At 40.2% G+C, this 57,671-nt stretch carries 40 protein-coding genes (2 of these 40 cut by a window edge); 16 read left to right on the forward strand and 24 right to left on the reverse strand.

Annotation, left to right across the window (positions count from 1 at the left end):
* The 5 genes from BGP15_RS07190 to BGP15_RS07210 all read right to left on the reverse strand — a co-directional run.
* Positions 1-57 carry the 5' portion of an aryl-sulfate sulfotransferase gene (locus BGP15_RS07190; RefSeq protein ID WP_286769096.1) on the reverse strand. 1,764 nt of this gene lie to the left of the window's left edge, so the window shows 57 of its 1,821 coding nt (coding positions 1-57); it begins with the start codon at positions 55-57; its stop codon lies beyond the left edge, outside the window.
* Positions 58-197: 140 nt separating this feature from the next.
* Entirely contained in the window at positions 198-1,820 is a 1,623-nt protein-coding gene (locus BGP15_RS07195; RefSeq protein WP_286769097.1) for a RagB/SusD family nutrient uptake outer membrane protein, read from the reverse strand.
* A 41-nt stretch (positions 1,821-1,861) separates the two neighbouring features.
* Entirely contained in the window at positions 1,862-4,879 is a 3,018-nt protein-coding gene (locus BGP15_RS07200) for a SusC/RagA family TonB-linked outer membrane protein (RefSeq protein WP_286769098.1), read from the reverse strand.
* 477 nt (positions 4,880-5,356) lie between these two features.
* The gene (locus tag BGP15_RS07205) at positions 5,357-6,226 is read right to left on the reverse strand and encodes an AraC family transcriptional regulator (protein WP_075994380.1); all 870 of its coding nucleotides are present in this window, start codon (positions 6,224-6,226) and stop codon (positions 5,357-5,359) included.
* A gap of 266 nt (positions 6,227-6,492) precedes the next feature.
* On the reverse strand, positions 6,493-8,895 hold the full coding sequence (locus BGP15_RS07210) for a S9 family peptidase (RefSeq protein WP_286769099.1): 2,403 nt from the start codon (positions 8,893-8,895) through the stop codon (positions 6,493-6,495).
* A gap of 461 nt (positions 8,896-9,356) precedes the next feature.
* On the opposite strand from BGP15_RS07210, the gene BGP15_RS07215 reads away from it, so the two are divergent.
* From BGP15_RS07215 to nrdF, 4 genes are all read left to right on the forward strand, one after another.
* Positions 9,357-9,590, forward strand: coding sequence for a thioredoxin family protein (locus BGP15_RS07215; RefSeq protein WP_046673718.1), 234 nt, complete (start codon positions 9,357-9,359; stop codon positions 9,588-9,590).
* Positions 9,591-9,624: 34 nt separating this feature from the next.
* The gene (gene nrdI / locus BGP15_RS07220) at positions 9,625-10,032 is read left to right on the forward strand and encodes a class Ib ribonucleoside-diphosphate reductase assembly flavoprotein NrdI (RefSeq protein ID WP_053003630.1); all 408 of its coding nucleotides are present in this window, start codon (positions 9,625-9,627) and stop codon (positions 10,030-10,032) included.
* Entirely contained in the window at positions 9,992-12,097 is a 2,106-nt protein-coding gene (nrdE, locus tag BGP15_RS07225; RefSeq protein WP_070570178.1) for a class 1b ribonucleoside-diphosphate reductase subunit alpha, read from the forward strand. The genes nrdI and nrdE overlap by 41 nt, the downstream gene beginning before the upstream one ends.
* A gap of 132 nt (positions 12,098-12,229) precedes the next feature.
* Positions 12,230-13,216 (forward strand): class 1b ribonucleoside-diphosphate reductase subunit beta, encoded by a 987-nt coding sequence (gene nrdF / locus BGP15_RS07230; RefSeq protein WP_286769100.1) that lies wholly within the window; start codon positions 12,230-12,232, stop codon positions 13,214-13,216.
* 73 nt (positions 13,217-13,289) lie between these two features.
* Here the strand turns inward: nrdF and BGP15_RS07235 are convergent, their stop codons facing one another.
* From BGP15_RS07235 to BGP15_RS07280, 10 genes are all read right to left on the reverse strand, one after another.
* Positions 13,290-14,183: an alkaline phosphatase family protein gene (locus tag BGP15_RS07235; RefSeq protein ID WP_286769101.1), complete on the reverse strand. Its 894-nt coding sequence runs from the start codon at positions 14,181-14,183 to the stop codon at positions 13,290-13,292.
* 383 nt (positions 14,184-14,566) lie between these two features.
* Positions 14,567-15,733 carry a glycoside hydrolase family 76 protein gene (locus BGP15_RS07240; protein WP_286769102.1) on the reverse strand — a complete coding sequence of 389 codons (1,167 nt, stop codon included), beginning with the start codon at positions 15,731-15,733 and terminating at the stop codon, positions 14,567-14,569.
* Between the two features lie 55 nt (positions 15,734-15,788).
* Entirely contained in the window at positions 15,789-17,435 is a 1,647-nt protein-coding gene (locus tag BGP15_RS07245) for a RagB/SusD family nutrient uptake outer membrane protein (protein WP_286769103.1), read from the reverse strand.
* A 10-nt stretch (positions 17,436-17,445) separates the two neighbouring features.
* Positions 17,446-20,502, reverse strand: coding sequence for a SusC/RagA family TonB-linked outer membrane protein (locus BGP15_RS07250; protein ID WP_286769104.1), 3,057 nt, complete (start codon positions 20,500-20,502; stop codon positions 17,446-17,448).
* Positions 20,503-20,986: 484 nt separating this feature from the next.
* Positions 20,987-22,552 carry a RagB/SusD family nutrient uptake outer membrane protein gene (locus BGP15_RS07255; RefSeq protein ID WP_286769105.1) on the reverse strand — a complete coding sequence of 522 codons (1,566 nt, stop codon included), beginning with the start codon at positions 22,550-22,552 and terminating at the stop codon, positions 20,987-20,989.
* A gap of 18 nt (positions 22,553-22,570) precedes the next feature.
* Positions 22,571-25,717, reverse strand: coding sequence for a SusC/RagA family TonB-linked outer membrane protein (locus tag BGP15_RS07260; RefSeq protein WP_286769106.1), 3,147 nt, complete (start codon positions 25,715-25,717; stop codon positions 22,571-22,573).
* A gap of 411 nt (positions 25,718-26,128) precedes the next feature.
* A complete protein-coding gene (locus BGP15_RS07265) occupies positions 26,129-27,844 on the reverse strand; it encodes a GMC oxidoreductase (protein ID WP_286769107.1) in 1,716 nt (571 codons plus the stop codon).
* Between the two features lie 7 nt (positions 27,845-27,851).
* Entirely contained in the window at positions 27,852-28,340 is a 489-nt protein-coding gene (locus tag BGP15_RS07270) for a gluconate 2-dehydrogenase subunit 3 family protein (protein WP_046673711.1), read from the reverse strand.
* Positions 28,341-28,427: 87 nt separating this feature from the next.
* On the reverse strand, positions 28,428-29,087 hold the full coding sequence (locus BGP15_RS07275) for an HAD family hydrolase (protein WP_286769108.1): 660 nt from the start codon (positions 29,085-29,087) through the stop codon (positions 28,428-28,430).
* A 36-nt stretch (positions 29,088-29,123) separates the two neighbouring features.
* On the reverse strand, positions 29,124-29,759 hold the full coding sequence (locus tag BGP15_RS07280; protein WP_286769109.1) for a hypothetical protein: 636 nt from the start codon (positions 29,757-29,759) through the stop codon (positions 29,124-29,126).
* Positions 29,760-30,255: 496 nt separating this feature from the next.
* On the opposite strand from BGP15_RS07280, the gene BGP15_RS07285 reads away from it, so the two are divergent.
* The 4 genes from BGP15_RS07285 to BGP15_RS07300 all read left to right on the forward strand — a co-directional run bounded on the left by BGP15_RS07285 (position 30,256) and on the right by BGP15_RS07300 (position 34,675).
* Complete coding sequence (locus BGP15_RS07285; protein ID WP_286769110.1) at positions 30,256-30,867, forward strand: fumarylacetoacetate hydrolase family protein; 612 nt, start codon at positions 30,256-30,258, stop codon at positions 30,865-30,867.
* 13 nt (positions 30,868-30,880) lie between these two features.
* A complete protein-coding gene (locus BGP15_RS07290; protein ID WP_286769111.1) occupies positions 30,881-32,605 on the forward strand; it encodes a M23 family metallopeptidase in 1,725 nt (574 codons plus the stop codon).
* 74 nt (positions 32,606-32,679) lie between these two features.
* The gene (bcp, locus tag BGP15_RS07295; protein ID WP_046673708.1) at positions 32,680-33,141 is read left to right on the forward strand and encodes a thioredoxin-dependent thiol peroxidase; all 462 of its coding nucleotides are present in this window, start codon (positions 32,680-32,682) and stop codon (positions 33,139-33,141) included.
* A gap of 64 nt (positions 33,142-33,205) precedes the next feature.
* The gene (locus BGP15_RS07300; RefSeq protein ID WP_286769112.1) at positions 33,206-34,675 is read left to right on the forward strand and encodes a glycine--tRNA ligase; all 1,470 of its coding nucleotides are present in this window, start codon (positions 33,206-33,208) and stop codon (positions 34,673-34,675) included.
* 93 nt (positions 34,676-34,768) lie between these two features.
* Here BGP15_RS07300 and BGP15_RS07305 read toward each other — a convergent pair whose 3' ends face one another.
* From BGP15_RS07305 to BGP15_RS07330, 6 genes are all read right to left on the reverse strand, one after another.
* The gene (locus tag BGP15_RS07305) at positions 34,769-36,208 is read right to left on the reverse strand and encodes a hypothetical protein (protein ID WP_286769113.1); all 1,440 of its coding nucleotides are present in this window, start codon (positions 36,206-36,208) and stop codon (positions 34,769-34,771) included.
* 76 nt (positions 36,209-36,284) lie between these two features.
* A complete protein-coding gene (locus BGP15_RS07310) occupies positions 36,285-38,003 on the reverse strand; it encodes a M64 family metallopeptidase (RefSeq protein ID WP_286769114.1) in 1,719 nt (572 codons plus the stop codon).
* Positions 38,004-38,176: 173 nt separating this feature from the next.
* Positions 38,177-39,037 carry a helix-turn-helix domain-containing protein gene (locus BGP15_RS07315; RefSeq protein WP_046673705.1) on the reverse strand — a complete coding sequence of 287 codons (861 nt, stop codon included), beginning with the start codon at positions 39,035-39,037 and terminating at the stop codon, positions 38,177-38,179.
* 65 nt (positions 39,038-39,102) lie between these two features.
* On the reverse strand, positions 39,103-40,305 hold the full coding sequence (locus BGP15_RS07320) for a DUF4369 domain-containing protein (protein WP_286769115.1): 1,203 nt from the start codon (positions 40,303-40,305) through the stop codon (positions 39,103-39,105).
* On the reverse strand, positions 40,292-42,631 hold the full coding sequence (locus BGP15_RS07325) for a glycoside hydrolase family 95 protein (RefSeq protein ID WP_286769116.1): 2,340 nt from the start codon (positions 42,629-42,631) through the stop codon (positions 40,292-40,294). The genes BGP15_RS07320 and BGP15_RS07325 overlap by 14 nt, the downstream gene beginning before the upstream one ends.
* Positions 42,621-44,504, reverse strand: a complete 1,884-nt coding sequence (locus tag BGP15_RS07330; RefSeq protein WP_286769117.1) for an alpha-L-fucosidase — start codon at positions 44,502-44,504, stop codon at positions 42,621-42,623. The genes BGP15_RS07325 and BGP15_RS07330 overlap by 11 nt, the downstream gene beginning before the upstream one ends.
* Positions 44,505-45,034: 530 nt before the next feature.
* On the opposite strand from BGP15_RS07330, the gene BGP15_RS07335 reads away from it, so the two are divergent.
* The gene (locus tag BGP15_RS07335; RefSeq protein WP_046673701.1) at positions 45,035-45,523 is read left to right on the forward strand and encodes an META domain-containing protein; all 489 of its coding nucleotides are present in this window, start codon (positions 45,035-45,037) and stop codon (positions 45,521-45,523) included.
* Positions 45,524-45,748: 225 nt separating this feature from the next.
* Positions 45,749-46,921, forward strand: coding sequence for a trans-sulfuration enzyme family protein (locus tag BGP15_RS07340; protein WP_286752698.1), 1,173 nt, complete (start codon positions 45,749-45,751; stop codon positions 46,919-46,921).
* A gap of 89 nt (positions 46,922-47,010) precedes the next feature.
* On the opposite strand, the gene tpx is transcribed toward BGP15_RS07340, so the two are convergent.
* Positions 47,011-47,511, reverse strand: a complete 501-nt coding sequence (gene tpx / locus BGP15_RS07345) for a thiol peroxidase (protein ID WP_286769118.1) — start codon at positions 47,509-47,511, stop codon at positions 47,011-47,013.
* A 148-nt stretch (positions 47,512-47,659) separates the two neighbouring features.
* On the opposite strand from tpx, the gene BGP15_RS07350 reads away from it, so the two are divergent.
* From BGP15_RS07350 to BGP15_RS07360, 3 genes are all read left to right on the forward strand, one after another.
* The gene (locus BGP15_RS07350; RefSeq protein ID WP_286752699.1) at positions 47,660-48,886 is read left to right on the forward strand and encodes an OmpP1/FadL family transporter; all 1,227 of its coding nucleotides are present in this window, start codon (positions 47,660-47,662) and stop codon (positions 48,884-48,886) included.
* A 22-nt stretch (positions 48,887-48,908) separates the two neighbouring features.
* Positions 48,909-50,213: an SGNH/GDSL hydrolase family protein gene (locus BGP15_RS07355; protein ID WP_286769119.1), complete on the forward strand. Its 1,305-nt coding sequence runs from the start codon at positions 48,909-48,911 to the stop codon at positions 50,211-50,213.
* 239 nt (positions 50,214-50,452) lie between these two features.
* Positions 50,453-50,869 (forward strand): OsmC family protein, encoded by a 417-nt coding sequence (locus tag BGP15_RS07360; protein ID WP_046673691.1) that lies wholly within the window; start codon positions 50,453-50,455, stop codon positions 50,867-50,869.
* Positions 50,870-51,024: 155 nt separating this feature from the next.
* Here the strand turns inward: BGP15_RS07360 and BGP15_RS07365 are convergent, their stop codons facing one another.
* Entirely contained in the window at positions 51,025-53,397 is a 2,373-nt protein-coding gene (locus BGP15_RS07365) for an outer membrane beta-barrel family protein (RefSeq protein WP_286769120.1), read from the reverse strand.
* Between the two features lie 239 nt (positions 53,398-53,636).
* Here BGP15_RS07365 and BGP15_RS07370 point away from each other — a divergent pair, with 239 nt between their 5' ends.
* Together BGP15_RS07370 and BGP15_RS07375 are read left to right on the forward strand one after the other, a co-directional pair.
* Positions 53,637-54,980 carry a sensor histidine kinase gene (locus BGP15_RS07370; protein ID WP_286769121.1) on the forward strand — a complete coding sequence of 448 codons (1,344 nt, stop codon included), beginning with the start codon at positions 53,637-53,639 and terminating at the stop codon, positions 54,978-54,980.
* A 73-nt stretch (positions 54,981-55,053) separates the two neighbouring features.
* On the forward strand, positions 55,054-55,728 hold the full coding sequence (locus BGP15_RS07375; protein ID WP_046673688.1) for a response regulator transcription factor: 675 nt from the start codon (positions 55,054-55,056) through the stop codon (positions 55,726-55,728).
* Positions 55,729-55,731: 3 nt separating this feature from the next.
* Here the strand turns inward: BGP15_RS07375 and BGP15_RS07380 are convergent, their stop codons facing one another.
* Positions 55,732-56,787 carry a hypothetical protein gene (locus BGP15_RS07380; protein ID WP_046673687.1) on the reverse strand — a complete coding sequence of 352 codons (1,056 nt, stop codon included), beginning with the start codon at positions 56,785-56,787 and terminating at the stop codon, positions 55,732-55,734.
* A 156-nt stretch (positions 56,788-56,943) separates the two neighbouring features.
* Between BGP15_RS07380 and uvrA the strand changes: the two genes are divergently transcribed.
* Positions 56,944-57,671, forward strand: partial view of an excinuclease ABC subunit UvrA gene (gene uvrA / locus BGP15_RS07385; protein ID WP_286769122.1) — the 5' end (the start) only. 2,113 nt of this gene lie beyond the right edge of the window; the window shows 728 of its 2,841 coding nt (coding positions 1-728); its start codon is at positions 56,944-56,946; the stop codon falls past the right edge of the window.

Raw genomic sequence — 57,671 nt, forward strand, 5'->3', positions numbered from 1 at the left:
TATAAGTGGCAAAATCAACGTAGTGAAAAATCTACCGATCTGTTGTACTGCAATCATACATATTATTGTTTAAAAGAAATTTTAAAAAGTATTCCGGCAGAGGCATCTACTCCCCTACCGGAAAAAACTAACACTCAACTGTGGAATCGAGAATAATTTTTATTTATGGATTAACCTGTCTAAATCAATGTAATTACCTATCGCCACAACGGATGCTGCTGAATCTTGGTGTTGGTATTAATTTCACCTTCTGGCAAAGGCAGATAATAATGCTTTGGTTGAAACTCGGCGGCACCTTGCTTTTTATTATCTACAAAAATCTGTTTCATTTGAGCATAAGGGTACCAGCGTTTTAAATCGAAGAAACGATGACCTTCAAAGAAAAACTCAAGTTCGTTCTGGTGAATAATCTCTTTCATCAAATCATCCGCGTTGGTCCAAGTTTTATTGGCTAATCCTGCACGATCGCGAACGCGTTTTAAACTAGAAGCTGCCCCGGCAGTGTTACCATTCTTAGCACATGCCTCTGCATGTAAAAGTAGTACTTCTGCAAAACGTAGCAAACGGAAGTTATTGTTTGTATTTGCGGCGTCGTACATACTGTTTGCACCGCTTACATTTCTAAAGAAGTTGGTGTATTTCTTGATCAAGAATCGTCCAGGCTTATTATCTATCGTCGGATACACAAGACCTGGATTTGCTGAAATTTTAGCCATAGACTCTGACCACAACTTATCAAAAGAAAGATTGCCGAACCAAGCGCCGTCTGTAAGACCAGTTTCATAGTCCGAATATTTCCAGTAGAAGCTGGTATACATCCGTTTGTCAAAACGGCTATCTGATCCACTTGGGCGCTCCTCTGCGATAAAATCGCGAACAACGGAAATACCTGGCACCAACTTAAACCAAGCCCCTGTACCTGCCGGTCCCGCAAAATTGGGAATGATAAATCCTTGACGACTATTGGGATTCTCTGCCCCCCAAATGCCATCTGAGCCATATTTACCGTCATATACCAATTCCCAAACGGATTCTTTATTTAACTTTGTATTGTCTTTAAAATTATCTTCGAAATTTTCGACAAGATCATAGTTATAAGGGGCAGTTAACAGTGCCTTCAATTCTATTTCGGCTTCCCCGTATTGTTTAGTATACACCAATGACTTTCCTAAAAAAGCAATCGCTGCTCCCTTAGTCACTCGGCCTGCTTCTGCTGCTGGACGTGTAACAGGTAAATTTTCTTTTGCAGCCTTGAAGTCCGCGATCACTTGTTTCCAGATATCAGCTTCAGCTGTCGATGGTTTGTTTTCGGGATCAACATCTGCGGGAACCAACAATAACGGTACATCGCCATAATTGGAAGCCAACAAAAAATAATATACGCCCCGTAAAAAAGTAGCCTCGGAAATCAGCTCCTTTCTCTTTGCTTCGTCCATGGAAACTTTCCCAATATTATAGAGAAGCACATTGGCTCGATTAATACCATTATATAAACTTCCAAAATCACTTCCTCCAGTTCCCGGAGTATTGAGAAAGGTTGCATATTCCCATGTAAATCTTTCTTCACCTGCAAGGAACCAAACATCATCAGCACGATTCATCGTCTGCCATCCCGTATAGGCGCCATAATACCCTTCCATTTGCCCACGGATAGGTGAATAAACGGTTGCCATTGCCGCCTGTACTTCCGCTTCATTCGACCAGAAAATCTCCGACACCGGTTTGTTTGGGTTCGTACGATTGAGAAAATCTTTGCTGCAGCTTCCCATCAAAAGAAGAACGGCGGCTGCTGCTGTATATTTTTTAATTGAAATCTTCATCCTTTTCATTTTAAATTTAATTGTAAACTTCCTGTAATCCACTAGAAATTAGCCTGTATACCAAACATAATAGTTCGCGCCAGCGGATACCGACCATGATCTGTACCAGCCGTCATTACTCCTGTCTGGCCGACCCCATTATCGTTATTGCTTGGACCTAAATCAGGGCTATAACCTTTATATTTTGTTACGGTAAACAGGTTGTCAGCAGCCAAATAAATACGTGCATTTTTCAAGGTTACTTTATTCAACCAAGTATTAGGTAGTGTATAACCCAATTCTATTGTTTTTAAACGGAAGAACGCACCGCTTTCCAACCAGCGGTCACTGACACGACGTACGTTACCATTGGGATCCTCACGCGTATAACGCGGGATATCGGTATTGGTATTACTTGCTGTCCACGAATTCAAAAGACTAGTAGAATAATTATGCACCTCACTTGTGCTCTCTATTCTAGCACGCGTATAATTGTATATTTTGTTACCGTACATACCATCAAAGAAGAACGCAAAATCAACGCCTTTATAATCCAGTCCACCACGGATACCGTAGGCTAATGAAGGATAAGGGCTGCCCATGTATTGACGATCGTTGTTATCGATCTTTCCATCGCCATTGTAGTCAACGAACTTAATGTCCCCAGCTTTGGCAGTAGGTTGGATTACAGTACCATTCCCCGATTTATAGGCTTGTACTTCAGCATCTGACTGGAACAATCCATCCGTTTGGATCAGCCAAAAACCGCCAATGGGATAACCAACTTTAGCCCAACTAATTACACCTTCACCCTGTGGATTATACCCCTCAAACTCCTGCTTATTTCCTACGGTAATCGCTTTCATTTTATTTTTAACGGCCGAAGCATTGACACCGATATTGTAATTTACCTCACCAATTGCATCGCGATAGCTCGCTAAAAACTCGAAACCCTTATTACTGATAGTACCCGCATTCATTACTGGTGAACCCGATTTTCCTGCAGAAGGTGGTTGGTTGATTGACAACAAGATATCTTTCGTATTTCGTACGTAATAATCTGCACTGATTCTTAGCTTACTTTGTAAAAAAGCCAGGTCAACACCGAAGTTACTCGTCTCGGTCTCTTCCCAAGTTAGATTAGATGGCGAAACCCAGCTCGTTCCAGGGATTGCTCCTTGCCACCACGCTCCACCTTGGATATAGTTAATACCGTATCTCGTAACATTTTGTGTCGTATAATTGGCAATCTCCTGATTACCCAAGCGACCATAAGTTGCCCGGATTTTGAATTCATTGACTGAATTTTTCGCCTTTTCAAAAAAGCTTTCGTTCATGATATTCCAGCCCAGAGCCACCGATGGGAAAACCCCATAGCGATGTCCATTATCAAACCTCGAAGATCCGTCTCGACGAACCGTTGCCGTAAATAGATAACGGTTATCATACGTATACATCACACGACCAAATTGCGATATCATGGATGCTTCCTGCAGACTTCCTGAAGTTGATTGCTCTGCTGGTGATGCTGCATCAATTGCATCCGTGCCTGCTGGAATATCAAGTCTCTTGGCACCAAATCCCCTATTCGAGTTTTCCTGAGAGGAGTAACCGGCCAATAAGGAAATCGTATGCTTATCAAAAGTATTGTCATAATGTAAGGTATTTTCAATCAGCCACTGATTATTGAAGAAAGCGCTTTCATTCAGCGAAGATTGCAAAACGGCAGTACCATCGGGACGTCGATCCGATTTGTTATAATTTCTTCCTGTGGTTCTATTAATCCCTACATTCAATCTATATTTTAATCCTTTTACAAAAAGATCTGCCTCCGCATATCCATTGAGCATGATATCTGTCTGATAGACATGATTGGTATTGAGATTTAAATTACCAACGGGATTATCCAAATTTTTCATCCATGGTGCATAGGTTGAATATCCACCGACAACATTGGCATCATAAACCGGTAATAACGGATTTTGACGCAGGATATCTGTGATTACCAAGTTGGCATATTGGCGATCACCCGATTTAATCAAGAAGGTATTTCCAACACGGAGATGATCATTGAAAAAGTTAAAGGTATTTTTGCTGCGTACATTGAAAGATTCATAACCCGTTGTTTTCAAAATACCTTTTTGATTCAGATACCCCCCGGAAACACTATAGGTCGATCGATCGCCGCCACCAGCAACATCCAGATTGATCTTATTCACGGGTGCTGTTTGAAATACTTCATCTTGCCAATCTGTACTCGCATTGAAGTCTTTGGCTTGTACTGGTAGATATCCCTTTTCGTCCACAAATTTTTTCCATTGCGGTCCATCCATCAAGCTCATTTTTTTTGGTAGACTTTGCACCCCAGTATAAGCATTTAAACTCAACGTGGCTGGACTTGCCCTTTTACCACCCTTCGTTGTAATAATCACTACCCCATTAGCCGCACGAGAGCCATAAATAGCTGCTGCTGATGCATCTTTTAACACTTCCAATGAAGCGATATCATTTGGATCTACCGTATTGATATCGCCAAATACACCATCAATCACATATAAAGGATTCGTGCTGCCCATCGAACCTATACCACGAATATTGATATTCATTCCTGCTCCTGGCGATCCACCAGCATTTGACACACTCACCCCTGCAACGCGCCCCTGTAAAGCGCCGGCAGCACTTTTAGCTAAATTAGATTGTAGATCCTTGCCCGTCACGGATGCCACTGCACCGGTCAAATCACTTTTTTTCACCGTACCATAGCCGATCACCACAACTTCATCTAATTCCGTACCCGACTGAAGTATAATACTATAGGTTGAGGCATCATTGACAAGCACCTCCTGCTCCTTCATTCCGACGTAGGTAATTTTTAAGGTTTTCCCCTTCGCAACATCAAGTGTAAAAGAACCATCGGCATCTGTTTTCGTTCCGCTGGCGCTCCCCTTGATATTGACCGTAGCTCCTGCCACTGGCTTATTATCCGCGTCGAGGACTTTGCCCCTCACCTTTTGGGATTGCTGTGCAAAGGCTAAGCTCCCATAAGTGGAAAGTAAGAGTAGTAAAGCTGTTTTTCTCATATTGTGTGTATTTAAGGTTTACAATAAATAGATGGTTTGTATAATATATCTATACTTAATTGGTATTCTTCTATTGGTTTGTTTGACGAAATTAGAGAAAAGGAGATGCCGTAAATAGCAAGATCAACTCATTTGTATTGTACTTTTCATTCATATTTCTCCTGGGAAAAACACAAAAATGTCAACACAAACGATTGCGCAAAATAGAAATAACAATAAAATAGGAAAAAAAATGAGGCAGCAGAACAATACCGTAAACAGCTCAAAAACAATATGTTAAAAATTAATAAAGATCATTTTATTGAACTTTAAACTCACTTGTATTGAATTATCTAGCAAGAGGAATAGGGGTAATCAAAAACTAAATAGCGTTTAAACGCCACCATATTCACGGAATGGTTGACTTTGTTTAGATAGACGTATGTAGATCTTTCGTCTATCTAAAAAAGCGAAATGAGAAAGGAAAAAAGAAAAAAATTAGATGATCATCTGTTGCTTGCGAAGGCTATTTCTATACTCGACAGGAGTGAGGTCTTTTTTCTTTTTAAATACTCGGTAGAAATACGAAACGCTGTTAAAGCCACATTGTTCGACAATATCAGCAATCAAGGTTTCTTCTTTCAGTAATCGCACCGCCATATTGATCCGAAAATCAAGCAGATAATCGGTAAAATTCATCCCTGTAGTCGATTTCAGAAAACGGGAAAATGTTGATTTGCTCATATTCATTACTGCCGCAACCATCGGAAGGCTCAATTCTCTATTTACATGGGTAACGATATATTCCTGCAATCGTCCCATCATCAATTCACTATTGCTCAGCACTGTATTGGTCGCCGTAGATAGTACACGGATATCTTCACCCTTGGACAATTCATACAGCAACACCAAAAGTTTCATAACCGAATAGAATCCATCCCTTTCCAAAGTCAGTATACGTAATAGCGGTAATACCCGATCTACTGTGTCTTTCCCAAAAACTACACCACGTGAAGCTTTGGATAATAATTGCTGTATACTTGCAAACTGCTTTTTATCCAGATATTGTTCAATCAAGGAAGGATGAAATTGAATGGTGATCTCATGGATATCATTCGATTGGCAATCGCCATCTTTCCAGGCGTGTTCAAGCTCGGGGCTTGCAATGAGTACCAGATCCCGCTCTCCAATAGACTCTATCGAATTGCCAATAATACGTTGTGCCCCCACTGCCCCCTCAACATAATTGAGCTCATATTCAGGGTGAATATGTACAGGAAACGTAAAGGAAGACTTTCTCCGATCGAAGACCACAAAGCAGTCATCGGAAGATAATGGCGATTTCTCTCTAAATATATCAGGTCTCATAATTGGATTTTCCCCTCCAGTAAATTACCCAAACTTAAAAAATAATATGTATAATCCATTGGTGCTTCAGCACATTTGCGCGCGGTCAAGCAGAAGCTTTCCAGAGGTGACCCCTTACTTCATGGTTCCCGCATCAAGTTAATGCAAATCCAATGGGGGCTGTTGCCCATCAAAAACGAATGAGCCCGATAAAATATCGAGCTCATCACCTGAACAATTAATTTCTAACTTTGTCCAACTTTTTGTTATTCTTTTCGATGTTCACCTTAATTTTTGAGGTATTTCTCCAAAAATTGATCCTGTTCCCAAAGTAAGTGGAAGATATTTTCTTTGGCGACATATCCATGCGCTTCACGTGGTAAAATGACCATACGCACAGGAGCTCCCAAGTTTTTCAGGGCCTGGAAATAGCGTTCTGTCTGCAGGGTGAATGTTCCGGGATTATTATCGGCTCCGCCATGAACCAACAAAAGTGGGCTTTTCATCCGATCAGCACTCACAAATGGAGACATGGTCATATACAAGGCTGGATCATCCCAGAAATTACGTTGCTCACTCTGAAAACCAAATGGTGTTAAGGTCCGATTGTATGCTCCAGAACGCGCTATTCCTGCGGCAAACAATTTTGAATTGGACAACAGATGTGCTGTCATAAACGCACCATAGGAATGCCCACCCACAGCAACTTTTTTTCGATCGATATAACCCAAATGATCTACTGCATCAATTGCGGCTTCGGCATTGGACACAAGTTGTTCAATAAAGTTATCATTCGGTTCTTTTGTTCCCTCTCCAACAATAGGGAAGGCCGCATTATCCAATACAGCATAGCCTTTCGATACCCAGTAGATAAAAGAGCCATAACTTGGGAAGGTAAACTCCTTCGGGTTGGCCGTGCTTTGTCCGGCTGTATTCTTGTCCTTATATTCCCGTGGATAAGCCCACATTAGTAGAGGCAACTTCTCTTTCTTCGTAAAATCATAACCGGCAGGTAAATATAATGTTCCAGAAAGTTCGACTCCATCCTTGCGCTTGTATTTTAAAATCTCTTTATGGACTTTTTCCAACGATTTAAACGGGTTTTCCAACGTGGTGAGCGTCACCTGTTTCCCCGATTTCATATTTTTCATGAAATAATTCGGATAAATCGATGCTGACTGAAGCGAAATCAACAAATCCCCAGTTTTAGGGTTCACTAGTTGGGTGATACGTTCCTGTAATTCAGATGCTGGAGCAGTGTAGATGCGTTTTTTCTTCAGTGAATGCAAATCAAGCTCATCCACAAAAGGAAACTCACCATTTTTAGTAAAGCCCTTACCTACAAACAGTACTTTATCCTTATCTATATACATCGAATAAGTGCCTAAACTATTTTTTTCCATATACACATCTCCCGGATCATTATAGACATCCTGACTGTTCCGGTCATGCAATAGTTTAGATTCTCCCGAGGAAGGATTCACCACAAAAGTTTTTGCATTTCTCGTATCATACCATTGCGAATTGATCAATGCATATTTATCATTCCCCCATATTACACCAGCGTAACGGTCTTTGATTTTAAAAATAAGCTTTCCCGAACCATCGTAAGGGTACGATAAAGTATATAAGGCATCACGAAACTCAGCAGGTTTATTCGCATCCCCGCCATCCAAGGCTTCTACATAAGCCAACGTAGCTGGCTGATCACTCCGCCAATGCCAGGCACGTTTTCCCGATCGTGTCGACGAAAAACCTTTGGGCATTACCTCTGTCAAGGCTGTCTCATTCACCAGCGCTATTTCTTTGCCCGATCGATCATAAATACGAACCTGCTGTGGAAAAGACGAGACGGGAACTACGTAGGAATAAGGTTTTGTGATCGTCGTGATCATCACATACTCACCATCCGGCGAGAAACTGATCCCCGTATAAATGGCTTTATCGTTAAAGGAAGAAATCTTGCCGTCCAGATCTACAAGTTCAAGGTTGGATTGCACCAATGTTTCAAAATTCACTTCATCCTGCGGATTTTTAAGCAGATCTTGGTATGTCCTCAATTGAGACACCTTCCCATCACTTGTTGAGACAATAGGTCCCGTCGGCAAATCTTTTGAGGGATCCAACAGGGCAGCCCTATCCTTTGGTAGGCTTGTTATTATTAAACCGGAAGAATTTCTCAGCCACTGAAATGGTGCTGTCAATGTTCCGTTCAAATTGTAAGCTGTCAACTGTTTGACATTTCGCGTTGCAAGATCAATGACAAATAAGGCCGTTCCACTTTCATTTGTATTGCTAAATGCCAAACGCTTATTGTCTGGAGAGAACACAAAATTGGCCATCGCCGCTTTTTCGGGTATCCCCGTGAAGTCGGAAAATTCCATATTTTGTCCTATTTTTTTCAAGGCAATCTTATCGAAAAAGATTGTCGAGCTTTCCATGTTCGTCTTCGGATTAATCCGCAATCCAGCCAGTTTCATTTCTTCCTGGCCTAAGTCTGCCAGGTTTTTATATGTAGGCCGGAACGTAAATAACATCCAATTTCTATCGCTTGAAATCTTTATCTGAGGGGGGCGCACATAATCGGCTAAGGCCAAAATTTCAGTAGAGGGTTTTTGAAAGGTAATGTTTTCCTGCGCTTGCGTCTGCAGCGACGCTAGAAGCAAGAGACCATAGAATAGTTTCTTCATAAATTTATTTTTCAAATTAGGGCAAAATAAGGTAATAAAATTTTCATAAAAAAGCAAGCTTTGTAGCTTTTTTATGACAGTAAAATTAAACTTAAATCATTTGTAAAATAGTGGTAAAATTTACTGATTTAAAGTTATCCACATTTACAAAATTAAGATAATCAATAACTTACAAACACTAATCTGCAGCAAACGCATTCTCTGACAAACTTTTGCCCAAAATGTGGAAAAGTCAAACTACCGCATCGAAAGAAAATATAAGATATTTGTTAAGCTAATGAAAGAATTGGCAACTCAACGAAGTTTTTAAGTATCGAAACACAGACTTTTCTTTTTGATGAATTGTCTATTTTAAATGGCCAGATGCACCTTAAATCTGGTCTCCCCGATTAAAATTGATACCATTAACTCCGTACCGAGTTTTTCTATAAAGATTGGAATAAAAAAATAAACAAGTAAACATGGCAAGAATTATCAAATTTGAGAAAAACGATTGTGCTCCTTGTGCACAAGTATCGGCTTATTTGGATCAAAAAGGTATCCAATATGAAACGGTTAATCCTTTTGATGAACCAGACTTGGCCGCAAGATTCAAAATCCGCACTGTTCCTACGGTAATTGTGTTGGAAAATGAAGAGATTCAACACCGTATCATTGGCTTTAAACCAGAAGAATTGGCTGCCATTGCACTTTAATAAATTCAGCGTATCATTAAAATGAAACAGTGACATGATACACATTTATTATGATTCCAGAACGGGGAACGTACAACGTTTTATGGATAAAGTAGCTCAGATAACGGGTTGGCAAATCCATAAAATCACCGCCGATTTAACGGTAAAAGATCCCGGTCATTTGGTCACTTTCACCACAAATTTTGGTCAGGTGCCCGAAAACACAAAAGAATTCATGAAACGCGAAGCTAAAAATATTTATTCTGTTACTTCCAGTGGCAACCGCAACTGGGGGCCGAATTTTGGTCTAGCAGCTGATCGCATTTCACAGGATTTCGACATTCCACTGGCGTTCAAATTTGAACTGTCCGGAACAATGGAAGATATTAATCAATTTATTGACATCTTAAAGAACTTTTGCGATGGTAGCAAACGAAGTAGCAAAAAACTGGATATTGCTTAATAATGAAATCATGATTAAGCATGATGACGAATTCAGCTTACATAAAGATAAGGAAGCGGTTCGTGCATATTTCTTGGAATATGTAAATAAGAACACAGTGTTCTTTTATACATTAAAAGAAAAAATAGACTATTTGGTAGAAAACAACTATTATATTGACTTTTACCAATGGTTTACATTTGAAGAAATGGAAACGGTATTCAACTATGTGTATGCGAAGAAATTCCGTTTCGAATCTTTTATGGCGGCATTCAAATTCTTCCAGAGCTACGCTTTACGTGACGATTCTGGCGAGAAGTTTTTAGAGCGTTATGAAGACCGTGTAGTTGCTGTTTCCTTGTTCTTAGCAAGAGAAGAGGGTGTTCAAAAAGCAATTGAATATGCAGAAATCATGATCAATCAAGAATATCAGCCAGCGACCCCTACGTTCTTGAATGCAGGAAAGAAACGCTCGGGTGAATTAGTATCATGTTTCTTGGATGAAATCGGCGACAACTTAAATGGTATCGGTTATGCTGTTGATTCCGCAATGAAGTTGTCTTCTATCGGTGGTGGTGTATCGTTCAATATCTCTAAAATCCGTGCTCGTGGAGAAGCTATCAAAGGTGTTGAAGGCCGTGCCGGCGGTGTACTTCCAATCATGAAGATTATGGAAGATACATTTTCATATGCGAACCAGTTGGGACAACGTCCGGGTGCTGGTGCAGTATACCTCAATATTTTCCACTCCGACATCGAAGAATTTTTAGATTGTAAAAAAATCAACGTTGACGAGAAAGTACGTATCAAATCATTGTCTATCGGTATCATCGTTCCTGATAAATTCATGGAATTGGCAGAAAAAGATGAACCATGCTATTTGATCTACCCACATACGGTAATGCAAGAGTATGGACAATTCTTGGATGAGATGGATATGGACAAGATGTACGACGAATTGATCACGAATCCAAACGTGAAAAAGAAAAAAATCAATGCTCGTCACCTTTTAGTTAAAATTGCACAGACACAAAAAGAATCGGGATATCCTTATATTTTCTTCAAAGAGAACACCAACCGTGTCCATGCATTGAATGAAATCGGTCAGGTGAAATTCTCAAACTTGTGTACTGAAATTATGCAAGTATCCCAAGTATCCGATATTGAGATCTATGGCAAACAGGATACGATCCGTTATGGTATCTCCTGTAACTTAGGCTCCTTAAATATTGCGACTGTAATGGACAACAAACGTATCAAAGAGACCGTAAAAACGGCTATGCGTGCTTTGACTGTCGTTACAGACGTGACCAATATTGACATGGTTCCTTCTATTGCAAAAGCAAACCGTGAGTTACATTCTGTAGGACTAGGTGCAATGAACCTCCATGGTTACCTTGCAAAAAGCTTCATTATGTATGAATCTAACGAAGCGTTGGATTTTGCCAATACCTTCTTTATGATGATGAACTATTATTCATTGGAAGCATCGATGGAAATTGCCAAAGAACGTGGTAAAACATTTGTTGGATTTGAAAAATCAGCCTATGCCGATGGTACGTATTTCAACAATTACATAAACCGCGATTACATGCCTAAAACAGCTAAGGTAACGGAGTTATTTGAAGGAATACATATTCCAACAGTAGAAGATTGGTTGGAACTAAAAGCAAAAATCAAAGAACATGGTATTTACCATGCTTACCGTTTGGCTATCGCTCCAAATCAATCGACCTCGTATATTATGAATGCAACCGCATCAGTTATGCCAATTGTAGATATCATTGAGGTGCGTGAGTATGGAGATAGTACAACTTACTATCCAATGCCATACTTGACAAACGATAATTATTTCTATTTCAAATCAGCTTATGATATGGATCAATTCAAGGTCTTAAAATTGATCTCGGTTATCCAACGCCATATTGATCAGGGTGTATCTACAATTTTGCATACAAACTCAAAGGATTCGACGAGAGATTTGTCCAGATATTATATCTATGCACATAAATTGGGATTGAAATCCCTTTATTATACACGGACAAGAAAATCGACCATCGACGAATGTGTCTCTTGTTCAGCTTAATTCTGAGATTTTAGTATTTGGATATATAATGGGAGAAAGTCAAAAGTTGCCTACGCCATTGGCGGCTTTTGGCTTATCTAAAATCAACAATCCAAATGCGTGATAATAAATGCCTAATACTTTAAACTAAAAATGAGTAAAACATATAAAGCTGTCAACTGGAATACCCCTGAGAACGATTATGTATTGATGTTCTGGGAACAAAATATCCGTCAATTCTGGATCGATACGGAATACATTCCTTCAAAAGATATCGATAGCTGGAAACGTATCAGCCCAGAAATGAAAGATGCGTATAAAAAAGCTTTAGGAGGATTAACCTTGTTGGATACCCTTCAAAGCCATACTGGTATGCCTAAAATCATCGATCATATCGATACATTACAGAATAAAGCTGTATTGTCGTATATGTGTATGATGGAAGCTATCCACGCAAAATCGTATTCCACTATTTTCACGACAGTTTCTACAACCGCGGAAATAAACGACATTTTCGAATGGGTTCAACAAAATAAATACCTTCAATACAAAGCAGAAACAATTGATGGCTACTACCGTGCAATCGATAAAGAGGAGGCTTCGGACGAAGAGATTTATATGGCGATGGCTGCATCCGTATTATTGGAATCATTCTTATTCTATTCTGGATTCTTCTTGCCATTATGGTTATGTGGACAAGGTGAAATGGTTGCTTCTGCCGATATCATCAAGAAAATTATCGCAGACGAATCCATTCACGGTGTATTCGTTGGATTAATAGCCCAAGATCAATTCAAAAAATTAAAAAATCAAGATCAGGTAAAAGCTCGTTTCCTGGCCCTGCTTTACAATTTGTATGAAAATGAGTTGAAATATACGGAAGAGATCTATACTGAAGTTGGTTTAACTGCAGAGGTAAAAGAATATGTTCGTTACAATGCCAACAAAGCATTGATGAATTTGGGCTTTGATCCGATCTTCGAAGTAAAACAAGTCAACCCAATCGTATTGAATGGCTTGAATACTGAAACGACACAACATGACTTCTTCTCCAAGAAATCAACTAACTACGAAAAAGCAACGGAAATTGTCCATCTAAAAGATGACGACTTCAAAATGGATGTGGTCGTAGATATATAATATTGACGATTTGTCAAACAAAAAGCCCCAAAGAAAATTCTTTGGGGCTTTTTGTTTGACTGACGAGCAACAACTATTGTTGGAATGCTTTGATGGCCTGTCCGCGCCAAGCCGCATCAAGCGGTGCACCAAGCAACCAAGTTAACGTAGGCGCGATATCATAAATCATCAAAGTTTCCTTAATTTCTTTTCCTTTTGGCACACCAGGGCCGGTCATTACCCAGGGAATCTCCACCTCGGCCAACGATTTACCACCGTGTCCTTTACCTGTACCGCCGTGATCCGCAGCGATAACAAAAATTGTTTCGTCTGCAATTCCTGCATCTTTTACAGCTTGCTGTAAGGTACCAATACGTCTGTCGACCTGTTTTAGTTCAGCATAGTATTCCGGTGTATTGTGCCCGATATTATGGCCTACACCATCAGGTTGGTCGAAATGCACAAAAGTAATCGTCGGTTTCTCCTTTTTTATGATATCCACGGTGGTATTCAAAGCCGCTTCATCATCATCCTTGGTGTTAATGACCTTTTGCACGACTTTGTTGTCGATCAAATAGCCTATACCCGGCCAGCTATGCACCACAGCAAACTGTGCCTTGGGATTTTTGCTGGCAACAGCATTAAATAAGGAAGGAAACATTCCGTTTGCTGTTTTGGTTGTAGAAGGGATCTCGGGTGTCTTGCTATCCCATTCTGTATATCCATGCGCGGTAGGACCAGCGCCCATAATCATGGAAGCCCAGTTTACAGCACTAGAGGAAGGTAATACGGTACGTACATGTGTACTATATGTCCCCTCCTGCATCATCTTTTTAAGATTTGGCATTTCCGCTTTTGGTAAAGCATACGCTCCAAAACCGTCAAAACCAACTAAAACAACGTGTTTGATCTTTTTGCTCTGTGCCGACACAGCACTTGTGGATAGCCCCAGTACGATCAATGGTAATAATAGACTTTTAATTTTCATCTGTATAAATTTATTTTTCAATTGCAATGAAGCTATCAGATTTATTCATTCCCTAATGTGATTGAATAAATCATGATGGTTTCGTAATAAAATAACTTGGTATTCAATGATTACGCAACCTCCTCAAGCTTTCTTGTATCCAGAATAGATAACCTGATGCCCCGCCTATCCAATGAATCGTTCATATGCTAGATCAAGGTTTATCGATCATATTTTACAAGTCACGCTGGTAATAAGTTGACCTACCTCAAAAATAGAAATTTTACAGCATATATTATGTTAAGTAAACATTATTTAATCCCTCTAACCAACATGTTACAGAACTAAAAAAACGCTGAAAAATTATCTTCAGCGTCTTCACCTTATACCGTTTTACATCGATTTTAATACCCAGCTTTTGCCAACCGTGCATACATTTCGACAAAAGCACATTGATCGAGCAGCCATTTCGATTTATGCTGATCTTTCAGGGTCCAGTCTGCACTAAATAATCCTTCTTTATCGCGCATATGCTGCCAGGCAAATTCAAGGTTCTTCGCAAAAACTGCCAGGTACTTTTGATCACCGTTCACTAAAGCGAGCTCTATGTAACCACGCATCATTACCGCATGAAACCACAAATTGCTATTCTTCAATTTTGGAAAATCCAATTTCTCCTTCGTTTCGAAAAAATAGCCGAAACATGCCTCAGCCAGCTGTTTTGCATCCTCGAGGTAACGGTTATTTTTCGTTAACTTATAAAGCAATGCAGCTGCCTGCAACATTTGTCCGGCGTTGTACGAAAACTTAGCTTTTCCAATCTTTCCATTGAGCTGCATGTTGTCCCAATATAACTTATCTTCGGGATCCTGAAGATTTCTTTTTGTCCATTCATAAAGACGCTCCCCTTCTTGTAGGTAGTACCTATCATTGGTTGCCATAAATAACTTAAGTGCAAATACAGTTGCTGGTGCATTCGAACACGTATTTTTAGATTCTTTTTTCTGTTCACACCAATATACGCCACCACCTAATTTATCATCCTCCCCACTCTTTACAAAATTCCAGATCTCTTTGGCCGAAGTCAGGTAGTTTATTTTTTTTGTATGGATATAGCTATCTGTAAAATCGATACCCAACCAGATATTATCGTCATAAAAACGATCCGAGGGAGGAGCTGTATTTAAATAAGAAGCATAGCCAATAGGCGACCTACTTTCATCCCTATATTCCTGTAACCCCATCAGGACTTTTTTGTCAAGTATGAACTGAAATGCCTTTTTTGTTTTTGGCAATTCCATCAAGGCATTTACAGCCGAAAAACTACCCGAGAAAGGCCATAGGTAAGCATATTTCTTTTGCTGCGCTGCCTGTTGATTATTATCCAGATAATCGGCTTTGAAGTTTTCATCAAAGGGATATTTTTCAGCCAAGAGCTGATTCTTGGTATTTCCAAACTTGCTATAGATGCTATCTAAAGTTTGGATAGCATAGTTTTGAAAATTATTTTTTTGTGCAAATAAGGTTACACCAATAAAGTTCAAAAGAAACAACGTAAAATATCTTTTCATGTGTTTTAGGTAATAGAATAGTAGATACCTATGCGGCATCTACTATTCCTGAACATTAATAACCAGGGTTTTGTTTTAGATTGGGATTCATTGATATCTGCTGCTGAGGTATTGGATACATTGTTTTGTTCTCAGAAGAAGGCTTATGATCCCACCAGGTTGCTGTATGAAATTTACCGAAGCGGATTAGATCCTCCCTTCTAAATCCTTCAAAAATGAATTCGCGTCCTCGCTCTGCCAAAAGCTCATCAAGCGTTAATGTGCTTGTGGTATACTTTGCTTCACTCCAGTCTACATCAGAAAAGGCTCTCTTTTTACAACTATTGATCAAATCCACAGCTTCTTGTGAAGCGCGTCCTCCATTTTTTCGCATCAATGCCTCGGCTTTTGCAAAATAAATCCAGCTTAAACGGTAGACGTTCCAGTCCGTATTGTTGTAATTTGCATTCGCAGGTATTTTAACGCCGTTGACAGTACCTTCTATAGAGTTACCAAGCTTATATTTATTAAATCGGATCCCACTATTCTCTTCACCATCGCTCATTGTAGAAGATGTACCTCCGCTCTTAGCCCGCCGAATATAATCAACAAAAACAAGCTGTTCACCTTTATATTCTTCCGAGCCTTGTACAATTTTACCATCCACAAACCTAACCATCGGCCCGCTTAAAAACCATTCTTTTTTTCGTAGGTCTTTTTCGTTATACTGGCTGAAAACACCAGGGATCAATACGATACCATTATTGCCAGTTCGTCCGCCCCCATAGATCTCGCTTTGTACGAAATGATAAAATTCCCCTGGAAATCCGGGTTCAAAGTCTGCTGTCTGATAATCGTAAGCAATTGAAAAAATAGTTTCCTTAGACATGTCATTCGTCGGCACATAGGAATCTGTTAAATTTGGATCCAATGCCATGGCACCATTCAAACCTCCTCCAGCACCCGATATCAATTTATCCGCCGCTGCAATACAATCATCCCACCGCGGTTGACCAGACCATTTTTCAGCATTTAAATACAACTCCACCAGCATAGCATAACCTGCCGCCTGCGAAACCCGACCTAACATGGCTCTCGATAATTTGGGCGCTAGATCAATATTAGCTAAAATTTCCTTTTCAATAAATTCAAAAACCTCTTTTGTAGAAGAGGGCTGAGGTAAAGGCTCCTCTGCTGAACTTGGCGCTTTGGTAGTTATTGGAATATTGCCGAATAAATCCATTAGCTTTAGATAATGTAATGCTCGTAAAAGCTTTAGTTCAGCAATAAACTCATTCTTTTCAGCATCTGTTATCCCCATGCGAGCCACGTCAGATTTTTCGAGAATATCGATGGGGCTATTACACAAACCTACTCCCCAATACATCAATACCCATGCATTGTTTAACCCACCTTCATCTACTGTCCAAGTATGATAATGCAGCCTTTTCCATTTGCCTCCATCTTCTCCATGCCGCCCTTTGGTCGGCCAGGCCAATTGATCTGCGGATAATTCCGCTGGCCGCCACCATCCATCCTGTCCTGATGGTGATATCCACGCATTTGCATGCGTATACGGTCGCAATACAGCAGAAATTACTTCATTTTTATTTTTATAAAAATCGTCCGCTACAATGATATCATAAGCGTTTTCATCCAAATTTGTACAACTTGATGCATTAATTACACAAGCTAAAAATAAAATCTTAACAATATTTTTCATATATTATCTGTTAAAAACCAAAATTTACACCAAACAAAAACGATCGGGTATTGGGATAAGGTCCTCTACTATCAATACCTAAACGTTGTCCATTTACTTCATTACCCAAACCTGTATCCAATACAAAATCAGGATCATTTCCTGAATACCCCGTTATTGTTGCCAGATTTTGAGCAGTTAAATATATACGCACATTATTTACCCAAGTGTTACTTTTCAATTTAAATCGATACCCCAGTGTAACTTCATCAATTTTTAAGTGGCTACCACTTTCCAAATAGTAATCAGAATACATATAGGTATCATTAATATCTTTATATTTGGTGAAAGCGTCTCTCAAAAGATTCTCTGACCAGACCTTATTGCCATAAGAAAGTGCCGTTGTATTTAAGATATCATAATCGAATTTACCCCGCATAAAAATTCTCAGATCAAAATTCTTATAGGAAAAGTTATTCGTCCAGGAAATATAATATTTGGGGACAGCGTTTCCGATTACCGCTAAATCAGAAGAATTCAAATCATCTCTGGAATTATTGATCGCATCATTGTGTACAGCTTCACCATTTCGGTTATAAAAAAGCCATTTTCCTTGATCATCAAATCCGGCAAATCGCTTACCAAAAAATTCACCGATCTTGTGCCCTTCGTACGTTGTGAATGCATCGCCCAATGCTCCTGCGCCACCTATTGCACCAAATGTTTTATATTTTACTTTAAATATATCATTCGAATAACTATCTAAAACATTTTTTAATGTACTGGCTGTGAAATCCATGTTCCACTTAAAACTCTCACGATCTATAGCACGATAGCTAAGCGCTAGCTCAATACCCTTTGAAGAAAGTGTACCTACATTGGAATAGATATTATTTCTTATATAAGGAGGCTGTGGGGTAGTATACGTGTCCAAAAGATCAACAGTTTTTCGTTGAAAGACATCAATTGAACCCGAAAGCTTATTGCTCAACATCGTGAAATCAACACCGATATTTGTTTCCTTCTTAGTCTCCCACCGCAAGTTTGGATTCGGATTACGGTCGGGTCCGTAGGTTTCTCGGTAGGTCTCATCAGGAAACAGATATTTTCCTCCCCCCCCCAAAGTTAATCGCGAGGCATTATTAGCAAAGCCCGTGTTTCCCGTTTCGCCATAACCAGCACGCAGTTTTAAATTATTGATAAAACCGATATCTTTCATAAAATCTTCATTGCTGATGTTCCAACCTACGGATACTGCCGGAAAACTACCCCATTTGTTATTTGCACCAAATTTAGATGAGCCTTCACGCCTTAGAATAAACTGAGCCATGTACTTATCCGCGTAAGTATAATTTACCCGGCCAAAAAAGGCGATCAAAGTATTGTCATTCTTATAGCTATCCATATTAGCACGTCCATCCCGAAGCGCTTGTCCTTCCGACAAATTATCTTCATGGAAATTATTATTTATAAATCCCCTATTGTCTGCACTTTGTCCCTCGTCTTTCTCATAACGATAACTATATCCTGCTAATGCTGTGATTGCATGTTTTTCGGCAACGGTAGTGTTATATTGAAGTGTCGGTTCAAATGCATATTTTTCATTCAACAGATTGGACTTGGAAGCATATCCCCCACCAGGATAGTCTTGATCTTCTAAAGATGCTTCACTATTGAGCGCTCTATAAGCACCATCTGTATAGGAATTACGTTGTACTGACCCAAAAACACTGGCCTTTAACCCCTCAATTATATTTAAATCTGCTTTTCCGTCTAAAGAAGATGTCTGTTGTTTCCGATAGCTTGTTTCAGTAAACAATCGAGCAAATTCATTTGTACTCGTTCGGTCATAACGAAAAGATCCATCATCGTTATAATTTGAGAGGGTCGGATTTTTCGTAGCTTCACTTTCCCAGCCACCACCGCCTAACAAGTTCGCATTGTTCGTATTGGTAGCGATATTGAGGAGAAAATTCAAACGATCGTTAAAGCCCTTCTGGTTTATACTCGTTCTCACTGTATATTCCTTTCTTGAATTTTCCTTTGCAATACCTTCCAAATTTCGAAAATTGACACTTCCACGATAGGTAGTTGATTCATTACCTCCAGACAGTGAAAGGTTATGATTCTGTGAAAAATTATCTTTATTAATCAATTCATCAAAAAAATCAGTAGAATGGCCAAAATCAGTTTGTTTTAGCTCACCAGATGCAATCTTATCCCTAAACTCTTGTGGAGTTAAAAAATCAGGTCTATTGTAGACAAAATCTTTGCGAAAATAACTGGAATAGTTGAATACCGATTTACCCGGTTTTCCCCTTTTTGTCGTAATCAGAATGACACCGGCATTGGCGCTTGTTCCATAAATCGCAGCACCAGATCCATCTTTCAGCACATCTATAGACTCAATATCATCTTGTTGTAATAGATCCGGATTACCTCCGGGTATCCCATCAATAACAAACAATGGACTGGCGCTCCCAGTAACAGAAATCGCGCCCCGCAATTGAGTCGCTACACCTGAATTAGGATTCGACCCACTTCTAGACACCTGCAATCCCGCGACCTTTCCTTGAATGAGATCCAACGGGTTTCTCGCGCCGCTTTGACGAAATTGGTCTGCACTTACATGGGCTACTGAAGAAGTAACTTCCCTTATTTTTTGCGTACCATAACCAACAACTACAACCTCTTCCAACTGACTTTGGTCTTCTTCCAATTGAACAGAAATGGTATCGCCAGAAACAGTAACTTCTTTCCCTTTGTAACCAATAGAAGAGACAACCAACACGTCTCCCTGTTTAGCATCCAAAGAAAAATTACCTGACACATCTGACTGTGTCCCCTTCGATGTTCCTTTAATAGTGATGTTTACACTTGAAATTGGCTTTCCATCAGCATTCAAGACTTTTCCCTTAATTTGTTGTTGGGGCTTTTTCGATTCCGTTAGAAAAGAGTTGTTTAACATCCTTTGAGAAGAGGCAGTAGCCTGCGCATGCTGCATTGCTCCAGCGATAAAAATCAAAGATAAGAATAGCTTAGATTCTCCTTTTAATCGCACAACTGTTTTTAAATCAATTTTGCTCATATTTTTATTATGGTGATTTAGTATATAAAACGATTTAGCTTATTGGTAAAGGCATTTTTATTTATTATTATTTATAATAGTTGCCGAAAACAGTGATTATTGTGTTATTCAATACACATCATTATATCGGAAACATTTAGTATTAAATATTAATTGAGTATCGGCACGTGATTCAAAATCGCCATCCTATATCAGCAAAATCGGTTTTGCTAAGAAAGTAAAAAAAATGGAAGCTATTTTAGAAATATACGTTGTTGATTTCCTTCTTTGGTTTATTATTTAGTTCAAGTGTATGATTCGATCGTTAAGATAGGTATTTTTAATTTTAAATCAAAAATAATTTAAAATTATTGTTTTTATGGAATTCAGTTAAAAAGCAACTTATACCCCATAAAAAGAGCTCATGAATATTCACAAGCCCTATTTTTATACATTGATAAGATAAAGGGTAGATTGAATACCCTTTATCTTATATAAGGTATGCCTATTGATATCCTGGATTCTGAGTCAATTTATTATTTCGCTGAATTTCATCCGGAGAAATCGGCCATAATAAGTCTGTTTCTTTGAATGTTGCACCAGATCCGTTCTTAGCTCCAATCAATGGTACGAAATCGACTTTACCAGCCTCAGTCGTTGAAATTACAGGGAACATTTTAGTTCTAACAATATCGTCCCACATTTTAAATTCCAATGGGAATTCACGTAGCCGCTCTTTCCAGCATTCTTTCACAAAATTGTCTGCTGATAATGTTAGTAATTCGGCCGTATAAGCAGCAACTGATTTCCCTTCGGTATTTGCCCGTGCTTTTACCTGTGCTAAATAACCTGCAGCCTCGGCACTTACGCCAGATGTTTTAGCAATTCCTTCTGCAGCTATAAGCAAGGCCTCAGGGTAACGGTAGAAGTTCCAGTCCTTGGTTCCTCGGCCAGTAACTGTAGCTGCCTGCTCATCAAAATAATACCATATTCCAGCATCTGTGGACTCCCAAGTCTTATTATTCACTGGATTTGTATACTTCCAATGAAAGAATTGATTTGGCTGAATCCGCAAATCTTTTGTATCATAGACATTGAGAAATTGTTTGGTAGGACCAAAAACACGCTCAAAAATAGAATACTTATCGAAAACGGTAGTTGCTGAAGAATTAAATGCATACGTTGTCCACCAATTGCTGGTATTAATCGTTGCGTCATATTCCTGTGCATAAATCACTTCACTTAAATCATCCGTTGTACGCAATTTATTATAAGCGCTACTCATTTTAAGATCGACATTTTCAGTCATTTTATGAGCAGAATTGACAACAATTTTTGCCATCTCTGCAGCTTCACTATACTTGCCTTCTTGTAAATAAACATTAGCCAATGTCATTGCCGCTACATATTTTGTAATTCGATGTCCATTATCAGCAAACGTTTTAGCAGGTAAATCTTGTACAGCTTCTTTAAGATCAGTCTCGATTAACTGATACACTTTAGCAACCTCTGTTCTTTCTAAATAGAGATTATCTTCCAGTGTTTCAACAGGGGTTGTGCTGAGTGGAATGGCGCCAAACGTCTTTACCAGATAAAAGTAATTAAAGGCTCTAAAAAACTTCGCTTCTGCTAATAAGGATTTTTGCTGATCTTGAGAAACAAATGATATGGTAGGAATATACTTCACTCCGGCATTTGCAATATTAATAGCCTTGTAGCTTTCATCCCAGATTGTATTCATCTGTCCGGTGATCAAATTGGTATTCTGTTGTCTCGTTAATTGCCTAGCGAATAAACAAACACGTTCCTGCCCCTCATAACTATTTGTAAAATATCCTGTCAACATGGTATTGACCGAAGCAGCTGGCCCGACATACGCACTTCCCGCTAGCGAATAGCGTTGTGGAGCTCCCCTTCTATATAATGAATTCACCGTAGCCTGTGCTTGAGCAGAATTTTGATAATATCCGTCCAGAGACAAATTAGACTTCGGATCTTCTTCCAAAAATTTGTTACATGATGTCGTTAAACCTAATCCAAGAATTAACAACATAAAAAATTTATTTTTCATTTCCTTATTTTCTAATTTTTAAAATGTTACATTCAGACCCAACGAAAAAGTCTTCGCTCTTGGATAAGAGAAAAACGTTATGTTTTGTCCAAACTTACTCTCACCTTGTGAAGTACTTTCAGGATCATATCCTAAAAATTCTTTTGAAGTGAATAAAAACGGATTATTTGCATTTGCGTAGATTCTAACACGTTTTAGACCGATACCCTTTAAGGCTTCTGGGTTGAACGTATATCCCAACTGAATTAAGTTAACCCGTAAATACGAACCATCAGCTACCCAAGCATCATCCACATTGGTATCTTGTCCAGCATGCCCACCATTTGTCAAATAAATAGCCTGTTGCATGGTATTCGGATTTGATCCATTATACGCGTCGGTTAAGATATTTTTCAAACCATTGGTGATACCGAAACGGTCATAAGTCGAATGGAAAAATTGTTGCATCACATCGACACCTTTAACAAATTGCAGATCCAAGGTAAAATCGAAGTTCTTATATTTCAAATTGTTGATAAAACTACCTGTCCAGTCGGGCAATCCTTTACCAATAATCTCTTTCTCAGTCGTTCTTTTTGCACGTCCGATTTGACTTACCGTCGCATTTCCGGCATCCACATCAGCTTGAGTATATACCCCTAATCTTCTGTAACCATAAAAACTATTTAAGTTCTCACCAACGCGGATAACACTATTAGCACCGCCTACCCAGCTATTCATTTGGATATCGGCATTGTTCTCGCCTAATTTTAACACCTTATTTTTATTATAATTGGCATTAAGTGAGGCATTCCAGCTAAAGTCTTCTTTATTGATAATGGTTCCCTTAACCATAATGTCCAAACCTTGATTTTGCACGGATCCGATATTTTTCATCACAGTACTAAATCCTGAGGCAGTTGGAATTGGCGCATCTAGGAGCAAGTCTGTCGTTTTCTTATGATAGAAAGACACATCAAAATTTAAACGATTTTGAAATAAGCCCAATTCAACTCCAGCATCAACCTGAGCGGTTTTTTCCCATTTTAAATTTGGATTCGAAATAGAATTCACAAAGGAATATGGAGCTCTTGAATTGTTAAGCAATATCGTTCCTGCATCTACGATTGCCAAGGACCTGTATGGATCAATCTCCGAGTTACCTGTTAATCCGTAACTAGTATGCACCTTTAAATTGCTAACTGTGGCATTATCTTTCAAAAAGTCCTCATTCGACACATTCCAAGCAAAACCTGCTGATGGGAAGAAAGCATATTTATTATTCTTACCGAATTTGGATGATCCATCATAACGTCCTGTAATTGTCGCCGAGTAACGATCATTATAGGAGTAAGCTGCCCTTAAGAAATAGGAATTCATGGCCCATTTGTTCCAGCTAGATCCTGGTGTCGATGGTGTAATTCCAATTCCCATATTATTGTACTCATAAGCGTCGTCGAAAAAGCCTTCGGTTCTAGAACTATTGAAGTCGTAAGTTCTTTCTTGCCATGATAAACCTGCCATAGCATTAATGCGGTGTTTATCAAATTGCTTATTATAGGTCAGATAAGTCTCCTCTTGCCAATACAGGGTATTGGTATTGTTCATTTCAGCCCAGCCATTTGGTCTAGAAATATTATTCAAGGTAATGGAAGAATATCCTTTATACGCTTTTTTATGATTATCTATACCCAATTGTGTCTTAAGATCCAAACCATCGGCCAAATGGAATGTTAAGGCCGCATTACCGAATATCTGTGTATTATAACGCATCCTCTTTTGTAAATCCAATATAGACACAGGATTTGCCATTCCTTCAAACCCTAATTTGTCCGAAACAGTCGAAGATGATGAAAATGTATATTGTCCATTTTTATCGTACACAGGATACCAAGGAAGCATTTCAATCATGGTACGACGTGCTTCCTGTCCGCCACCATCTTCTGGTGTATAACGTCCCCAAGTATGATTAACAGTTAAGTTAATTGCTGTAGAAAGCCATGATGTTGGTTTTGCGTCATAGGCCATTTTTGCATTTACCCGTTTATTCCAGGTATTATTAACGACACCTTGCTGATCGGTATAATTTAAGAAAGCCCCAACAGATGATTTGTCATCGCCTTGTTGCACACTTAACTGATGATTATGCGAAATAGCTGTACGTGTTGCTTCACGCTGCCAATCTGTATTATACAAAGGGTTACCACTGGCATCAAAATAGTTGGGGTCATTAAACCAGGTCTTTTTATCCAAGGACCAAGATTTTCCCTGGTATTTATTTTCGTTTTCCAAGCCGATCATAAAGGCATCTACCCATTCCTGCCCATTCAATAGATCCATATAACGTTGAACGGAGCTTACACCGGCTGAACCTTGGTAGTTAATTGTTCTGGATCCATCTTTATTTCCGCGTTTTGTCGTTACTAAGATAACCCCGTTTGCACCACGTGCACCGTAGATCGCTGCCGAAGATGCGTCTTTCAATACCTCAATATTCTCGATATCATTCGGATTCAACAACTGAAAGTCTTCCATCACAACCCCGTCCACAACATAGAGTGGATTGGATGATGAATTGATCGTAGCCACACCACGAATGACCACACGGTTCGCATAAGCACCAGGTTGGCTCGAGTTAGAAAAGATATTAACCCCCGAAGCCTTACCTCTTAAGTTATCCAGCGGACTAAAGTTCTGATCTTTGATCATATCTGCCCCTTTAACCATGGCAATAGAACCTGTTACATCCGATTTACGCATGGTACCGTAACCAACAACGACAACTTCGTCCAATTGGCTTTGATCATCGTCCAATTGTACAGAAACAGTTGCACCGGAAACAGTGACTTCTTTGGTTTTGTAACCAATGGAAGAAACCACCAATACATCCCCCGATTTAGCATCCAAAGTAAAATTACCCAAGGCATCAGATTGTGTGCCCTTCGAAGTTCCTTTTACAGCGATGTTAACTCCTGAAATTGGTTTTCCAGCAGCATCCAATACTTTTCCTTTAACTTGCTGCTGCATATGGTTTACTTCTTTTACAAAGGATTTACCTTGGTAATTGACTGAAGTTCCGACAGCGGCATTGACTTGTTGGAAAGTACCAGCAATGACAGCCAATGAGAAAAATAACTTTGATTTTTTCCCAAGCTGCGCAAATGATTTTACGTCAACTTTGCTCATATTAATAGTGATTTGGTTTATAAAAACGTTTTAGCAAAAGATGCTTAAAACGTCTAGTTTAATTTAGTTTCCCTTAATTGATGTTTTTAAAATCGATCCGCTCTCTTAAAAATTTGTACATCCAATTCCTTTTTTGTTTTCATTCTTTCATTTAACATAAAAGAGAAAACAGTAGGTTTAGACTACCTCCGGGCTCATTAACCCAAAGGGTTCATAATAAATTGAGCTAAATCGCTTTTGCTTTTTTTGTAAAATTTTTTGGTTTCCCTATTTTGGTTTTTTAATTGTTTATTACTTTTTATCTTTCCTTTTTGGTTATTATTTCTTGGTTTTAAAGTGCTATTCTTTGGAAAGATAGCACTTTAATTTTACTGGGGAAAGATTTATTTTCAAAACCTTTCCCCGGTAAAATTAAATATTTCCTTTCTTCATCTCGCTAACCGCATAATCGACAGATCGAGCCGAAAATGCCATATAGGTCAATGAAGGATTTTGTGTTGATGTGGAGGTCATACTTGCACCATCTGTGACAAAAACGTTTTTCACAGCATGCATCTGATTCCATTTATTCAATACCGAAGTTTTCGGATCGTGGCCCATACGTGCTCCGCCCATTTCATGGATATCCAAACCTGGAGCCTGCCAGTGTGTATCCGGGCGAATGTTTGTGAAACCAGCATCCGTAAACATCTCCGTCATGACGGCAATGTAATCCTTTTTCATTTTTTCATCGTTCTCATCATAATCGACAGCAATTTTTAACAACGGAATACCCCAGTCATCTTTCTTACTGCTATCCAATGAAACCATTCCCGATTCTTTTGGTATTGTTTCACCCATCATGTGAGATCCAACCTGCCAAACACCTAATTTAGGATTCAACAAATTGTTCTTCAGATCTAACCCTAAACCCGAACGATCAGATTCTTTACTACGTGAAGCACCGAAACCGGCGGCATAACCTCTTAAAAAGTCCGTTTCCTGTTTGTGCAAGTTTCTGAAGCGTGGAATATACCCTCCACCTGCGGGATTCCGCCCTTCGGCCGTAAAATCCAGCAATCCTTCATACTCCGCGTAAATGCGTGCACTATAGTTGTGAAAGGCAACATATTTTCCTAACACACCACTATCATTGCCCAAACCATTTGGAAAACGGTTGGATTTAGAATTCAATAAGATTAAATTCGTATTGATTGCCGCCGCATTGACAAAAATCAACTTGGCATAAAAATCAATTTCCTCTTTTGTGTTGGTATCAATAACACGTACACCCACTGCCTTTCCTTTTTGTTCATCATAGAGGATTGAATGAACAACCGAAAATGGACGTAAGGTCATATTCCCGGTCTTCGCAGCCCAAGGGATTGTCGTTGCATTGGAACTGAAATATCCACCAAAAGGACATCCTCGTTGACACAGTACGCGATTCTGACACTGTACACGCCCTTGTTCGATGTGAATCTGATTTGGTTTGGATAAGTGTGCACAACGTGCTGAAATAACTTTGCGCTCCGGAAATTTCTTTTGGACGCTTTCTTTAAAATACTTCTCGACAATATTTAATGGGTAGCCTGGCAAGAACTCGCCGTCCGGCAATTCAGGAAGTCCATCGTGATTTCCTGCAATACCGGCAAATTTTTCGACATAAGCGTACCAAGGGGCTAAATCAGCATAACGGATCGGCCAATCTACTGCAAAACCATCTCTAGCCGGCCCTTCGAAATCAAAGTCAGACCAACGTTGCGTTTGTCTCGCCCATAATAACGACTTGCCGCCAACCTGATAGCCTCTGATCCAGTCAAAAGGTTTCTCCTGAATATAAGGGTGTTCCTTGTCTTTTACAAAAAAATGGGCCGCATCCTCATGGAATGCATAACATTTGCTGACAATCGGATTCTCTTCTTTTACTTTGAAAGGCATTTCGTTCCGATGTTCAAACTCCCAAGGCATCATATTGGTGGTTGGGTAATCCTTGATATGTTGTACATCACGTCCACGTTCCAAAACCAATGTTTTCAATCCCTTCTCGCACAACTCTTTTGCGGACCAACCGCCACTAATTCCCGAACCGATCACGATTGCATCGTAGGTTCTGTTTTTTTCACTGTCAATATTTAGATTTGCCATCTGCTATTTATGCCTTAACTTTTACCGCACCATTGTACGGACCCGGAATAAGTTTATAGATCACCTTATTCTTCATCACGTATTCTGAGTTCATATACCCCTGAATTGCACGCGATTTGAAGGTCTCAAAAAAAGCCTTCTCGTCGGTTTTGTCTTTTAACCCCGCCAAAGTGGTCTCCGTCTCTTTGCTATTTTTTAAATTCAACTGTTTTCTCAATTTATTGAAACCAGCGACAAATTTAGCCTGATTTTCTGGCGACTCACAGTCATCGACCATTTTGATGACGAAAAGATGTAAGTTCAGATCCTTCCCTCCTGGTGTATCCGATTTCGGAATCAGGATGTCAGCCAGATCGCCCAAAAATTGCTCATCTTCTGCCGAAATCTTCAGCTTATTCAATACAATTGATGCACCTCCATCATTCAGACAGGACGACAAAATTGTCAGTCCGCCAGCTATAATGAAAAATTGCTTTATTGCGGTTCTACGGTTCATAATCAGAGTTCCCTTTACAATTCGGTAATATTACATATATCCGAATAAAAATACAAATGCTAAAACGATTAAATTATTTTACAACCCTTAAATCCATTGCGCCAACAGGGCTTTTGCCCCAGATAAGTTTTCCACAATGTTATCAACAGCTGTTAGTCTAGCACGTTCCACCTCCTGTTTCGTAACTGCAATCAACTGCGTCCCTGCTCCCAACGCCGATGTACTTCCTGTCGATGTATCCTCAATAGCCACACAGCAGTCAGCTGGTAGATCCAGATTTGTCAATGCCAAACGATAAGGTTCCGGATTGGGTTTTGGCAACTCCACACACTCTCGCGTGACAAAAAACTCAAAATAATCCAAGAGCTCGTGCTTGCCCAAAACAGTATCGACTGTGCTTCTATAACTCGAAGTCACAAGCCCAATACGGATATCTTCTGCTTTCAAAAAAGCTAAAATTTCTCGCGCTCCAGGCATTAATTCAATATCGCTCATGTTAGAATCGGCATAAGCCGCACGTGTACGCTTCCACATATGTTCTTCCGTCACGTCGTAGCCATAGTCCTCGGTAAGACGCTTAACATTATGTGCTAAAGTATGTCCAGCAAAATCGCGAATCCAATCTTCATAGTTGATCAGAAGGTTAAATTCCTGTTTTAATATAGGTGCCCAATTTTTGAAATAGAAATATTCCGAATCAATTAACGTACCATCCAGATCGAACAATACCGCCTGTATTTTATTCATAGTGTTAAAGATACACAAGTAGAGTGAATTATCCTATTAAATGACACCGCAATAGGTCGAATTTGAGAATGCACCATGATAGGTATCCCAAAAACCGATGTATACGTGATAATCAGCTTTCCGATTTAATTCAACTGGTATATCTACAACACATTGACCATCTCTAGCAGATGCAACGGCAAATTTTAACGAGCACAAATCGTTCAAGCTAACGAATGCCAGATTTAATTTATAAAGTTCATCATCATACGCTGGGTTTGGTATCCATTCCAAAAATATACGACCTTCATGCAGACTTACCTTAGTACCCTCAGGCGGTATTAGATCACCTACGAAGGCTTTCAAATTCTCAAAATTCACAACGGGATTATAATCAGCATCAAAAGACAACACATCATTGAAAACATGTTTCTGCGCAAGCTGAAATGCACCATATTTAGCTCCTTTCTCTTTTTTTAGCCCATAGCCAAAATCAAAAACAACTTTGTTTTCTGCACAAAATTCTCCGACAGCTTTCATTTTCTGGCGATGTAACCGCTGCGCTTCAGTCGGAGGTTTACTACTTTTCCTCCTTGCACCCCGAATAATCCATTGCCCCATACGATTGTATCCATATATCGAGCCAACTTTACCCCGGAAACCACCATTTGGACCATCTTCTAATATAGCCATATTTTAAGTTTTTTGTCTAATTGCAATCTTAACATCTACCGCTAAACAAATGATCAGTACTAAAGTTTTAATTAAGTTAGATATAAATTAGAGTTAAGTTAGGTATAGTATAGGTTTTAGTTAGCTATAACCTATACTATACCTAACTAAAACCTAAACAAAACCTAACTAAAACCTCTATAAATATATACTTCGATCTAAATTATGCTTGTAGTTGTTTTCCTTCATTTTTGGATAAGCTTTGGACATTTGTTAAGTTTGTTGTGGTAAACGAAAATTAAGTTGTACCGAGTATGGATGCGCGACAAGCTTTCAGAAGATAGCCATATCGTTCCTCACATGACGTTCGTTAGCATAGCGCATTCCGGCCTAGTGTAGGTCCCTCACGAATAGCATATAGTACTTTCGAATACCACCTCAAACGTACACGCAATGAAAACCGAGCTCATGAATTCGCAGGAAATCTAAAAGCTTCATTGCCTTAAAAATTTATATCATGAAAATAATTGCTATCGGTCGCAATTACATCGACCACGCTAAAGAACTCAATAATCCAGTCCCAGAAAATCCCATTATATTTTTAAAACCTGATACTGCGGTGTTAAAGGACAACAAAGATTTCTATTATCCTGAATTTTCAAAAAATATCCAGTTTGAAACCGAAGTCGTCCTTCGGATATGTAAGGAAGGAAAACATGTGACACCAAAATTTGCATCAACTTATTTCGATGCTGTCGGCCTGGGGATTGACTTTACAGCCAGGGATGTACAGCAAGAATTGAAAGCAAAAAGCCTTCCCTGGGAATTGGCAAAAGCATTTGACCATTCTGCAGTCATCAGCAACTTGATTCCTAAAGAGGAGCTTGCAGACGTGAATTCGATTGATTTCTCCCTGCAGCAAAATGGGCAAACAGTTCAGCAGGGAAATACCAAGGACATGATTTTCTCCTACGAAGATCTGATTGTGTATACCTCCAAATTTATTACCCTCCGCAAAGGGGATCTTATTTACACGGGCACGCCTGTTGGTGTTGGCTCTGTAGCCATCGGCGATTTATTGGAAGGTTTCATCGGCGACCAGAAAATGTTTAGCTGTAAAATTAAATAGTAGGGGAAATAGCATGATAAAAAAAACGACAGCATTGCTCTCTCTGCTAACCTGCATAACAGGTCTAAGCCAGGGACAAGATATTATCAAAAGCCGCAGTTATCCACAAAACTATTTTGTACGTCCGATGGACATTGCTCCACAGGCTTCGGGATCATTCGGCGAATTGCGGGCAACACATTTCCATGGTGGGGACGATTATCGGACACAACAACGCATCAATATTCCGGTGCATGCAGCCGCGGAAGGTTTTGTATCCCGCGTCAGGGTACAGATAGGTGGGGGTGGTAATTATGTTTATATTGATCACCCCAATGGTTACACCTCGGTATACATGCACCTAGAAAGTTTCAATTCGGATCTTGCTAAAATCATCAAAGATGAGCAGTACAAGCAGAAGCGTTTTGATGTAGATGTATTCCTCAAACCAAATCAGGTTCCTGTAAAAAAAGGTGAGTTTATTGCAAATTCGGGCAATACAGGCGGGTCTGCAGGTCCGCATCTTCATTTTGAAATCCGTGATACAAAAGCGCAGCTGCCACTCAATCCACAATTGTTCGGACTACTCTTTCCTGATGGCGTAAAACCGATCATCCGCGGCATGACGGTCTATGATTTAGGCTCCGAACTATTTGATGAAAATACGCCCCGAAGACATCAAACCATCAAATCGGCAGGCGGTGGTAATTATAGTCTGGCAACGAATACGCCCATCTCGGTGAATGGTACCTTTGGGCTAGGCATTAACACGGTTGATAAACGCAGTGGTATCTCATTTACGTATGGTGTCTACTCGATCGAACTTTTTTTGGACAACAAAAACATCAGTACGGTGCTGTTTGAATCAATCCCTTTTGATCAGACCCGTGCGATCCAGTCTTACGTAGACTACCCCTACTTAAAAAAATCCGGTGTACGGGTTCAGAAAAGTTTTAAAGATCCAAACAATCCGATCAACATCTATAAACACCTGGACAACCTGGGGAAAATCGAATTGAAAGACAATGAGGTCCATGAGGTAAAATATGTCGTCAAGGATGTTCAAGGGAATACGAGCGAATTGAATTTTAAGGTGCAAAATAACCCTTCGCTTTCGATCAGTCGCGCCAATGCTGCCGGCTTAAAAATGTTCCACTACGCAGACGAGAACAAATACGAAGCAGAGAATGCGCGTGTGTATATGGGTAAAAATGTATTGTACGACGATCTTTACTTCAATTATTCACAAGGAGCAAAACCTGCAAAAGGCTACTCGGCAATGCACTATATCCACAATGCTTATACACCGGTCTTCGGATACTACAAGCTCATGATCAAACCAGACTACAGCTTATCTGAAAATCTTTATGACAAAGCTTTGATTGTTTCTTCCGATGGTGGAGCACAGGGCGGTAAATATGAGAACGGTTGGGTGGTGGCCAATGTACGCGAATTTGGCGGTTTTTATGTTGCTGTTGACACCATTGCACCGAATATTGTAGCACGTAACCTGACCGACGGAAAGAATGTGAGCGGACAGCAATCCATTGACTTTACAATCAGCGACAATCTCTCTGGAATAGATACTTTTAATGCTTACATTGATGGGAAATGGGCTTTGATGAAATATGACCCGAAAACAAGACATATTTGGCATGACTTCGAACCCGACTTAAGCAGTGGCCGACATGAGTTTAAACTCGAAGTGAAAGACAACAAAGGAAATTTAAAGACATACGAAGCTTCTTTTACAAGGTAAACACCTGATTTTGGGCAATAAATCAGCGGTTTCAAGAGATTAATCGTATCTTAATCGACTAAATACAAGATAATATGGCAACACTAGAAATAGGACAGAAAGCACCGGATTTCAGTGCAAAAAATCAACATGGTGAAACAGTCCATCTTTCAGATTTTAAAGGGAAAAAAGTTATTTTATATTTTTATCCAAAAGACAATACACCAGGCTGCACCACGGAGGCCTGCAATTTCAGGGACAACTATCAGTCTTTGAAAAAAGATGGTTTTGAAATCATCGGTGTAAGTATAGATGGGGAGGCGTCGCATCAAAAATTCATCAGTAAGCATGAGCTACCTTTTCAATTGCTTGTAGATGAAGACAAGAGCCTTGTCGAGGCCTATGGCGTATGGGTTGAGAAAAACATGTATGGCAAAAAGTATATGGGCACAGCACGCACCACTTTTGTGATTGATGCAGATGGCATTATCCAACATATCATCAAAAAAGTAGATAACAAAAATGCGTCCCAGCAGATCCGTGATTTAGGCATTTAAAGAATACCTCTTATCAAGAATCTTATATCTAAAATCTAAATACTAATATCTATATTTGCCACTTATGAGCAAACAGACAGACGACTTTTTCAAAAGTGTAGTATCACACGCGAAGGAATACGGTTTTGTATTTCAATCGAGCGAAATATATGACGGATTAAGTGCCGTCTACGATTACGGTCAATTAGGTTCGGAATTAAAAAACAACCTAAAGACTTATTGGTGGAAATCCATGGTGCAATTGCACGAAAACATTGTTGGTATTGATGCAGCAATTTTCATGCACCCGACAACATGGAAAGCATCGGGTCACGTTGATGGTTTTAACGATCCAATGATCGACAATAAGGATTCAAAAAAACGTTACCGTGCCGATCAATTGATCGAAGACAAGATTGCACGTTATGAAGCAGACGGTAAGACAGCAGAAGCTGCTGCCCTATTAGACGCTTTGAATACCGCATTGAATGCCGACGATTTAGCTGGACTAAAAACCATCATTGAAGAACATAATATCGTATGTCCGGTTTCAGGTACCAAAAATTGGACTGAAGTACGTCAATTTAATTTGATGTTTGCCACTCAGATGGGCGCTATGGCAGATGGAGCAGATCAGGTTTACCTTCGTCCTGAAACGGCACAAGGTATTTTCGTCAACTTTCTGAATGTTCAAAAGACAGGACGCATGAAAATACCTTTTGGTATAGCCCAAATTGGTAAAGCTTTCCGTAACGAAGTAATTGCCCGTCAGTTTATCATGCGTATGCGCGAATTCGAGCAAATGGAAATGCAATTTTTCTGCCGCCCGGGTACTGAATTGGAATGGTATAACAAATGGAAAGAGACACGCTTGAAATGGCATTTGGCATTGGGTTTCGATCCTTCAAACTACCGTTACCACGACCACGATAAATTAGCACATTACGCAAATGCTGCAGTTGATATTGAATTCAACTTTCCATTCGGATTCAAAGAAGTTGAAGGTATCCACTCGCGTACAGATTTTGACTTGAAACAACATCAGGAATTTTCTAAAAAGAAAATGCAATATTTTGATCCTGAAATCAATCAAAACTATATTCCGTATGTCATTGAAACTTCAATTGGATTGGACCGACTTTTCCTGACTGTATTATGTAACGCTCTGGTAACGGAAGATCTTTCTACAGCAGAAAAACAAGATTCTCGTGTTGTATTGAAATTTCCACCAGCATTGGCACCGGTAAAAGCGGTAATTTTACCATTGACCAAAAAAGATGGTTTACCAGAAAAGGCTCGCGAGATCCTAAATACGCTAAAATTGGATTACAACGTCCAATATGACGAAAAAGATGCCATTGGAAAACGTTACCGTCGTCAGGATGCAATCGGAACACCAATCTGTATCACAGTCGATTACGATTCGCTAGAAGACAACACCGTTACCATCCGTCACCGTGATACGATGGCACAGGAACGTGTTGCCATTGCCGATCTTGAAAAAATATTGAATGACTTGGCTGGTTGGAACACCCTACTTAAAAAATTAATATAGTCGAATCGCTATAACAGAAAAGGTGTCCATTGCTGGACACCTTTTTGTTTTTAATAGATGTAGGGCGGCTAGATGCTAAGTACAACAACTGTGCTAGTATTCTATCACAATATTGTCGTCCCACTGTTCGTTCTTCACGACCTGAAATCCCAGATTCCCATTGGCGGTCTCCAGCAATTTGCCCTTAAACTGTATTTGAACATTATTTCGGATTTCGCTTCCCAGTTCAAATGTACGCAACAGTTGGCCGTCTTTGAAAACTCGGAACTGATATCGAATAACCTTGTTATCGCGATAATAGCCCATAAATTGGTTGAACGAAAAACTTTGATCAGCTACCGTAAAGTGTGGGACAACCGTCAACACACTTTTATCGAACTGATCGCTACTTCGCGTCATAAAAGGATAATAATGAAATACAGGATGAAGTTGCTCTACCTGAATACTATCAATTGCGCTCAGATCTTCGCTGTCTGTAAAAGTCAACTTGACCTCGCTGTAGATCCGGTTTAAGTTTAGGACCCGTTCTAGTGCGCCCTTAACTTCAAAGGTATCCCGACCTGCAAACAATTCCGCAGATTGTTCAGAAAAAGCATTCGTAGCATAAAAGTGTTCAAAATCCACAGCCTCTGCCATAATCAGCGGCAATGTTGAATTTTTAGCAATCAGACTCAGGTAATAGGTTCCAATCGGCAATTCAATAGCGAAAGTTTCCTGCGAATTAAGCACTCCCGATTTGATCATGGCCTTCGTTTTCGCATCAAACACATGGTAGTAAAACTTGCTGGGTAAAGCCTCTGGCTTTACTTGCCCATAAATCATCAAGTTATCCATCTTAAACGTACCTGTCGTTGGACTGTATCCCGCTCCTCCATCCCTACTACCTGCAAATAATGAGATTTTCAACCAAAGCTCTTTACTGTTGCCAAGCGAGATATCAGCCAAAGATGCACTCACAGAAACTTTAGATGAAAGAGACAGATTCGAAGGATACTTGATGGTATCTGATAGTATTGAAAAATTATTCCCCTTATCAAGCGAATAACTTAATAGCAAGGCTCTTGGCCCGGTACTTGAGCTATTTCCATCAAAAGACCAGTGAGCTAAAGAGTGAATACTTGTAGTAGGAATCTTGACTAATATCTCTTTACTACCTTTGAAACTAACGGCTTTTCCCGTTGCGGGCCAACCGGCCAAGAAATCATAGTCTGTCTTTTCATTGTTGTAATCGATCAAAACAGCAGCATCGAGTGCCACATCAGGAATAGTGTTGCTGTTATCAAATGTCCAGTGGTACAGCAATTCGTTTTCGGAAGCAGCTCCGCTTAGCGCAGCCCGTTTTGCTTTGGTTGATTGTTTTTTTAGCGGAGTAACAATCGCTTCAAAATCCTTGACTTTGAATTTTACAGCATGAACTGTTTCATCGTTTTCATCGGGAAGTTTTGCATGCTTTTTGCACGAAGGCATCGCGGCTAAAACCAAGATGAATACACATGAAAGAATTCCCCAAGTTGACTTGGATTTTCGTTTCATAAATATAAATGATTTATAAGTTAATTAACCGGCAGATTAAAATTAACTTATAAATCATTTCATTCCAAGAATACAACTAAAAAGTTACAATTGTTTTCTCGCTTTTACACGTTGTCTCTTTATCTATTTTTTGAACATATATCTTTCCAGAGGAGGTTGGTAATTTCATTGTGAGCACATTATTTACCCCCGTTGGGCGTACATACTCCCCATTAAATTCATCCCATTCATAGATCGGACTGCCATCTTCATTCGACCAGATGTAGTTATAACGCCCATCGACTTTATCCTTTACCGTCAACTGTACTGTATTCTTCTTCTTATCGATTTTTACCTCAATACGCTTTGGTTTATCGATTTTACCCAGTGTATGGATATGAATTTTTGTCGTTTCGGAGGTGCGGTCATCCCAACTACCACGAACGAAGTATACTTTTGATTCCACAATATTTTGTAACACAATATTATTGCCTGTCTCTTCCCAAAATCCTGTAGCGGCATCATACCAACGATATTCAAGTCCTGCAACAGGATGCTTTACCGTGAGCACCTGAGCACCACCATAACAGGTTTCCAATGTATCGCCCCATGTGGTCGATGGTTTCGCTAAATCAATCAATTTTACCTGATTAAAGGTCCACACAACCGAGTCCCGGTGGTTGACATAGGATGGATTACGCACTAGATTTGTCGTATCTTGAATCATGACCTTCAACGTATTTGCTCCAACGCTTAGCATTCCTGGATCAAGGTAAATCGAATCAATGTCGGTCGCAATTGTTTGATCATTCAACAACCAGGACATTTTAAAGGTGTTCGGAGAAGGTTTTGCCAAACGTAGCGAAAACTTCTGAACACTATCTAAAGTAATCGGCTTATCGAGTGCAGGTTTTACCTGAATAAATGGACTTGACTTTTTCTTGATGGAAGCAACAAATTGCTCTTGACAAACGGGACAAAATGGAGCTACTAGATATTGCATTTTACAATATTCATGTGGTCTAAACCAGTTAGAGGGCGAACCTTTACCACCATAAGAGTAAATACCAACTCCGTCTTTTCCAAGCCAGTATTTCCAGGGGACCTGCTTTGCATCTGCCGATTGTGAGCGGTTTACAGATTCAATGGCATATTGATTTCCAGCCCAATATTCATCAGCAAGCTGGGCAAAAGAATGTCCAATTTCGTGTACCGCGATATCATTGCTCTTAAAATTAACCGTAGAAGTTGCCCATTTTCCTCCTGAACCACCATAAAACGGGGAATTCACCAATACAACGACCTGTGTATAATTTGGGGTATGCATTTTCAATACCTCTTCAATACGATCATTTTTTTGCGGTACAACCAAACGATGTAAACCACCATTGTCAAAGCTGCTTCCAAAAATCGTGTTTGGATGGGCAACCGGAACAGCATGATCTCGTGTAAACTTGTTGTAACGTGGTGGATATTTACTTAAATCGGTCTCACCATGCACACAATCACCCGCTTTGCAATCGTGCGCTGCACCAGAATCCTCGGAAATCGTACGGACTGCAAACACATTAAAAAAACTGCTGTACTGTTTGAAGGGTTCGATCGAGAAAAAATAGTTGGTAAACTGCCTGGCATCGGCAGCGTAATCATCCAGTTGCGCTTTCGTATAACCGTCCCCCAAAATCACCAGATTGACAATATGCTTATCCGTCCCTTGGTATTGCAGTGTATCGATCTTAAAAAGAGAATTTTGGGCCCGCAGCTGCAGCACAGATATACATAAAACTATAAGTGCAATAAATAGATTTTTATTCATCGGAATGGTTATCGTTAGAACTCAAAAATAACATTTTAGCACCTGCTATCTTTAAATTTTATTGACGAGTCTTTCTCCGATATTGTCAATAAAACCCTTCTTCAGATCTCCGCAGGGAGCCTACCAAAAATCAATGGGATAAGGTTCCCGCATCGTAACATCCGCCAAACAGCCTAGTCGCGCATACGATGTTCCTGTACATATTCACTCGGCGAAAGCTTGGTTATTTTTTTGAACACGCGATTGAAATTGACAACATTGTTAAACCCTGTTTTAAAAGCGATATTAGAAACACTTTCTGAAGATTCGTCAATCAACATTTTACAGGCGCGTTCAATCCGGATTTCATTGAGGAAGGTCACATAGGTTTTACGTGTATGCTTCTTAAAATACTTGCAAAACGCGTGTGGGGTCATGTGTGCCACCGCTGCTATATCTTCTAAAGAAATCTTGTCTCCAAAATGCTGGAAAGTATATTGGAATATTTCATTGATTCGCAATCCTTCGGCATCGGAGAACTTCTTTTGTGGAATACCTGTATACAGCGAAGTCCATTGATCTACTTTTTTACTTAAAAAATTAATCAGCTTCACAAACGAGAGGAGGCGATCTATGCCCGCACTCACGTTAATCTGTACAAACTTCTCTTTCAACGCAACGGAGTGCTCCGCATCCAATTTTTTACTGACGTTGATGTGTTCCAGGAAATACTTGACATCATCGAATTCAGGAAAATCCAGAAAGGGTTTAAAATGTTCGTAGTCGAAAAAAATATGGATGGCATGAATGCCATCCTTTATATCTTCCCCCGTTTTAAACATATGCGGTTCATCCGCATCAACGATATAGATCTCGTCCTCTTCAAAACTATGTGTAAAGTTGCCGATCATAAAGGTTCCCCGCCCTTTCAGGATGTAGGTCAGCTGGATTTCCTTGTGTCGGTGATAGTTGCTGTAGAATGAAGGCAGAATGTCTTCCTGCACACAAATAGATCCTTGGTAAACAACCGGAACTGTAAATTGAACGACTTTCATTACGTATTGAAATAACAAATATTAAACAGTTAATTCAAATGTAAGATTTTTTAAGACAATAATCGTTAATTTTTAGCAAGAAATTCCTTTACCTTCCCTAAAAACTGTGGCATTGCTGGATCCTCACCACTCAAGGATAAAATTTGGAAGGTCTGCGGATTTATCCATAGATAACTTGGCGTACGATCTATACCAAAATCATTTTCCATCGTTGCCTGGTCATTATAGTTCAAAAAGTAACTCTGCTTTCCTAGGGCCAGCTCCTTACTTGATTTGATCCATTTATCCAGATCCTTATCCAGCGAAAAATAGATAACCCTTACCCCCATAGCGTTCAACTGAGATTCTTTTTTCCGTAACATCTCCATATCGGCTTTGCTATTTGTATTGGAAGTTCTCCAAAACGCGGCAATCAGCATTTTAGCTTTTGAAATATCCTTTAAATTCAAACTATCCCGTTCTACATTCATCGGGCTAATAGCAGGAAATACAGGCATATTTTCGTAGAAGTCCTTAACCCTATCGACCTTTTCACGGGCAAACTTAAAATAAGGATGCTTCTGCAAATCCGTATTAAAACTCAGCAATGCGGCATCGAATTTTTTATAGTTCGTCTGATCCAAGGAGATGTATTTAAAAAAATAAGGCAATACCAAGGATGAACGATGGGTACTATCGAGAATAAAATCGGCGTATAGTGTGCGTGGATTAAATGCTGTATTGCCACTTAAGCGCTGTATTTCATCCACTGTTTTTTCATAGGAACCGTCATTTCTTGCAGCCATCGAAGGTAGCTGGCTCTCCAGCTGCCTTATCTGTTGGCTTTTATTTGCCGTTTTATTTTTTTCCTCCTGCTCCCGCTGTTGATAGTTCGTATTGAACTGTATGAAATCCTTGGCATTCTGCGAAGAGGTTGTCAAGGTAAACTTTCCCTGATTTTCACTCAAATCATAGTCGCTCCCGCCTTCGACAAATAATGTATAGGCCTCCATACCCTTTATCTGAATATCATAAAATCCGGCCATGGCTAGTTCGCCTTCCAAAACAAATTGCCCATTAGCAACCTGCGTTTTTACAAATTGCTGCAGTTTATTATCGTGATCGACTAGACTCACCTGAGTCCCGTCCCTGGCAGTGGTTTTTCCTGTTATCTTATAGCTAAAGCTATTCAACAAGGCGGCTGTCTTCGCCGATTCGGACTTTTGTGTACAGGCTATCATCCCCAAGGCCAGCACAGAAATCAAGCAAAAATAGTTAACGAACTTCATAATCTTTATAGTTTCCGTTTTCAAATAGACGAAGCTTTCCTTTTTTACCTTTAATCTGGAGGTCGGAAACCTTTCCATTCTCCCATTTCATATCCACAGTGTAGTTTCCTCTGGTTTTGAGACCGCTAACTTCGCCTTTAGACCAGGCTTTTGGTAACGCAGGCAACAGGTGAATATAACCATTGTGACTCTGTATCAACATCTCGGCAATCCCGGCTGCACCGCCAAAGTTTCCGTCAATCTGAAAAGGTGGATGTGCGCAGAACAAATTGGGGTAAGTGCCAGCTCCGACTCCCTGATAGGTTGTTTCATTGGTAAAAGCGGGTTTAAGCAACTGCCTTAGAATTTCGAGTGCATGATCACCATCCTGTAATCTCGCCCAAAACAATATTTTCCATGCTCTAGACCAGCCGGTTCCTTCATCGCCACGTACAGCTAAAGTCTTACGTGCAGCCTCAGCCCATTCGGGTGTTGTCTGTGGCGAGATAAATGCCGCAGGATACAGACCATATAAATGCGATACATGTCGGTGTTTAGGTTCAACTTCCTGATAGTCTTCGAGCCATTCCATGACACGCCCGGCTGGGCTAACGACTACAGGCGGAGGGATATCCTTCAGCTTTGTTTTCAAGGTACCGGCAAAACTATCGTTCATCGCCAGGATAGAATCTGCTTGAATTACTGCCTGATACAACTCCCGTACGATCTGATTGTCAATGGTAGGTCCCATCACAACCGCAGCAACTTTTCCATTGGCCATTCGGAAAGCATTTTCCGGCGACACCGATGGTGAAGTGACCCACCATCCGGTTTTAGGATCCTGAACAAGTGTGTGATCATAAAATACGGCTGCTCCTTTTAATATCGGGTAAATCTCTTTGAGGTAATTTTTATCGCCGGTGAACAGATAATGTTCCCAGAGATGATTACATAGCCAGCCCGATGCCGTACTGGCTCCCCAGGAAGCCTGCTCACCCGGAGCGGAATAGCCCCAGATATTCGTCATCATATAGACCACCCACCCCGGTGCATTATAGTATGCCTTTGCAGTCTGCTCACCTGTCTTTGCAATCCGCTTTATCATTTCGATGAAAGGCTTATGATACTCGCTCAGATTATTAACCTCCACGCCCCAATGATTCATCTGTGCATTGATGTTGAGATGATAATCACCATTCCAAGGCGTATTGATCTGATTAGCCCATAGGCCCTGTAGGTTTGGCGGGAGCGCTTTTGTATTTTTCGGGGCAGAACTTGAAATATTCAAATACCTTCCATATTGATAATAAACCGTTGCCAAATCGGGATCCTGAACCGGATTTTTATAAAAATTAGCAATGCGTTCATTGGTCGGAATAGCGTTATTCGCTGTATTTCCATACAGATTAAGACTTACCCGATCGAAGACCTTTTGATACGCAGCGAGATGATTCCGATATACCTTTTGTTCGTCAGCAGTTTTTGCTGCTGCAACCGCTGCTTTGACAACAGGTAAGGGGTCTTTTCCATAATAGGAAGTACTTGCTGAGAAATAGATCGTAAGACCACCATTTGCCGACACCTCTAAGGTTTTTTCCTTTTTGTTGATCTGCAGATTTTTACCTTTAACCTGAATTAATCCGACGAATTTCAGATTTTTACCACCTTTTCCATCAGGCAAAGATCCCTCAACCAGAATCCCATCGTCCAACAAGGTATAACGGTCAATATTTTCCTGGCGCTGGAATGATATGCCTAACTGCTGTACCACATCTTTATGTTGGCTTAATTGGATAACACCGACATTGTTGTCAAAAGAAGTATAATAACGGCGTTGGACTTGCTGTCCATTGATCTTGAATGAAGTTTGTGCAGAGGCAGTCGCTAAGTCCAGGGAACGCTTGTAACCTTCGATCGTTCCAGCAGGAAATTTATAATCGAGTATAAGGTCGCCGAACAGCTGATAACAGCCGTAGGGAACCGTTGCCCCATTACCAAAACCAGACCCCTTGCCTTTGGTCACAAAAGTTTCATTGACCAATTTTTCGGCTTCATCATTTTTACCGGCCTTAAGCAGCGCCTGAATAGCTTCAACATTTTTATAGGCTTCATAATTATTGGGATCCTCTGGACTGCCCGACCACATACTAATCTCGTTGAGTACGATCTTTTCATGACTAGGATTTCCATCTGGCATCATGCCGATGAGTCCGTTTCCTAATGGCAAGGTCTCTTCCCAAACCTTCGCGGGCTTATTATACCAAAGTACGAGTGGATTTTGTTGAGCAAAAAGCATCGTGGTATGACATATACATACCACGATAAGCATTAAAAATCTATTTACCATACAATTCAAATTCCGCTATGGCTAATTCATTGCCATCAATAAATTGTTTTGGTTCAAATTTGATAAACTTGGTTGCGCTGTTCGTATCGAAAAACACCTGTTGCAAAATCGGATTCGCCTTAATATTGGAAAACTCACCCTCTTTAACAAGGGTCCATGTTTTCCCGTCAGTACTAGTTGATATTTTGTAATGTGTTGGTGTCCCTACGTTCTTTCCATCCTGACGAGGAAGGAAGCCGATACCAGAAACAGGTTTGTCTGTAGCGACAACGATTACACCTTGATCGGCAACAGTCGCAAAAGTACTTGGTTTTCCGTCAGATAAATAAGCATTATTATTGGATCTACCTGTCGAAATCTTAAACCCTGTCAGCTTTTTCACCTCTTTGGTATTAAATGCAAAGGGTTCGTTGTACTCCTTGAACAGTCCAAAATCACTGAGCGTGATTGCTACCGGAGCATAAACATGAAGACGTAGTTTACTTGCAGTTTGAGGTTGCTCGAGTTTGATGAGGCGGTTTGCGCCGATACTTGTTGCTTTGGCCAAAGGTTTCCAGCTGTTATTTTCCCAACGTTCAATGGAGACACTATCTATACGTTGTCCCAACTTAATATTCTCCCGCAACTGAATGAGGTCGAACTTAGCAGGGGATTTTAATTTTATTTCCAATGTAGCCGATGTTTTGGAATCGTCTGTTGCCCAATAGCTATAGCGGTCGTTATCTGTAATAAAGGAAGTACCATAGGATTTCGAATCACTATTACGAGTATTGGATGCCGTGATGGTCGCTCCTTTGGCTAAATTGGTACGGAAAGTTTCCTTCACTTTTTTTCCAAAAGCCTGCAGCGACTTCACATCATTCTCATGTAATGTACCAGAAGGCATCGGTGCTAAGCCAAGATTCATACATGCTCCCCTTCCCACTGATTTTAAATAGATCTCAAAAAGCTGATTGGGTGTTTTTACACGGCTATCTTGTTCTTCATGATAAAACCATCCCGGACGTTGTGGTACGTCACATTCAGCAGGTATCCAATATTTACCATTACGGTCGCCCGTTTCGGCATTGTGTGATTCTGTCGCTCCAGGTACAGCGACCTTTCCATTTAAGCCAATCGGCGTAAATGTTGCCCATGATGTTTCAGCAGCAAATCCTTTTTCATTGCCCACCCAACGCATATCCGGACCGATATCTGAGAAAATAACGGCTTCAGGCTGTAATTTTCTTACAATAGGCCATGTTTTCTCATGCCACTCATAGTATGTTGTTCGATCGATGATACGCTTCCCTTCATGTCCACCATAAAAGCCATCACCGCCATTTGCTCCGTCGTGCCATGACGTAAACAATGGGCCATAATTGCTCATCAGTTCGGTCAGCTGTTGTCTGTAGGCATCGGCATAGGCCGGTGTGCCGTAACGCTCATCGTGACGGTCCCAAGCAGAAAGATATACACCAAATTTCATCCCATTTCGATGGGTCGCTTGCATAAAATCTTTGACCATATCACCTTTCCCGTTTTCCCACGGTGAAGAAGCGATACTATAGGATGTTGTCTTGGTTGGCCACAAACAGAATCCGTCATGGTGCTTTGCTACACTAATTAAGCCCCTGAAACCACCTGCTGCAGCTGCCTTAGCAATTTGATTTGCATCAAAAGCCGAAGGGTTAAACAATGAGGGTTGTGCATCACCATAGCCCCACTCCTTATTTTGGAAAGTTGTCGGCGTATAATGAATCAAACAATACGTTTCCATCTCCTGCCACTTTAATTGACGCTCGGTTGGCAAGGCCCCGTAAGCTTTTAAAGTATCTGATTTGGCTACAGGCCCGCTGGAAAGTAAAATGGAGGATAACAAGATTGTCAACATAGTCTATATTTATGTGCTAGAAAATTAGGTTGTAAAGCCCTAAGATAAGAAGTTTTGCAAAATGCTGTATGTAACATTTGCGTACAAAACCGACCGATGCTCAGCTCCAATAGGATGTATCCCGGGGTCAAATCGTATTTTTTGATCAAATCAATCGATTGATTAAAATAAGTATTCCAATTTATCCATGCTGCTATTTACAGCCAATCATTTAACTTTTCATCCTTTTTTCACGCTAATTCCCTGAAAAATCAGCTTCTTTCGCTTGTTGATCAAACAAAAATCATCCATCCGTTATTAATAGAGGATAAAGTAGTTAGCAGCGTTTGTCTAGATGCTCGCTTAGGCTATCCTTGAGATTGGCATGATAATTATAAGCATAGGGCAGAAAAAGGAATGTTTCTCTGAATGTATCTGTCGTATCAATGAGCTCGCTACGCTAGCGTATTGACCAGAAAGAAGTTTCAGGTAGTTTTCAAGGATATAGATACTGACGAAATAACAAAAGTTTTATATTATTAAAAATGATTATGAGAGGAAATTTAATGATTTTAGCGGTTGCATTGGCGTTTTCAACAATCGCATGTAACACAACTGGAAAAAAAGCTGAGGCAACAGGTTCCGGCGACACGGCTACTACCGTCCAAAAACCGAGCACAGTGGACAATGCATCTTTGGAAGGCACCTGGGAACTTAAATCCTTGACCACAGCAGAGACAGCAGGAAAACAACTTAAGGATTTATTTAAGGACAAAATTCCAACATTGACTTTCAATACGAAAGACCACAAAGTAGATGGTAACAATGGTTGTAATGGTATTGGTGGAACCTACGAAAGTGAAAAAGGCAATTCGATCAAAATTGGTGATAAATTGGTTTCAACTATGATGCACTGTGAGAATGCAGCTTACAACGAATTTATGAATGGTTTGAAGTCTACGACAAACTTCGATGTACGGGATAATGAATTAACATTTATTTCTGGCGACATCGTCGTCATGCAGTTTGTTAAAAAATAGGTTAGTTTAAGGTAAAAGAGGAGGCCGGTACATGTACCGGCCTTTTTTGTTCAAGAGCCTGTTATCTTCTTCACCTCCTCTTCGCATCGTGTCTACGTCCTTTGAATAGGAAAAATAAGGCAAAAGGAATATAATAGAGGGCGATAGTCTTTTTTTTTATAAAAAGGGGTTATTTCATTGCTAATTATATGAATATAAAATTTTCATCTCGTACCTTTACACATCATGAAACAAGATCAATCTAAAATCATACGTGAACAGGTCGATCGTTCAGCACTTCGCGAACATTCGACTCCTTTATACCTTACATCAAGTTTTATCTTCGACAGCGCTGAACAAGGTCGGGCGGTCTTTGCTGGCGAAGAGGATGCAATGATTTATTCCCGCTATGCCAATCCAAATACTTCAGAATTCATCAACAAAGTTTGTATTCTTGAAGGCGCAGAGGCAGGGTTGTCTTTTGCATCAGGTATGGCAGCAGTATTTGCCTCCTTTGCGGGCATTATCGAAAGTGGAGACCATATCGTTTCTTCACGCGCGATATTCGGTTCTACGCATCAGTTATTTACGGAACTCTTCCCACGTTGGGGTGTTACCACAACTTACGTAGACGCTGCTAATCCTGAAGAATGGGAAAAAGCGATTCAACCCAATACGAAAATCATCTTTTTGGAATCGCCATCCAATCCTGGTTTGGAACTGGTTGATTTGGAATGGTTGGGTAAATTCAAGGAGAAATATCCCCATATCATTCTGTCGATCGACAACTGCTTTGCTACGCCTTATCTTCAGAAACCGATTCAATATGGATTTGACCTGGTTATCCATTCGGCCACCAAATATATGGATGGGCAAGGTCGTGTATTAGGTGGAATTGTGGTTGGAAAACAAGAGCTAATCGACAAATTGATGTTCTTCATTCGTCATACAGGTCCAGCACTCTCCCCATTCAATGCATGGATCATATCAAAAAGTTTAGACACGCTGGGCATTCGTATGGACCGCCATTGTTCCAACGCATTGGCTTTGGCCGAAGCCTTAGAAAATCATGCGGAAATTGAGGATGTAAAATATCCATTTTTACCAAGCCATCCACAATATGAGCTGGCAAAAAAACAAATGAAAGCTGGTGGCGGTATTGTAACCTTTGTTGTCAAAGGTGGTTTTGAGCGAGCAAAAGCCTTTGTGGATCATTTGGAAATGATTTTATACACCTCTAATCTAGGAGATTCAAGATCAATCGCGACGCATCCAGCCTCCACCACACACTCAAAATTGTCAGAAGATGAACGCTTGAACTTAGGCATCAAACCGGGCAGCATCCGCCTGTCTGTGGGGCTAGAAGACCAACAAGATATCATCAACGACATCTTGCAAGCATTAGAAAAAACAAGATAAACATTCGCTTAGTTATAGTTAGCGAATATACATCAACTAAAAAAGCCTTTGCATAAGCAAAGGCTTTTTAGATTATTCCAAAGTTATTCTTAATTCAAAGATGCGATCGCTGCCGCATAGTTTGGCTCGTCAGCAATTTCTGAAACTTGCTCTTCATACAACACTTTTCCAGTTTCATCCAATGTAATGACAACACGGCTCAACAAACCTGCCAACGGTCCGTCCGCAATAGCTAGTTGATAAGCATCTGAAAAGTTTGAATCTTTATACTCCGATAATGTCACCACATTATTTAGACCTTCTGCTGCACAAAAACGACCTTGTGCAAAAGGTAGATCTTTCGATATACATAACACAACAGTATTATCTAATTGCGATGCTTCTTTATTAAATGCACGTACGGAAGCGGCACAAGTTCCGGTGTCTACACTAGGGAAAATATTTAATACAATTTTTTTTCCTTTGAAATCCGCTAGAGATTTATCGGAAAGATCGCCTGCAGTTAATTTAAAATCAGGAGCTTGCTCGCCAACTTGTGGTAAACTGCCTTTTGTGTTTACTGGATTGCCTTTAAAAGTGATTGTAGCCATATAATATGATCGTTTAATTTTTAGTATCCTTGCACTTAAAGGTACGAGCAAAAAAAATATTACACAACATTTATTAATTTTAGTCAAACATTTATTATGTTAGCATTGTATTTGATAGAGGAATGTTAACCAAACAATAAACACTAGTATGAAGAAACTACTATTCTCAATACTTTGTGCAAGTCCGTCACTCCTGTTTGCACAAGGATCACAAGTGAATCTACAAAGTCCCAAGGCAGTGGGAATGGGGGGAGCAGGCTCTGCTTACTTTTTAGATGAATCTTCCATTTTCTATAGTCCGGGCGCCTTAGCAAAAATGGACCACAATGCCATTTCGATTGCTGGTAATGCTGTCATGTATAAATCTGCATTTCAAGAGGTTGGGAGTACAGTTGTTTATCATACTAGAAATCAGATTTCAACTCCTTTTTCATTATTTGCCGCATTCGGTCCTAAAAACTCCTGGTGGAAAGCGGGTATTGGCGTCTACACACCTTATGGTGGAGCCGTCGATTGGGGAAAAGATTGGGTAGGTAAATTCAGTTTGGTTAGCCTTTCGCTTCGTGCAATCTATATTCAGCCTACATTAAGTTTCAAACTGACTGAAAATTTTAGTGTCGGTGGCGGTTTTGTATACAACATTGGTACGGTAGACCTCGAGAATTCTGTTCCAGTATTTTACCCAGATGGTCACGCCGGATTGGCGACCCTAAAAGGAACCGGAACTGGCACAGGTTATAACGTTGGTATCCATTATAACCTAGAAGACGAATTTGCAATATCGGTAAGTTACCGTTCTAAAGTTGTCACTAAACTTAAAAATGGTGATGCAACTTTTGACGTGCCTGAATCGGTGGCTAGCAATTTTCCTGCAGGTAACAAATTCAGTGCTGAGCTACCGCTTCCTTCGACATTTGCCGCAGGCATCGCCTTCCCTATTTCGGAGAAATTGAAGATGGCTCTTGATGCAACGCTCATTAACTACGACATATATAAAGCCCTAGATTTCGATTACAAAGAAAACACACCTGTATTGCAAGATACCCATTCACCAAAAAAATACGACAAAGCAGGATCTATTAAAGCAGGATTGGAGTACATTGCTTCTGACTGCCTGCAATTGCGTATAGGTGGCGGTGTGATAGCGACACCGGTACAACAGAGCGCCTATGTCTATCCTGAGACACCCGATAACACGAGATATTTGATATCTGGAGGTTTTACGGTAAAACCATCACCAAAAATTGACGTCACAGGTTCGTTTGCTTACCAACGCATTGTGGCTCGTCCGTCAACTAATGTGGAGAGCCATCTTTCAGGTACATATGTGACAAATATTTTTGCTCCCGGTATTGGTGTAAGCTATAAATGGTAATTAACAGCCAAATTTGACTAAGATGAAAAAAAACAAACTTTATATAGCTGCGGCGTTAGCACTTTTTGCGATCTCCTCATGTAAACCTACATTGGACGAATATACGCCTTCGGCAGGATCGCTCAATTTTTCAAAATATGTTGCCATCGGAAATTCATTGACTGCTGGGTATGCGGATGGTGGACTGTATCTGGAAGGTCAAAAGGTAGCCTATCCAAATTTAATTGCCGAACAGTTAAAGCAAGTCGGTGGTGGTGAATTCAAATCGCCGTTTTTCAGTGAAGATCAAGCCAATGGTTCTGGTTATATTACACTTACAGCGCTCGTCAATGGCCAGCCGGTAACGGCACAGGTAACGGATAAATTGGCCTACCGCTCAGCTTCACCAAAATTATTGACAAAATATACCGATCCGATCAACAACCTTGGTGTACCGGGCATGCGTATGGATATGGCTTTTGTAGCTGGAATAGGATCACAGGCTGGAAATATGTATTTCGAACGCTTGCTGCCTGATGCTGATGCAATGAAAACGTATTTTGCTTATTCCACAGCGCAAAATCACACATTTTTTAGTTTCGCCCTAGGTAACAACGATGCATTAGGCTGGGCTACAAATGGTGGCGTAGAAGATGGACCTACATCAACATTAACCTCCACTGCGCTATTCACATCATTATTGGGCAACTATGTGACGACATTAACCGCTGGCGGACAAAAAGGAGTACTAGCAACAATTCCAGATGTAACAGCAACACCCTATTTTACAACGGTAACCCGTGCTGCGTTATTGGCAGCTGTCAATGCAACAAATCCGCCGACACCGGTAACAAATATCTACATAGCAACCAAGTCAGGCCCCCGTGCAGCTACCGATCAAGATTATTTTGTCCTTCCTTTCTCCTCAACAGGATTATTGGGAAAACCAAATGCTGCACAAATTCCATACGGCTTACACCCGCTGAATCCCGTCGAAGACAAATACGTACTTGATGTAAGCGAAACAGCAACGGTCGTACAACGTATCAACGAGTATAATGCTGCTATCAAAGCTGCTGCAAATTCAAAAGGTCTAGCTTTAGCTGATGTGCATGAATTCTTGAATAATGTAAAAGGAGGTGTTCGTATCAACGGACTAGCGGTGAGTGCAAAATACATTACCGGAAATGCATTCTCTTTAGATGGTATTCACTTAACACCAATTGGAAACGCCCTAATGGCGAACATCTTTATCAGCGCCATCAATTCTAAATATGGCTCAAAGATTCCACAGGTTGATGTAGCGAAATATCGCGGTGTCAAACTACCCGATACCGTCACAAAATAAAGAGTGATCTACATACTGACAAAAGGCAGACGAATAATCGTCTGCCTTTTTTGTATATTTCCTCTATAAATAAGTTCCTCAATAGGCAGAGGAGAGATCGATAAATTACTTTTATATACTACGCAATTATATTGCATATAAAAGGTAATTTATCTAAGTTTGTTTAGTATAGATTGAACAACAAAACCCTCGTATGGATTGAAAAAGGAGTCTAAACGAGTAAAAAAGAATAAAATAAGATGAAAATCAAATTAAACCGTGTCAACCAAGCTGTGCATTTCGAAGCCAGCAGTGAATTATCTCCTGTCAAAGTCAACATCGATGGCTCGGAAGCTATCGGCGGCGAAGGAAAAGGTGTTCGTCCAATGGAATTGGTTTTAATGGCACTGGGTTCTTGTAGCGTCTTTGACCTCCATAGCATACTGGTAAAACAACGCCAGCAAATTGACGATATCCAGGTCGAAGTGGAAGGGAAACGACGCGAAGAAATCCCGCAGGTATTTACAGATATCCACATCAATTTTTTCCTAAAAGGCGAAATTGATGAGCTAAAAGCAGCTAAAGCGGCTGAACTGGCCGTTAAAAAATATTGCTCAGTACATGATATGCTCGCCGCTGGCGGTATCAATATCACGTATTCACTAAAAATAAACTAAGGAAATACTTTCCTGGCATCTGATAATCCTCCACATTCGATGTGGAGGATTATTGTTTTTGATCCATGCGGTATTTATTCTCTTTACCGGCGCATGGAGATATACCAAGTAAATAGCGTCTGCAGCAGGATTTGACTTCGTCAAAATTAACCGATTTACAAGCGATTCTGCTCTTCTGTTCTTGTTGGCTGATTGCTGCTCTTGACCTTCTGGTTTCCAAAATGATACCGCAGCGTCAGATTCACCTTTCTAGTATCGCGGTAATCTTTATAAAAGTTGTTTTGGTCGCCATACTTGGATGATATCGTCATTTTTTCCGTTTTGAAAATGTCCATAAATGATAGATTCACTTCAAATTTCTTCTTAAAGAATTTTCGATTTGTCGTCACATAGGTACTTGAATATCCTGTTATTTTAAATGGGCCTTGTATCGTCGGGGATGTAAATGTGTTACCCAGCTCAAGGTTCCAGCCAGCATCTTTATGCAGTACATAGTTGGTACTTACGTTTCCGTTGCCGATATACACATCATTCTTGTGCAATACGTCATCAGTCCCTATAAAGTAATTCTCGTTATACATTCCTTCCAACTGGAGGTTCAATCCCCAGCGTCCTGTCAGCTGAAAACTCTTACCCAGGTCTATACCCGCCCCTTGTCCTTTCTTGATATTGGTATATTGGAAAATCAACTGGTGATTGTTGTTATCTTGACGGGAAATTTCCATATTCGGCCACTTCTCAAATCGGTAAAATAGATCGATATTCCAGTTGTTTTTGGTCCAGGTCAGATTGAGGTTATGGACGATCGTCGCCCTTAAACGTGGATCTCCCTGAAAATAGGAAAAGCGATTATAGTAGGACTTAGCCGGATTAAGCCAAGAGTATGCTGGGCGACTAATACGCTTTCCATAAGAAAAGCCGAACTGCTGATCGTCAGCCAAGGCATATTGCATGTAAAATGTCGGGAAGAGCACAAAATAATCACGCTTATTAATATCAGCTGGTTCGGACACAATACCTTCCAAATTGGTATATTCACCCCTTAAACCAGCTTTCCAGCTCCATTTCTTCCAAGCATAATCGAATGAGGTATATACAGCTATATTCCGTTCTTTGTAATCAAACACACTGCTCTTGTCGGGCCGGTGCTGAAGAGTACCGGATTCATCATCGGAAAAAGCAAGGGTGCTTGTTGTTTTCACATCACTAAATTTCCCACCAAACTCCAGCCCCAGTTTCTTTATTTTCCCGGTGAAATCTATCTGTGAAGAAAAAAGCCGGTTTTTATTTTCATTATTACTGATAAATCGAGTGTCTGTAGGTCCCTCCCCCTTAAATCGCAGTACCGTCAAAACATCCTGATCGTTGGTAGAATGGTTATCTGTAAAATAGGACGACCAGTTTATGCTCCATTTGGGATTAATTTTCTTAGTTACCTGAAGATAGAGGTTATTCGTTTTTGCCGATCGTTGATGATCATTAGTTGTGAGATAAGAGGATTCCTGCACATGATTTTTATCGTATATGATCGTGGGTACCTCATAGATACCATAGGTTTTCGGTCCGTAATATCCATTTAGTCCGGCGTTGACTGTCCAGGTTGTATCGGGTGTATAATCTATCGAAAACACATAGCTGTTCTGACTGTTGTTGGTATCAAATCTATCCATTACACCTTCCCATGAGGTTTGCTCGTTCGGATAATACACATAATTCGTTTCATAGCGGGCGTAAGTCCCTCTTCCGAAATTATAGGTACCACGAAGATTGATTTTTTCATTTTTATAATACTGGGTCAGTCCAAGCAGTTGCTTCCAAGTACTGCTTTTTTCGGCCAATGCAACCGCTGAGCCTCTGTAGCCATATAGGTTCGATTTAGAAAGTTTAATATTGATAATCGTACTTCCCTCAGCTTCATATTTTGCTGGTGGATTGGTAATAACCTCTATCGATTGCACGTCGCTACCTGCTGTATTCTCCAGATAGGTTTTCAGTTCATCCCCCGTGAGCATCACTTTTCGCTCATTAATGAGGACAACAATATTTTTGCTTCCACGAACCATTAAATCCGCACCATTCACCATCACCAATGGCGTACGCTTCAAAATGTCCCAGCTGTTGAGCGCTGAAAGATTTGAATTCTGAACGTTAAATTCCAAGCGGTCCAACTTGCGGATCAATCTAGGAGCGCGACCGACGACTTGTGCTTCTTCGAGTACCTTTGCTTCGGGAAGAAGTTCAAGCAAGAAAGGGCGTGAAATGGTATCGCTGTGAAAAAAAAGTTCCTGAGACTTGAAGTTTAGATAGGTTGTTCGTAGATAGTAGCCACTAGGATGATCCAGCAGAAGTATAAATTTTCCAAAATGGTCTGTCTTTACTTCCCGGATCTCCTGATAGTTGCTATCCAATAGCATAACGGTCGCTCCCGCCAGCACAATTTTGTTTGCATCCTGTACTTGCCCCCCGATTTGTTTGGTCTGTGCCGAAAGCAACAAGGGGAAAGCCAGAAAAAATAGGATCAATTTCATGTACAAATAATTAGTCTTTTAATTCTAGTATAGCTTATCCGCATTATTCTATTTGTTAGAATTTATGTTTTGTAACACATAAGCCAGTTTGTGGTCATCCGTATTTGACAACCGCGGCCATTTAATACGCTGATATTCTATGCTTCAAAAGTGCCTATAGTTGAAGCAAATGATAGTTAACAAAGGGTTAATGCTGGGTTAAGGTATATTATCTTAGCCGTCAGCAGTTATATTTGTGTATGGAATTGAAGCCCAAAAGTTATATCGTCCTCTTTACGCTGTTTTTTGCTGTACTTATCGGCATACAGGGGTATCAATTGTATAATACCTATCAGCTCAAACAGCGTGATATTTTTGCCACTGTGAAGAGTAAGCTTGGCAAGCTTCATGACAATGACAAGCTTTTTGACGATGATTTAATGAGTAAGGACATTGCCAGAGACTATTATATCAAATTGGTTAAAAATGAGATTACGGCTGAAAAACTGAAAGGACTTTACAGTGCAAATGCACATAAAACATCCCAGAGGCTAACGCAATATGTCGACAGTCTATTTCAGCCACTTGGAATGGATGTCATCCTGAAAAAAGAAATTTTGGGCATCTATTTCAAGAGCTTAGAAAAACAGATCGCAGCGGGTCCCATTACCATCTACACAACGTCTGGAGCTTTTCGGCAGCCCGTTGAACTTTCCTCAAGCGAGTGGATAACAGAAAAAACAGAAACACAGAAAATCGAAAACAGCATCCAGAGCAAAGAAGTCTTATATACCTTTCTTGTACATAGGAAGACATCGTTTGAGGTGACGAATCTCAACTGGATATTATTCAAAGAACTTACTTCGCTTCTGTTGAGCACCCTTTTTATTCTTGTCGCCTTCCTTTGGCTTTTTTATAGAACCATTCAGAATCTCAGAAAACAGCAGAAACAGATCAGCGTGCTACACGATGTCGTTGACAATATTTCTCATGAGCTCAAAACGCCAATCGCAACCTTGAAGATTGCAGCTAAAACACTACGGAAATCAACAGACGACAATATCATAACGGTCATTGAACGTCAGGCAAACCGTCTCGAACAAACCCTCAACCCACTGAGCGAGAACCTTCAGACAAGGGATCAGCGCCCTATTACCAACAGAGAACTACACGCTATTTTCGAAGACTTTCAATTGACCAATCCGGCTATCGCATTCCAATTAAGCCCCTTGCCTGACGGTAAATTATGCCTGAGCCTAAATGATGCGACAACACTATTTCAAAACCTGATGAACAATGCCGTAAAATATGGTGCAACTTGGATTAATATCTCTTTTGAGGATCAGAAAGGTAAACTCTCGATTTATATACAGGATAATGGTTACGGCATGGCGGAGTCCGAGTTACCTTATATTTTCGACAAGTTTTACCGCATCCAGAAAGACAATATTCACGACAGCAAAGGTTTGGGAATCGGTCTTTTTCTTGTTAAGACAATCGTGGATCGTTATCACGGACAGCTTACCGTAACCAGCAAGCCCGATGTAGGCACTACGTTTAAAATTCAGCTGCCCCTCGTTGCTATTAAATCACAGACATCATAATCAGCAGCAGGGATGATCAGCGAAAAAAAAATAGGGAATAGACAATCAATACATTAACGACTGAAAATAGCATATGAACAAAATACTACTCGTGGAAGATGACCCAGATTTTGGTTTTATGCTCAAGCAATACCTTGAGCTATCCACATTTAACATAGACTGGATAGCGCAGCCCAATGATCTTACGGAAAATTTCCAGCAGCTAGCCGATTATGATCTGGTTATACTGGATGTTATGCTGCCTCAAATTAGTGGTTTTAGCCTTGCCAAAGAAATCAACGCCCTATACCCCACGTTGCCATTTATCTTTTTAACAGCCAAGGAGCAAAAAATAGATAAGCTCACGGGACTAAAAATCGGTGCCGATGATTATATCACCAAACCTTGTGATCCTGAAGAACTGTTACTTCGCATACAGAATATATTAAAGCGAAATCAGAAAAATAGTACCCCAAAATCGATTGCCATAGGTACGTATATTTTCTATCCCGAACAGTTATTATTAAGCCATGCTTCGAAACAATATAAGCTTACTGAACGTGAATCGCAACTTCTCCTATTTCTGTCGCAACACAATGGTCAACTTGTCACACGCGAAGAAATTCTTGAAAAGGTCTGGGGAAACGCAGATTTCTTTACCGGAAGGAGTATGGATGTGTTTATTACCCGAATCCGAAAATACTTAAGCCTGGATCCCAAGCTTAGTATCAGTTCACATAGAGCAGTCGGATTTACGATTCAATTTTAAGGATTATCCGGCAATCTCTTCTTTCCGCTTGTTCCATAATTTCTCTGCCCAACGACCGACAAACCAAAAGGACACCGCTAAAATTAAAAAGAATACGGCTCTATTGATATTATCCCAGAGATACTCCACATATCGGGTATAGATATTAAGTACTAAAAATACAAATCCCACTTCCCTGCTTACATTATCTTTAGCCTTTAAGCCGTAGACAACCAAGAATGCCGACACGGCAGTGGATAAAATACCCCAATAGAACATATGGTATTGACGTACTGTCGTCCATTCATAGAAATCAGCATAATTCCCAAAAATAGATAGGGTCCACAAGGAGACCATCAGGTAGATCAACCCTACAATATAACTGATAGGCTGAAAGATTTGCAGGCGTTCGAACCGCGGTTGAACCCAAACGGCCAAAGCGGTGAGCAGCGCTCCGAAGATGGTAAAACGAAGTGGGTAATTCATTCCCCAAAACTTAAAGCCCCAATTGCTATGGTAGGCCGTCTCGGTCGCAAACCATACCCCCAAAGCCAAAAGCATAAAGGTCCAAATCAGTTTACTGTCTAGCTTAACAGCAAGAAAGCCATAAATTGCAACAGAGAGTAAAAATAACAAGGAATAATGCATCGTATCTTTATCCAATACTTTACCCATAAATCCGATGCAGGCTGCTGTTCCAAAAACCCCAATCAGCATCATCGTTTCAGTGGATAGATTTTTATAAGGATATCGTTTCTTATACCGAAAACCCAGCGTATAGAATAATACGGCCACAGCAGCAAAAAAGAAGCAAAATAGGATATTAGGCGCTTCGTAAAGTGTATCGACAAAGGCCAAGAATGATGCATCTGTAAACAACGAAAAAACAGCAAAGACCAAAGAAGCCAAGGCAATCCAAAAAGCATATCTCGCCAGTTGTCCCCAGTCAAAACTTTTTACGTCCAAACTATCCATCAGCTCGTTCGCTTTTTGTTCATCCAACAGGTTTTCTTTCTTCCAAAATTGGACAATATCGTCGATCGATTGTTTCTCTTGTTTGCTGACGTCGTATTTTCGCATAAATTTAGATTTACTGTGCAAGGTACATTATTTTTTTAAATCACTTGTATATCACATTTTATTCCAAAAGTCAGATTGGCTCGCATAATTCCTTTAAAATCTGTAATTTTGCATGTTTTGCATTTTATCCCTCAACAGGGACTTTAAGGAGTTTTCATGGCAGTAAAAAGAAGCCCAGATTTGGGCGAACAAAGTGAAGTTCAGGTATTTGGAGCGCGTGCGCATAATCTAAAAAATATAGATGTTTCTTTTCCGAGAAATGTATTGGTTGTTATTACAGGTTTAAGTGGCAGCGGAAAGTCTTCTTTGGCTTTTGACACCATTTATGCTGAAGGACAACGTCGGTATATGGAGACATTCAGTGCCTACAGCCGTCAATTTTTGGGCGGCATGGAACGTCCGGATGTGGACAAGATCTCGGGCTTAAGTCCAGTGATCTCCATTGAGCAGAAAACCACCAGCAAAAACCCCAGGTCCACTGTTGGAACCATTACCGAGGTGTATGATTTTATGCGTCTACTATTTGCCCGAGCGGGGGAAGCTTTCTCCTATGTGACCGGTAAGAAAATGGAGCGTATGTCGGACGATCAGGTTATCGAACGTATTTTGACTGAATTTGAAGGGCAGGCTTTAAATATCTTGGCTCCAGTGGTTAAAGGCCGTAAAGGTCACTACCGGGAATTGTTTGAGCAAATCCGTAAACAAGGTTATGTGAAGGTGCGCGTGGATGGAGAGATCTTGGACCTTGTTCCTAAAATGCAGGTAGACCGCTATAAAATTCACGATATTGAGATCGTCGTGGATCGTTTGAAAGTAGAGCGTGAAGATAAAAAGCGTCTACAGACTTCGGTTATGCAGGCGATGAAAACTGCCAAAGGTATTAT

It is taken from the genome of Sphingobacterium sp. 40-24 (assembly GCF_001899705.1).
In the GTDB taxonomy this organism is placed as follows: domain Bacteria; phylum Bacteroidota; class Bacteroidia; order Sphingobacteriales; family Sphingobacteriaceae; genus Sphingobacterium; species Sphingobacterium multivorum.

Excerpts from the sequence above, each read along its gene's own strand:
- BGP15_RS07195 (WP_286769097.1), bottom strand. The coding sequence starts at position 1,820 with ATGAAGATTTCAATTAAAAAATATACAGCAGCAGCCGCCGTTCTTCTT.
- BGP15_RS07200 (WP_286769098.1), bottom strand. The coding sequence starts at position 4,879 with ATGAGAAAAACAGCTTTACTACTCTTACTTTCCACTTATGGGAGCTTA.
- BGP15_RS07205 (WP_075994380.1), bottom strand. The coding sequence starts at position 6,226 with ATGAGACCTGATATATTTAGAGAGAAATCGCCATTATCTTCCGATGAC.
- BGP15_RS07210 (WP_286769099.1), bottom strand. The coding sequence starts at position 8,895 with ATGAAGAAACTATTCTATGGTCTCTTGCTTCTAGCGTCGCTGCAGACG.
- BGP15_RS07215 (WP_046673718.1), top strand. The coding sequence starts at position 9,357 with ATGGCAAGAATTATCAAATTTGAGAAAAACGATTGTGCTCCTTGTGCA.
- nrdI (WP_053003630.1), top strand. The coding sequence starts at position 9,625 with ATGATACACATTTATTATGATTCCAGAACGGGGAACGTACAACGTTTT.
- nrdE (WP_070570178.1), top strand. The coding sequence starts at position 9,992 with ATGGTAGCAAACGAAGTAGCAAAAAACTGGATATTGCTTAATAATGAA.
- nrdF (WP_286769100.1), top strand. The coding sequence starts at position 12,230 with ATGAGTAAAACATATAAAGCTGTCAACTGGAATACCCCTGAGAACGAT.
- BGP15_RS07235 (WP_286769101.1), bottom strand. The coding sequence starts at position 14,183 with ATGAAAATTAAAAGTCTATTATTACCATTGATCGTACTGGGGCTATCC.
- BGP15_RS07240 (WP_286769102.1), bottom strand. The coding sequence starts at position 15,733 with ATGAAAAGATATTTTACGTTGTTTCTTTTGAACTTTATTGGTGTAACC.
- BGP15_RS07245 (WP_286769103.1), bottom strand. The coding sequence starts at position 17,435 with ATGAAAAATATTGTTAAGATTTTATTTTTAGCTTGTGTAATTAATGCA.
- BGP15_RS07250 (WP_286769104.1), bottom strand. The coding sequence starts at position 20,502 with ATGAGCAAAATTGATTTAAAAACAGTTGTGCGATTAAAAGGAGAATCT.
- BGP15_RS07255 (WP_286769105.1), bottom strand. The coding sequence starts at position 22,552 with ATGAAAAATAAATTTTTTATGTTGTTAATTCTTGGATTAGGTTTAACG.
- BGP15_RS07260 (WP_286769106.1), bottom strand. The coding sequence starts at position 25,717 with ATGAGCAAAGTTGACGTAAAATCATTTGCGCAGCTTGGGAAAAAATCA.
- BGP15_RS07265 (WP_286769107.1), bottom strand. The coding sequence starts at position 27,844 with ATGGCAAATCTAAATATTGACAGTGAAAAAAACAGAACCTACGATGCA.
- BGP15_RS07270 (WP_046673711.1), bottom strand. The coding sequence starts at position 28,340 with ATGAACCGTAGAACCGCAATAAAGCAATTTTTCATTATAGCTGGCGGA.
- BGP15_RS07275 (WP_286769108.1), bottom strand. The coding sequence starts at position 29,087 with ATGAATAAAATACAGGCGGTATTGTTCGATCTGGATGGTACGTTAATT.
- BGP15_RS07280 (WP_286769109.1), bottom strand. The coding sequence starts at position 29,759 with ATGGCTATATTAGAAGATGGTCCAAATGGTGGTTTCCGGGGTAAAGTT.
- BGP15_RS07285 (WP_286769110.1), top strand. The coding sequence starts at position 30,256 with ATGAAAATAATTGCTATCGGTCGCAATTACATCGACCACGCTAAAGAA.
- BGP15_RS07290 (WP_286769111.1), top strand. The coding sequence starts at position 30,881 with ATGATAAAAAAAACGACAGCATTGCTCTCTCTGCTAACCTGCATAACA.
- bcp (WP_046673708.1), top strand. The coding sequence starts at position 32,680 with ATGGCAACACTAGAAATAGGACAGAAAGCACCGGATTTCAGTGCAAAA.
- BGP15_RS07300 (WP_286769112.1), top strand. The coding sequence starts at position 33,206 with ATGAGCAAACAGACAGACGACTTTTTCAAAAGTGTAGTATCACACGCG.
- BGP15_RS07305 (WP_286769113.1), bottom strand. The coding sequence starts at position 36,208 with ATGAAACGAAAATCCAAGTCAACTTGGGGAATTCTTTCATGTGTATTC.
- BGP15_RS07310 (WP_286769114.1), bottom strand. The coding sequence starts at position 38,003 with ATGAATAAAAATCTATTTATTGCACTTATAGTTTTATGTATATCTGTG.
- BGP15_RS07315 (WP_046673705.1), bottom strand. The coding sequence starts at position 39,037 with ATGAAAGTCGTTCAATTTACAGTTCCGGTTGTTTACCAAGGATCTATT.
- BGP15_RS07320 (WP_286769115.1), bottom strand. The coding sequence starts at position 40,305 with ATGAAGTTCGTTAACTATTTTTGCTTGATTTCTGTGCTGGCCTTGGGG.
- BGP15_RS07325 (WP_286769116.1), bottom strand. The coding sequence starts at position 42,631 with ATGGTAAATAGATTTTTAATGCTTATCGTGGTATGTATATGTCATACC.
- BGP15_RS07330 (WP_286769117.1), bottom strand. The coding sequence starts at position 44,504 with ATGTTGACAATCTTGTTATCCTCCATTTTACTTTCCAGCGGGCCTGTA.
- BGP15_RS07335 (WP_046673701.1), top strand. The coding sequence starts at position 45,035 with ATGAGAGGAAATTTAATGATTTTAGCGGTTGCATTGGCGTTTTCAACA.
- BGP15_RS07340 (WP_286752698.1), top strand. The coding sequence starts at position 45,749 with ATGAAACAAGATCAATCTAAAATCATACGTGAACAGGTCGATCGTTCA.
- tpx (WP_286769118.1), bottom strand. The coding sequence starts at position 47,511 with ATGGCTACAATCACTTTTAAAGGCAATCCAGTAAACACAAAAGGCAGT.
- BGP15_RS07350 (WP_286752699.1), top strand. The coding sequence starts at position 47,660 with ATGAAGAAACTACTATTCTCAATACTTTGTGCAAGTCCGTCACTCCTG.
- BGP15_RS07355 (WP_286769119.1), top strand. The coding sequence starts at position 48,909 with ATGAAAAAAAACAAACTTTATATAGCTGCGGCGTTAGCACTTTTTGCG.
- BGP15_RS07360 (WP_046673691.1), top strand. The coding sequence starts at position 50,453 with ATGAAAATCAAATTAAACCGTGTCAACCAAGCTGTGCATTTCGAAGCC.
- BGP15_RS07365 (WP_286769120.1), bottom strand. The coding sequence starts at position 53,397 with ATGAAATTGATCCTATTTTTTCTGGCTTTCCCCTTGTTGCTTTCGGCA.
- BGP15_RS07370 (WP_286769121.1), top strand. The coding sequence starts at position 53,637 with ATGGAATTGAAGCCCAAAAGTTATATCGTCCTCTTTACGCTGTTTTTT.
- BGP15_RS07375 (WP_046673688.1), top strand. The coding sequence starts at position 55,054 with ATGAACAAAATACTACTCGTGGAAGATGACCCAGATTTTGGTTTTATG.
- BGP15_RS07380 (WP_046673687.1), bottom strand. The coding sequence starts at position 56,787 with ATGCGAAAATACGACGTCAGCAAACAAGAGAAACAATCGATCGACGAT.